The sequence below is a fragment of the Muricoccus roseus genome (genome assembly GCF_900141905.1).
GTDB lineage: Bacteria > Pseudomonadota > Alphaproteobacteria > Acetobacterales > Acetobacteraceae > Roseomonas > Roseomonas rosea.
Genome location: NZ_FQZF01000021.1, coordinates 1 through 57671, shown reverse-complemented (window position 1 = coordinate 57671; position 57671 = coordinate 1). Strand labels below are relative to the sequence as shown.

The following is a 57671-nucleotide window of genomic DNA, read 5'->3' as shown; positions in this document are numbered from 1 at the left end:
GGCGGATCATGACCGGCCGCATCCGATGCTGGAGAGCGGGACGGACGGCACGGCCGCCATCGCCTCCATCGCGGCCGCCTGCCGCGCGGCCGGGCTGGAGCTCTGGCTCGACCTTGCGCCGCGGCATGTCGCCGTGGAGGGTTCGCTCCCGGCCTCGCGGCCCGATTGGTTCCTGCGGCCCGAAGCCGCCTTGCCGGACCCGCGTGGCGGCCTGGTCCCGCTGGGACTGGCGCGGCTGGATCTTTCGGCCGAAGGACCGCTCGGCTTCTGGGAGGCGCGGTTGCGGGACTGGGCGGCGGCCGGGGTCTCGGGCTTCCGTTCGCTGGAGCCAGGTGACGTCCCCTCATCCGCCTGGGGAAGGCTGACCGGCGCCGTGCCCGGGGCGGGTTTCCTGGCCTGGAGCGTGGGCATGCCCTGGCATGAGGCCGCCGCGCTTCGAGGCGCGGGCTTCCATTGGCTTGCTTCCTCCCTGGCCTGGTGGAATGGGCGCGATCCCTGGTTCATGGAGGAGCGACAGGCTCTTGGCGCCCCCCTGGTCGGCTTTCCCGAAGCCCCCTTCGGCCCCCGCGCGGCGATGGATGAGGGCGACGAGGCGGCACGCGCGCGGGCGGCCAGCCTCACGCTCCACCTGGCTGCCACGCTATGCGACGCGATGCTGGTGCCCCAGGGCTTCGAATACGGTGCCCGCCGCCCTTCAGACCCGGCGCAAGACCGGCCCGGCGACTGGAGCTGGATGCGGGAGAATGCCCCCTACGACCTCTCGGACGAGATCCGCGACGCCAATGCCCTGGTGGCGCGGCTCGCCCCGCTGACGGGGCTGGACATGCGGCCCCTGAGTGGGCCCGGGGCGCCAGTGCTCGCCGTGCTGCGCGCCTCGGCCGACCCGCGGGTGGCCGAGAGCGCAACGCTGGTGATCGCCAATCCCGACCGCCGCGCCTCTGCCAGCCTGGCGCCCGAGGTGGTGCTGCCGACCATCGGTGGCGGTCCCGCACCCTTCCTCGGTGCCGATGGCAGCCAGGCCTTCGTCCCGGGCGAGCCGATCCTTCTCTCCCCCGGCGAGGTGCGGGTTCTGGAAGCCGGACGCCCGAACCCTGTCATCCGCCCGGCGGCCATGCGCATGCCGCCGGAACAGGGCCTGCTGATCCCGCGCATCGGGATCGAGGCGGTGACGCCTCTGGTGGAGGGCGGGCGCTTCCCCGCCAAGCGCATCGTTGGCGAAGTGGTGACGGTGGAGGCCGACATCGTGGCCGACACCCATGCCACCTTCGGCGTCGCGCTGCTCTGGCGCCCGGTGGACGAGAAGAACTGGCGCGAGGTGCGGATGGCGCCTCTCGGCAACGACCGCTGGACAGCGAGCTTCCCGCTGGAGCGCATGGGCCGCCATCTCTTCGCCGTGGAGGCCTGGCTGGATGTCTTCGCCGGCTATCGCGACGAGCTGTCGAAGAAGCACGCGGCCGGCCTGAACGTGACCCTGGAGCTGGAGGAGGGGCGGCGGTATGTGGTGAAGGCCGCGGCCCGCCCTGGCGCCGCGCGGCGCGGCCTGCTGGCCCTGGCGAAGATGCTGGAGACGGCCGAGGAGGCCGAGCGGCTGACCGCGCTGCTCGCCCCCGAGACGGCGCGGCTGATGGCGCTGGCCGACAACCGCCCGCACCGCGTGCGGCAGAACCCACCGGGTGGCATCGAAGCGGAGCGGATCGCAGCACGCTTCGCGAGCTGGTACGAGATCTTCCCCCGCAGCCAGTCCGGCGACGAGAGTCGGCATGGCACGCTGGATGACGTCATCGCCCAGCTGCCGCGCGTGAAGGCGATGGGTTTCGACGTGCTCTACTTCCCGCCCGTCCACCCGATCGGGCGGAAGAACCGCAAGGGGCGGAACAACACCCTAACACCCGGGCCCGATGACGTGGGCAGCCCCTATGCCATCGGCTCGGAGGAGGGTGGCCATGACGCGCTGCACCCCGCGCTGGGCACGATGGACGACTTCCGCCGGCTGGCCGCGGCCGCGCACGCCCATGGGCTGGAGCTGGCGCTCGACTTCGCCATCCAGTGCTCCCCGGACCATCCCTGGCTGCGCGAGCATCCGGAGTGGTTCGACTGGCGTCCTGACGGCACCATCAAATACGCCGAGAACCCGCCCAAGAAGTACGAGGACATCGTCAACGTCGACTTCTACGCCGAGGGCGCCAAGCCCTCGCTCTGGGTGGCGCTGTACCAGTCCGTGAAGTTCTGGGTGGAGCAGGGGGTGAAGACCTTCCGGGTGGACAACCCCCACACCAAGCCGCTGCCCTTCTGGGAGTGGATGATCGGCGAGATCCGCGCCGAGAATCCGGAGGTGCTCTTCCTCTCCGAGGCCTTCACCCGGCCGAAGGTGATGTACCGGCTGGCCAAGAGCGGCTTCAGCCAGTCCTACACCTACTTCACCTGGCGCGAGACCAAGGCGGAGATGGCGGAATACCTGACCGAGCTGTCCACCACGGCGCCGCGCGAGTTCTTCCGCCCGCATTTCTTCGTCAACACGCCGGACATCAACCCGCGCCACCTGCAGACCGGCGGCCGGCCGATGCACCTGACCCGTGCCGCGCTGGCGGCCACCCTCTCCGGCCTCTGGGGCGTGTATCAGGGCTTCGAGCTCTGCGAGGCGACGCCGCTGCCGGGCAAGGAGGAGTATCTGGACAGCGAGAAGTACCAGATCCGCGCCTGGCCCGATCGCCGCCCCGGGGACATCGTCGACGAGGTGACCCGGCTGAACATGATCCGCCGCGCCAATCCTGCGCTGCAGACTCATCTCGGCGTGACCTTCCTGCCCGCCTGGAACGACAACATCCTGTATTACGAGAAGGCCAATGAGGACCGCTCGAATGTTGTCCTGGTTGCCGTGAGCATGGACCCATACCAGGTGCAGGAAGCCGGCTTCGAACTGCCGCTCTGGCGCTGGGGCCTGCCGGACCATGCCGGTCTGGAGGCGGAGGACCTGATGCGCGGCCAGCGTTTCGCCTGGCATGGCAAGACGCAACACATGCGCCTCGACCCCGCCGACCTGCCCTTCGCCATCTGGCGTGTGCGCCCCTTCGGCGCCTGAAACGAGACGAACGATGCCCGACGACGTCCAGCCCAAGAGCGACACCCTTCTGAACCACCAGCCGGACCCGCGCGACCCGCAATGGTACCGGGACGCGGTGATCTACCAGCTGCATGTGAAGTCCTTCTTCGATGCCAATGACGACGGGGTGGGTGACTTCCCCGGGCTGATGGCGAAGCTGGACTACATCGCGGAGCTGGGCGTCGACACGCTGTGGCTGCTGCCCTTCTATCCCAGCCCCCGGCGCGACGACGGCTACGACATCTCCGAATACACCGGCGTGCATCCGGACTACGGCACGACCGAGGATGCGAAGCGCTTCATCGAGGAGGCGCATCGGCGCGGGCTGCGCGTGATCACGGAGCTCGTGATCAACCACACCAGCTCCGAGCATCCCTGGTTCCAGGCCGCGCGGAACGCGCCGAAGGGCTCGCCCGAGCGCAACATCTATGTCTGGTCCGACACGGACCAGATCTACCAGGGCACGCGCATCATCTTCCTGGATACGGAGAAGTCCAACTGGACCTGGGATCCGGTGGCCGGGCAGTATTTCTGGCACCGCTTCTTCTCCCACCAGCCGGACCTGAACTTCGATAATCCGGAGGTGGTGGACCGCGTGCTGAACGTCATGCGCTTCTGGCTGGATGCGGGGGTGGACGGGCTGCGCCTGGACGCCGTGCCGTACCTGATCGAGCGCGACGGCACCAACAACGAGAACCTGCCCGAGACGCATGATGTGCTGAAGCGCATCCGCGCCGAGCTGGAGCGGGGCTATGCGGGCGCCGGCAAGATGCTGCTGGCCGAGGCGAACATGTGGCCCGAGGACACGCAGCAGTATTTCGGCGGGGGCGACGAATGCCACATGGCGTTCCACTTCCCGCTGATGCCGCGCATGTACATGGCCATCGCGCAGGAAGACCGCTTCCCCATCACCGACATCCTGCGCCAGACGCCCGACATCCCGGAGGGATGCCAGTGGGCGATCTTCCTGCGCAACCATGACGAGCTGACGCTGGAGATGGTGACCGACAAGGAGCGGGACTATCTCTGGAACACCTATGCGGCCGACCGCCGCGCCCGCATCAACCTCGGCATCCGCCGCCGCCTCGCCCCGCTGCTGGAGCGCGACCGCCGGCGCATCGAGCTGATGAACGGGCTGCTGATGTCCATGCCCGGCACGCCCGTGATCTATTACGGCGACGAGATCGGCATGGGCGACAACATCTATCTCGGCGACCGCGACGGGGTGCGGACCCCGATGCAGTGGTCGCCCGACCGCAACGGCGGCTTCTCCAAGGCCGACCCCGCGGGCCTCGTCCTGCCCGCTATCCAGGACCCGCTCTACGGCTTCCAGGCCGTGAATGTGGAGGCCCAGGCGCGCGACGCGCACAGCCTGCTGAACTGGATGCGGCGCATGCTGGCCACGCGCAAGCGCAGCCAGGCCTTCGGCCGCGGCTCCATGCGGCTGCTCTACCCTGGCAACCGCAAGGTGCTGGCCTATCTGCGCGCGCTGGATGGCGAGGCCATCCTCTGCGTCTTCAACCTTTCGCGCTCCGCCCAGGCGGTGGAGCTGGACCTCTCGGACCTCGCGGGCCGCGTGCCGGTGGAAATGCTGGGCGGCACGGCCTTCCCGGCCATCGGGCAATTAACCTACTTGCTCACGCTCCCGCCCTATGGGTTCTACTGGTTCGTCCTCGCAACCGAGCAGGCGCTGCCGCCCTGGCATGTGAAGGCACCCGAACCCTTGCCCGACCTCCGCACCATCGTCTTCCCGACCACCGCCACGGCCTTCGGCCCGGCCCAGCGTGCCGAGTTCGAGCGCGAGGTGCTGCCGGCCTGGCTGCCCAAGCGACGCTGGTTCGCCTCGAAGGACGAGCGGCTGGAAGGTGTCAGCCTCCGCGCCATCGCTCCCATCCCTGGCGGCCAGTACACGCTGCTGGCGGAGGTGGAGGTGAAGCTTCCCGGCCGGACCGAGCGCTACTGCGTGCCGATGGCCGCCATGGGCGAGGATGAGAGCACGGGGCCGCTGGCTTATCAGCTCGCCCTCTCGCGCGTGCGGCAGGGTCGCCAGGTGGGCTACCTCACCGATGCCTTCGCCTCCGACCACTTCGTGCATCGCGTGCTGAAGGCGCTGCGCGAGGGCGCGGTGGCCGAGACCGAGGACGGGCCCGTGGTCTTCGTGGGCGGCGAGCGGATGGCCGCACTGGAGCTCGGCGACGAACCCGCGGTGCGCCGCCTGCCGGGCGAGCAGTCCAACTCCTCCCTGATCGTGGGGGAGGAGGTGGTGCTCAAGATTCTCCGCAAGCTGGTGCGGGGCGTCCATCCCGAAGCGGAGATGACCCGGCACCTGACCGATGCGGGCTACGCCAACATCGCGCCGCTGCGCGGCGAGGTGGTGCGGAACGGGCCTGATGGCGTGCCGGTGACGCTGATGCTGCTGCAGGGCTTCGTCCGCAACCAGGGCGATGGCTGGGGCTGGACGCTGGACTGGCTGGCCCGCGCGGCCGACCAGACAGATGACGAGCACGGCGATTCGCTGGCCGGCTATCTCTCCTTCATCGCTGCTCTCGGGCGCCGCCTGGGCGAGTTGCACGCCGTGCTCGCACGCCCGAGCGACGATCCGGCCTTCACGCCGGAAGTCGCGGGAGAGGCCTCCCGCACCGCCTGGGCCGAGGGCGCCATCGCGCAGCTCGACCCCGCGCTGGACCTGCTGGCGAAGGCGGAGCTGGAGGGCGAGGAGAAGACCCTGGCGGACGGGCTGCTGGCCCGCCGCGAGGCGATCAAGCAGGCCGCCCGCCGCCTGGCGCAGTCCGCCGATGGCGCGCTGATGACGCGCGTGCATGGCGACTTCCATCTGGGCCAGGTGCTGGTGGCGCAGGGCGATGCCGTGATCGTGGACTTCGAGGGCGAGCCCGCGCGCACACTGGAGGAGCGCCGCGCCAAGGGCAGCCCGCTGCGCGACGTGGCCGGCCTGCTGCGCAGCCTGGACTACGCTGCCGCCGCCGCGGCCGGCGCGCTGAGCACCGCCCCGGCGGAACGCCGGGACGCGCTGCTGTCCCGCTTTCGCGCCGAGGCCGGTGAGGCCTTCATGGCGGCCTATCGAGAGGCGGAGGAGGCCTCCCCGAACCAGTGGGCGCCGGAGGAGACGCGCGACGCGCTGCTCGACCTCTTCCTGCTGGAAAAGGCCTCCTACGAGGTGCGCTACGAGGCGGCCAACCGTCCCGCCTGGCTCCCCATCCCGCTGCGCGGCCTTGCCGCGCTGGCCGACCGACTGGTGACCGCATGAACGACGCCATCCAAGCCATTGTCGAGGGGCGCCATGGCGACCCCTTCGCGGTGCTCGGGCCGCATGATGGCGTGGTCCGCAGCTTCCTGCCGGGCGCGCTGAGCGTGGAGGCGGTGCCCCGTGGCGGGGCGCCGGTCGCGCTCCGGCAGGTGCATGACCACGGCATGTGGGAGGGCGAGGTCACCACGCCCTACACGCTTCGCATCACCTGGCCCGGCGGCGTGCAGGAGACGGAGGATCCCTATTCCTTCGGTCTGCTGCTCGGGGACATGGACATCTACCTCTTCGGCGAGGGCCGGCACCGCGAGATGGGCCAGGTCTTCGGCGCCCAGGCCATGGAGGTGGATGGCGTGCCCGGCGTGCGCTTCGCCGTTTGGGCGCCGAATGCGCGGCGCGTTTCCGTCGTCGGCGGCTTCAATGCCTGGGATGGCCGCCGCCATCCGATGCGGCTGCGCGGCGCCTCGGGCATTTGGGAGCTGTTTCTCCCGCGCCTCGGCCCGGGCGAGCACTACAAGTACGAGATCCTCGGCGCGCATGGGGGCGTGCTGCCCCTGAAGGCGGACCCCGTGGCTGGCCAGGCGGAGCTGGCGCCGGGAACGGCCTCGATCGTGACAAAGCCGGCGGCGCATCCCTGGAACGACGCGAGCTGGATGTCGCGTCGCGCCGGGCTGCAGGCGGTCGAGGCGCCGATCTCCATCTACGAGGTGCATCCGACCTCCTGGTGGCACGCCGAGAACGGCGCCGCGCCGGATTGGGACGGAGTGGCGGCGCGGCTGATTCCTTATGTCGTCGGCATGGGCTTCACGCATGTGGAGCTTCTGCCGATCATGGAGCATCCCTTCGGCGGCTCCTGGGGCTACCAGCCGCTCGGCCTTTTCGCGCCCACCGCCCGCTTCGGCACGCCGGAAGGCTTCTCCCGCTTCGTGGACCGTTGTCACGAGGCGGGGATCGGCGTGATCCTGGACTGGGTGCCCGCCCATTTCCCGTCCGACCCGCACGGGCTCGGCCAGTTCGACGGCACGGCGCTGTATGAGCATGCCGATCCGCGCGAGGGGTTCCACAAGGACTGGAACACGCTCATCTACAATTTCGGGCGGAACGAGGTGCGCGGCTTCCTCATCGCCTCCGCGCTGCACTGGCTCGAGCACTACCACGTGGACGGGCTGCGCGTGGATGCGGTCGCCTCCATGCTCTACCGCGACTACTCCCGCAACGCGGGCGAGTGGATCCCGAACCAGTATGGCGGGCGCGAGAACCTCGAGGCCGTGGGCTTCATCAAGGAGCTGAACGAGGTGGTGCGGGAGCGCTGCCCCGGCGCCATCATGGTGGCCGAGGAAAGCACGGCCTGGCCCGGCGTCTCCGCCCCGGTCAGCGAAGGCGGCCTCGGCTTCCACTACAAGTGGAACATGGGCTGGATGCACGACTCCCTGCACTACATGCAGGAGGACCCAGTCAACCGCCGCTGGCACCATGGGCAGATGACCTTCGGCCTGGTCTATGCCTTTTCCGAGAAGTTCATGCTGCCGCTTTCCCATGACGAGGTGGTGCACGGGAAGGGCTCGCTGCTGCGGAAGATGCCGGGGGACGACTGGCAGAAGCACGCCAATCTGCGCGCCTATCTCGGCTTCATGTGGACGCATCCGGGCAAGAAGCTGCTCTTCATGGGCATCGAACTCGCGCAGCCGACGGAGTGGAACCACGACGCCCAGCTTCCCTGGCACCTGCTGGACCAGCCGCGCCACCGCGGCATGCAGGCCCTGGTGCGGGACCTGAACAAGGCCTATCGCGAGGTGCCGGCGCTGCATGAGAAGGACGCCGACCCCTCGGGCTTTGCCTGGGTGGTGGGGGATGACGCGGCCAACAGCGTTTATGCCTTCCTGCGTTTCGGGGCGGATGGCCGGCCCGCCCTCGTCGTCTGCAACCTCACTCCGGTGCCCCGCTACGACTACCGGATCGGGGTGCCCTGGGGCGGCTGGTGGAAGGAAGTCCTCAATACCGACGCTGCCGTCTATGGTGGTTCCGGCATCGGGAATGCGGGAGGCGCGCAGGCCAGGGAGGAACCGTCCCACGGCCAGCCGGCTTCGCTGAACCTGATGCTGCCGCCGCTGGCCACGCTCATCTTCACGCCCTGAAGGATTTCCCGTCCCCATGCCGACAGCGCCCTCCCGCCTCGAAACCGGGAAACCCTATCCGCTGGGCGCCACATGGGACGGGTTGGGGGTGAACTTCGCGGTCTTCTCCGCCCATGCAGAGAGGATCGAGCTGTGTCTGTTCAACGCGAGCGGCCGGCGGGAGATCGCGCGCTACGATCTGCCGGAATGCACGGACGAGGTCTGGCACGGCTACCTGCCGGATGTCGGGCCGGGCACCGTCTACGGCTATCGTGCCCATGGCCCCTATGAGCCGGGGAAGGGGCACCGCTTCAACCCGACCAAGCTGCTGCTGGACCCCTATGCGAAGCAGCTGGTGGGCAATGTCACCTGGTCGGACGCGCTGTTCGGCTACCGTGTCGGCGGCTCGCGCGGGGACCTGACCATGGACCGGCGCGACAGCGCCGCGGCCATGCCCAAGGGGGTGGTGGTGGATGACCGGGCCTTCGAATGGGGGCGCGACCGCCCGCTGGAGAACCCGTGGTGCGACACCATCATCTACGAGGCGCATCTGAAGGGCCTGACGCAGCTTCATGAGGAGGTGCCCGGACCCATCCGGGGCAGCTTCCAGGCGCTGGGCCACCCGGCTGTGATCAACCACCTGCAGAGGATCGGCGTGACGGCGGTGGAGCTGCTGCCGGTGCACGCCTTCCTGCAGGACCGCTTCCTCGTGGAGAAGGGGCTGACCAACTTCTGGGGCTACTCCACCCTCTCCTTCTTCGCGCCCGAGCCCGCCTATCTCGCGACGGGGCAGCTGAACGAGTTGCGCGCGGCGGTGCGGCGCCTGCACGAGGCCGGGATCGAGGTGATCCTCGACGTGGTCTACAACCACACCTGCGAGGGTTCGGAGATGGGGCCCACCCTCTCCTGGCGCGGGCTGGACCACGCCTCCTACTATCGTTTGCTGCCGGATAACCCACGTCATTGCATCAACGACACCGGCACCGGCAATACGGTGAACATGTCGCATCCGCGGGTCATCCAGATGGTCATGGACAGCCTGCGCTACTGGGTGGAGACCTTCCATGTGGATGGGTTCCGCTTCGACCTGGGCAGCGTCCTCGGCCGGGAGGCGACGGGCTTCGATCCGGGGTCGGGCTTCTTCGACGCGCTGCGGCAGGACCCCGTGCTGTCGCGCAGCAAGCTGATTTCCGAACCCTGGGATATCGGCCCGGGCGGATATCAGCTCGGCAACCATCCGCCCGGCTTCGCCGAATGGAACGACAAGTTCCGTGACGGCGTGCGCCGCTTCTGGAAGGGCGACGAAGGCATGCGTGCCGACATCGCCGCGCGGCTCACCGGCTCCGCCGAGCTGTTCGACCGCCGGCGCCGCCAGCCCTGGGCCAGCGTCAACTACATCGCCAGCCATGACGGCTTCCCGCTGGAGGACATCGTCTCCTACGACCACCGCCACAACGAGCTAAATGGCGAGGACAATCGCGACGGCCATGGCGAGAACTACAGCCACAACTGGGGCGAGGAGGGGGAAACGGACGACCCCGCCATCCTCGAGACCCGCAGCCGGCTGAAGCGCGCCATGCTGGCGACCGTCTTCTTCTCCGCCGGCACGCCCATGCTGCTGGCCGGGGACGAGATGGGCCGGACGCAGAAGGGCAACAACAACGCCTATTGTCAGGACAACGAGATCTCCTGGGTCGATTGGCAGCGCGGCGGGACGGAGGAGGCGCAGGCGCTCATCCGCTTCACCGGCCGGCTGGCGCAGTTGCGCCACCGCTTCGCGCCGCTGCGCCCCCCGCGCTTTCCGCATGGCCAGTCGGAGCCGGTGCCGGGGCTGCACGACACCCAGTGGTTCGGCCAGGACGGCCAGCCCATCTCGCCCGAGGCCTGGCGCGACCCGATCTCCAAGACCTTCGCCATGCTACGCGCCGACAGCGCGCCGGACGACACGGTGGACACCGTGCTGCTGATGGTGAACGCCGACAGCGCCCCTCAGCCCTTCACCCTGCCCACCACGGTGCAGAACTGGATTCTCGTGCTGGACAGCGCCCATCCGGAGGCCGAGGAACGGCCGCTTGAAAAAAGCGAGACGGTGATAGCCGTCGGGGCCCGTTCGGTCGTTCTCCTCTGGAGCCGCCTGGCGCGAGAGGGAGCGAGTACGGAATGACCACCCTATGGGGTCCGCTGCTGCATGAGCGGGGCGCGACCTTCCGCCTGTGGGCACCCTCCGCGGAGACCGTCCTGCTGGAAGTCGAGGGGATGGATCCCCTGCCGATGGAGGCCCGCGGTGGCGGCTGGTACGCGGTGGACGCGCCGGCGCGCCCCGGCGCGCGCTACCGCTTCCGCACCGCCCCGGATCTCCTCGTGCCGGACCCTGCCTCCCGCGCCCAGGCCGAGGACGTGCACGGCGCCTCCGTGCTGGTGGATCACGGCGCCTATGCCTGGCGGGATGCCGCATGGCGCGGCCGCCCCTGGCACGAGACGGTGCTCTACGAGCTGCATGTCGGCACGCTGGGCGGCTATGCCGGCGTGCAGGCACTGCTGCCGCGCCTGAAGGAACTCGGCGTCAACGCCGTGGAGCTGATGCCGCTGGCCGCTTTCCCCGGTGGCCGCAACTGGGGCTATGACGGCGTGCAGCCCTTCGCCCCCGACCCGAGCTACGGCACGCCGGAGGAGCTGAAGGCGCTGGTGGACGCGGCGCATGGCCTCGGCCTCTCGGTCTTTGTCGACTGCGTCTTCAACCATTTCGGGCCGGACGGCGCCTATCTGCACGCCTATGCCAAGCCCTTCTTCGACGAGGGCATCCACACGCCCTGGGGTGCCGCGATCGACTTCGCGAAGCCGGAGGTGCGCGCCTATTTCGAGGAATGCGCGCTGATGTGGCTGCGCGACTATCATGTCGACGGGCTGCGGCTGGACGCCGTGCATGCCATCGCCGACCAGCCCTGGCTGGATGTGCTGGCCCGCCGCCTCCGCGCCGAGGTGACGGGGCGCGAGGTGCATCTGGTGCTGGAGAACGAGGGCAACACCGCCTCCAAGCTCGCCCCCGGCCTGTACGACGCGCAGTGGAACGACGACGGCCACAACACGCTGCACCCGCTGCTGACCGGCGAGCGCGAGGGCTATTACGAGGACTTCGCCGATGACGGGGCGAAGAAGCTCGCGCGCGTCCTGGGCGAGGGGTTCCTGTTCCAGGGCGAGGAGATGCCGCATCTGCATCGTCCGCGCGGCGAGCCCTCCGCCCATCTGCCGCCCACCGCCTTCGTGCTCTTCCTGCAGAACCACGACCAGGTCGGCAACCGCGCCATGGGCGAAAGGCTGGAGGTCCTGGCCCCCGCGCCGTCCCTGCGCGCCGCCACTGCCCTGCTGCTCCTCTGCCCGCAGATCCCGATGCTGTTCATGGGCGAGGAATGGGGCGCCACCGCACCCTTCCTCTTCTTCACCGGCTTCAAGGACCCTGAGCTGGCCAAGGCCGTTCGCGAAGGGCGCCGCAAGGAGTTCGCGCATTTCAGCGCCTTCCAGGACGAGGCGGCGCGCGCGCGCATCCCCGATCCGAACGACCCCGCCACCTTCGAGCGCTCGCGGCCCGATTTCACGGAGGCGCAGCGGCCGCCGCACGATGCCATTCTCGCGCATCACAAGGCGCTGCTGGCGATTCGCCATGCCGAGATCATCCCGCGCCTCAAGGGCGCGACGGCGGAAGGCGCGGAGCCGGTCGGGCCCGCCGCGGTCCTGGCGCGCTGGCGCATGGGGGATGGCACGCGGCTGACCATCGCCACGAATTTCGGCGGCGATTCAGCGCAGGTTAAGGCGCAGGGTGCCCGGATCCTGTTTGAGAGCGCGCCTGGGCATGCCGCCTCGCTCGCGGCCGGCACCTTGCCCCCGCACACCACCATCGCCCTGCTGGACCCTGCCTGATGAGTGAACAGGAGCTTCGCGAACTCGCCCAGGCCGCCGGGATCGCGGTGGAATGGCGCGACGTGAACAACCGCGACCATAGCGTCGGCCCCGAGGCGATGCGCGCCATTCTCGCCGCTCTGGAACTGCCGGCGGGCAGCGAGGCCGAAATCCGCGAGAGCCGCGAGACCCTTCGCGCGGAGGCGCGTGCCCTGCCGCCGCTCTGCACCGCCCTGCAGCACCGCCCCGTGCTGCTCGGCCTGCCCGGCGAACCGGAATTCCGCCTTCGTCTGGAAAGCGGCGCGCGTCGGGAAGGGCGGGCCCGGCAGCAGGACGGGCTCTGCACGCTGCCGCCGGTGGACGAAGCCGGCTACCACCGGCTGGAGATCGGCGGGCAGGAGACGATCCTCGCCGTCTGCCCGCAGCGCTGCCACGGGATTGAGCCCGGCACGCGGCCCTGGGGCCTGGCGGCGCAGCTCTACTCGCCGCATCGGCGGGGCGATGGCGGCATCGGCGACTTCACCGGCCTGGCGCAGCTCGCGGTCTCGGCGGCACGGCGTGGCGCGGATGCCATCGCCATCTCGCCGGTCCATGCGCAGTTCTCCGCCGATCCCGAGCGCTTCTCGCCCTATGCGCCCTCCTCGCGCCTCTTTCTGAACGTGCTGCACGCCGACCCCGCCGCGATGGGCGAGGAGACGCTGCGGGCGGCCCTGGCCGAGACCGGCCTGGCCGGTGAGTTCGCGCGGCTGGAAGCGCTGGAGCTGGTGGAGTGGCCCGCCGCCGCCCGCCTGCGCCTGCGCCTCTTCCGCTCCATCTTCGACCGCTTCTCCGGCGACCCCGCCTTCGACCGCTTCCGCGAGGAAGGCGGCGAGGCGCTGGAAAGCCATGCGCGGTTCGAGGCGCTGCACGGCCATCTCTATGGCCGCGATCCCTCGCTCTGGCACTGGAAGGACTGGCCGGCGGAGTATCGCCGCCCCGACGCGCCCGGCGTCGCCCGCTTCGCCCGGGAGCATGAGCGCGAGGTGTCCTTCCACGCCTTCCTCCAATGGATCGCCGATCGCGGCCTCGGCGAGGCGCAGGCCGCCTTCCGCGGGGCCGGCGCAAGGATCGGCCTTATCGCCGATCTCGCGGTGGGCACCGATGCCGGCGGCAGCCATGGCTGGTCGCGCCAGGGGCAGATCCTGTCCGGCGTCGGCGTGGGCGCGCCGCCCGACATCTTCTCGCCCCTCGGCCAGTCCTGGGGCATCGCCGCCTTCTCCCCGCGTGGCCTGCGCGATGGCGGCTACACGGCCTTCCTCGAGATGCTGCGCGCCGCGATGCGCCATGGCGGCGGCGTGCGGATCGACCATGCGATGGGCCTGGCGCGGCTCTGGCTCGTGCCCAACGGGCAGGATGCGGACCAGGGCGCCTATCTCCACTTCCCCGTCATGGACATGCTGCGCCTCGTCGCGCTGGAGTCCCGCCGCAACGGCGCGATCGTGGTTGGCGAGGATCTCGGCACGCTGCCGGAAGGCTTCCGCGAGAAGCTGGATGAGACGGGGCTGATGGGCCTGCGCGTCCTCTATTTCGAGCAGGGCCGGGACCACCGCTTCACGCCGCCCTCCCAGTGGTCGCCCGGCGCGGTGGCCGTGACCACCACGCATGACCTTCCTACGGTGGCGGGCTGGTGGAAGGGGCGCGACATCGAATGGCGCGCGCGGCTCGGCCTGCTGGGCGAGGGGAATGACGGGAGCGAGCAGCGCCAGGAACGGCAGCTGGACCGGACCCGCCTCTGGCAGGCCATGCGCGAGAACGGCGTAGCCGAGGGCGACATGCCGGGCGAGGAGGAGGGGGCGAAGGTCGCGACCGCCGCTGCCCGCCACGTGGCCTCCGCTGCCTGCGCGCTGGCGCTGCTGCCGATGGAGGACGCGCTGGCGCTGGAGGAGGCGCCGAACCTGCCCGGCACCACCGAGGGCCATCCAAACTGGCGGCGCCGGCTGCCCGGGGAAGCCGCGACGATGCTCGACCAGCCGGAAACCGCCGCCCGGCTGGACGCTTTCGCCAGGGCACGAAGCCAGACACCCAGTTGATGGTCCCCCACTGATGCCCGCACCCGCGACCCCGCGCGCCACCGCCCGGCTGCAATTCCACAAGGACTTCCCGCTGGATGCGGCGGTGCCGCTGGTGCCCTATTTCGCGCAGCTGGGCATCAGCCATCTCTATGCCTCGCCCCTGCTGAAGGCCCGCCCCGGCTCCACCCATGGCTACGACATCGTGGATCCGGAGCGGATCAACCCGGAGCTGGGCGGCGAGGAGGCGCTGGAGCGGCTGGTGGCCGCGCTGCGCGCCCATGACATGGGCCTCATCCTCGACATCGTGCCTAACCACATGGGGGTGGGCGGCGCGGACAATGGCTGGTGGCTGGACGTGCTGGAATGGGGGCCGCAATCCCCCTTCGCCCGCTTCTTCGACATCGACTGGAACCCGCCCGACCCCGGGCTGACGGACCGGATGCTCGCGCCCTTCCTCGGCGCGCCCTACGGCACGGTGCTGGAATCCGGCGACCTCGCGCTGCATCTCGAGCCCGAGACCGGCAAGATGTACGCCCAGTACTTCGAGCACCGCTTCCCGCTGGCGCCGCGCAGCTACGCCATGCTGCTCTCCGCCACCCATGAGCCGCAGCTCGCCGGCCTGGCGCAGGTCTTCCGCGCCCTCGCCGTCGATGGGGACCGCGATGCCATCCGCGCCGCCGCGGGCCTCGCGCTCGACATGCTGGCGCATCACGCCGCAACGCCCGCGGGCCGCGCCCAGATCGATGCGGTGATCGCGGCGCATGACTCGAAGGACGAGAAGGGCCGCGCCCGGCTGCATGCGCTGCTGGAGGTGCAGAACTACCGCCTCGCCTGGTGGCGGGCCGCGACGGACGAGATCAACTGGCGCCGCTTCTTCGACGTGACGTCGCTGGGCGGGTTGCAGGTGGAGCGCCCGCAGGTCTTCGAGGCGACGCACCGCCTGATCCTGCGCCTCTATGCCGAGGGGCTGATCGACGGCGTGCGCGTGGACCATGTGGACGGCCTGGCCGACCCGCGCGGCTATTGCCGCAAGCTCCGCCGCCGGCTGGAGGCGCTGACCGCGCGCCGCCCGGCCGAGGCGCCGAAGGGCCATCCGCTCCTTCTGATCGAGAAGATCCTCGCGCCGCATGAGAAGCTGCGCCGCGACTGGATGGTGGACGGCACCACCGGCTACAACTTCATGGACGAGGTCTCGGGCGTGCTGCACGACCCGGCGGGAGCCGAGCCCCTCGCGGCCACCTGGCACGCCATGACCGGCCGCCCCGCCGCCTTCGAGGAAGAGGCGCGAGAGGCGCGCCGACAGATCCTGCGCTACAATCTCGCCTCCGAGCTGAACGCCACCTCCTTCGCCCTGCGCCGCATTGCGATGCGCGACCTGGCGACGCGCGACTTCACCCTCACGGCCATCCGCCGCGCGCTCACCGAGGTGCTCGTCCACTTCCCGGCCTATCGCTCCTATCTCGGCATCGCCGGGCGCAGCGAGGCGGACCGGCGCCTGCTGGACTGGGCCACCGCCGGCGCGCGCCGGACCATCCGCGAAACGGACCGGCCGCTTCTGGACCTGCTGGATTCCTGGCTCGGCGGCGATCCGCCGCGGGGCCTGCCGCATGCCCAGCGCCGCGAGCGCCAGCGCGCCGCCATCCGCTTCCAGCAGCTCTCGGCCCCGGTCGCCGCCAAGTCGGTGGAGGACACGGCCTTCTACCGCTACGGCCGCCTCATCTCGCGCAACGAGGTGGGGTCGGAACCCTCCCATTTCGCCGAAACACCGGCCGCCTTCCACGCCGATTGCCGGGAACGGGCGAAGTTCTTCCCGCGCGAGATGCTGGCGACCGCCACGCACGACCACAAGCGCGGGGAGGACACGCGCGCGCGCCTGGCCGTCCTCTCCGAACTGCCGCAGGAATGGGCGGCCACCCTCACGCGCTGGACGCGGCTGAACGCCGTGCTGAAGAAGGAGGTGGATGGCGAGCCCGCGCCGGACGCCACCGACGAGATCATGCTCCTCCAATCCCTGGTCGGTGCCTGGCCGCTGGAGCTGGAGCCCTCGGATGAGGCGGGGGTGGAGGCGCTGATCCAGCGCCTGGCCGCCTGGCAGGAGAAGGCCCTGCGCGAGGGCAAGCGCCGCTCCGAATGGGCGGTGCCGAACGAGCCCTATGAGGCGGCCTGCCGGGAATTCCTCACCGCCATGCTGGCGAGCGACCGTCCGTCCCGCCTGCGGGATGAGGTGGCGAATCTCGTCCGCCGCCTCTCCCCGGCCGGGGCCGTGAACGGGCTGGCCCAGACGCTGATCCGCTGCACCGCCCCTGGCATCCCGGATCTCTACCAGGGCACGGAGTTCTGGGACTTCTCCCTGGTGGATCCCGACAACCGCCGCCCCGTGGACTTCGCCGCGCGGGAGACCGCGCTGAAGGCCGGGCAGGCGCCAGCCGATCTCCTGGCGCGGTGGAAGGACGGCCGCGTGAAGGCGGCGGTCATCGCCCATGCGCTCGACCTGCGTAGGCGCCTGCCGGACCTCTTCGCCGAGGGCGAGTACATCCCGCTTGAGGGGGAGGGCGAGCTGGCCTCGCATCTCCTCGCCTTCGCCCGCCGCCAGGGCGCTTCGGCCAGCATCACCCTGGTCACCCGCCTGCCGGCGAAATGCCTGGGCGATGCGGACATCCCGCTCATCCCGGCGGAGCGATGGGGCGAGACCGCGCTCCTCCTGCCGCCGGCGCTCGCGGGCCTTTCCTTCCGGGACGCGCTGGGGGGGCGGGGAACGGCCGGCGGAGAACGTCTCCTCGCACGGGATCTCCTTCGCGGGCTGCCGGTTGCACTGCTCGCCACGGATTGAACGGCGCGGCTCTCGCCTTTCGCTCCCATCTTTGCTGGATGGGGGTAAGCCTGGAGGCGGAGCCGATCGGAAACCCCGTGCTGCCTGACGACGCCCCCACCGCGCCGCGCCAAAGCTGGGCCGAGCAGCGCCTTGCCCTGGCGCTGGAAGCTTCGGGCATGGCGGGCGCATGGGACTGGGATGCGGAAACGGACCTCATCCATGGGGATGTGCGCGCCTGTACCCTGCACGGCATCGACCCCTCCCTGGGCGAACGCGGCGCCCCCGGGCCGGACCTTCTGGTGCATGTGGTGCCGGAGGACAGGCCGGCGCTGGACCGCGCCCTGGCCGCCGCCCTGGCCGGGCGCGCACCCCTGAATATCGCCTATCGCGTCTGGCCGCCCGGGGGCGACCCGGTCTGGGTGCTGCTGCGCGGCCGCGTGCTGCGGAATGCGAGCGGGACGGCGCAGCGCCTCGCCGGCGTGGCCCTCGACGTGTCGGAGCAGAAGGACATCGAGGCCGCGCTGCGCGAGAGCGAGACGCGCTTCCGCACCATTGCCGACACCATGCCCCAGGCCGTCTGGTCCACCCGGCCCGACGGCCACCACGACTACTACAACCGTCGCTGGTACGAGATGACCGGTACGCGGGAGGGCGATACCGAGGGCGAAAGCTGGGAGAACATCGTCCATCCGGAGGACCGGCGCGAAACCTGGGAGCGCTGGCGGCAATCCCTGGCGACCGGCAACCCCTATGAGGTGGAATACCGGCTCCGCATGGCGGATGGCGCCTGGCGCTGGTTCCTCGGCCGCGCCCTGCCGGTGCATGATTCCCGCGGCCGCATCACCCGCTGGTTCGGCACCTGCACCGATATCCACGATCTCCGCCGCACGGCGGAGGAGCGCGAGGTGCTCAGCCACGAGCTGAGCCATCGGATCAAGAACATCTTCTCCGTCATCGCCTCCCTCGTCTCCCTGACCGCACGCGGTCATCCGGAGGCGACGGAGTTCGCGGGCGAGCTGCGCGGGCGCATCAACGCGCTGGCGCGCGCCCATGAATTCGCGCGCCCGCACAGCGAGGCCAGCCGGCCCGCCACCGGCCGCACCACGCTCTTCCATTTCCTGGCCGATCTCCTCTCCCCCTACGACCCGAGCCCGGGCGGGGAGAAGCGCATCGCCATCTCCGGCGATGACCAGGTCTTCGACGACGCGGCCGCCACCCCGCTGGCGCTGCTGTTCCACGAACTGGCCACGAACGCGGCGAAATACGGGGCGCTTTCCATACCCGGCGGCCGGGTGACCATCCGCGTGGAGCAGGATGGCGAGGATCTGCTGATGCACTGGCGGGAGAGGGGAGGACCCGAGGTGGCCGGGCCACCCGAGCATGAGGGCTTCGGCACCCGCCTCGCGATGATCAGCGTGCAGGGCCAGCTGGGCGGAAAGGTGACGCGGATCTGGCCCCCGGAGGGGATGGAGCTAGAAGCGCGACTCCCGCCCGGCGCGCTCCAACGTCGTCGCCGCACCCGTCAGGAGGCGTAGCTCGGGCGGCGGAAGGGCGGAGCGGCCCTGGCGCAGCGACACGGCGAAGCGCACGGCCTGGGCGAGGACCTCCTCCGTATAGGGCTTGGGTAGGATGCCCACCGGGCCTCGCACCCCGGATCCCACCTGGCGCGGATTGGCGGTCAGGTAAATCACGGTCGCGTCCCAGTCCCGGGCCAAGGCCTCGCCCAGGGCCGGGCCGGTCGGGCCGTCACGCAGGTTCAGGTCCACGAAGGCCAAGTCTATGCCCTCCCGCGCGGCGGACAGCGCCTCGGCGGAATCGGCGGCGGTCGCCACCACCTCATGCCCCAGCGCTTCCAGGCAGAAGGAGAGGTCGAGGGCAATCAGGGCCTCGTCCTCCACGATCAGCACGCGTTGCGACATGATTCCTGCCCGATCCGCCTCAATATCCAGGGAAAAACAAAGGCAAAGGGCTGGGGTTTCGTGGTGCGGCAAAGCTCTTTCGCGCGTGGCCGGCATGCCTCATGGGGCTGGGGGCCGGTTCTGACCGGTTTGTCCCGGGGAGAGGAAGAAGGAATTCTTCCTCTCCCAGGACCCCTCACCTTCTTCTTTTTCTTCGAGTCGGAATCACGGGGCTGACGGTGCGCCTCGGGTCCATGACCCGAGGCGACTGCAAAGCCAGGAAAGAGCCCCTTCAACCCGAGATCCCTTCGATCACGGTATCCACGGCAGTCAGACGGGGTTCCAAGGGCCTCAGGCCCTTGGCGGGTGAGGGCGGAGCCCTCAAACGGAAGGTTCCGAACGAGGTCACAGACCTTCCGTGGGGCGGTCTCATCCGGCCAGCCGGAACAGGGTCACCTCCCGCGTGTCGCGGTCCTCCAGTTCCCGCGTCACGGGCACGCGGAATTGGGCCACCGCTTCCAGGCCTTCGCGCGGGACATAGGCGCGGCCGGGATCGGCCAGGATCACCTGCACCCCGGCGCCGGCCAGTTGGCGCAGCCAGGGCAGGATGTGCCGGGTCATCGGTGCCTCGTAGCAGACATCGCCGGCCAGCACCGTGTCCCAACGGGCCGGGCTGCCCACGACATCCCCCGGCGCTTCCGCCACCGCCACGCCGTTGAGCCGCGCGTTCAGCCGGGTGGCGGCATGGGCCAGGGTGTCGATCTCGGCCGCCTCCACCCCCGCCGCGCCGGCAAGGGCGGCCGCGATGGCGGCCAGCCCGCCGCCTGCCGCGAAATCCAGCACGCGCTTTCCCGCGACGCGGGTTGGGTCGTCCAGGATCCAGCGGGCCAGGGCCTGGCTGCCCGGCCAGGCGAAGGCCCAGAAGGGGGGCTCGATGCCCTGCTCGCCCAGCCAGGCCTCGGTGGCCTGCCAGATCGGGGTGATCTCGGTCGCGAGGTGGAGCGGGATCTCGGGCACCAGCGCCGGGCGCGCGATGACGGTCTGGGCGGCGACGAAGGCCTCGGCCTCCGCAGGCCCCCTCATAGCCGGCCCAGCAGGAGAGCCAGGGCGATCAGCAGCCCCGCATCGCGATTGGACCGGAAGAGGCGCAGGCAGAGGCCGGGGTCGTGGATGTCCAGCCGATGAACCTGCCAGGAGAAATGCGCGGCCGGGAGCAGGAGCGCGGCTACGAAGACCGGGTGCAGCCCCGCCGCCCACCCCGCCGCCGCCAGCAGCAGGATGCACACCGCGAAGGCCACCCCCAGGAAGGGCCGCGTCCGCTCCCCGAGCGTGAGCGCGGAGGAGCCGATGCCGACCATGGCGTCATCCTCCCGGTCCTGATGGGCGTAGATCGTGTCGTAGGCGAGGGTCCAGGCGAAGCCGGCGGCCCAGAGCAGCAAGGCAGGGGCCTCCAGCACGCCCGTGGCGGAAGCCCATCCCATCGGCGCCGCCCAGGTGAAGACCACCCCGAGCACGGCCTGGGGCCAGTCCGTCACCCGCTTCGCCAGCGGATAGAGCACGATTGGCAGCAGCGACGCCACGCCCAGCCCGATCGCGGCTGGCGGCAGCTGGAGCAGGATCGCCAACCCGACCAGGAGCAGCCCCGCCAGGAAGGCCAGGGCCTGTTTCGGGGAGACGGCGCCGGATGCCAGCGGCCGGCCCCGGGTGCGCTCCACCCGGCGGTCGATGTCCCGGTCCCACAGGTCGTTCACCACGCAGCCCGCGCCGCGCATCACCACCGCGCCCAGCGCGAAGAGAAGGGTGAGCCAGGCCCCCCGCCCCCAGTCCGGCGCGGCGGCCGCGAAGGCCCAGAGCCCGGGCAGGAAGAGCAGCCAGGAGCCGATTGGCCGGTCCAGCCGCATCAGCAGCGCATAGGGCACCAGCGCGTCGGGCAGCCAGGCGGAGAGGCCTTCGCGGCGGATATCGGTGTAAGGAGCCACGGCCTTCCTGTCCGACGGATCCCTGCCCGTGTCCATCCCGCGACTCTACACCGACCACGACCTGCGCGAAGGGGAGGCCGTTCCGGCGGCGCCGGGCCAGGGCCGTTACCTCGGCGCGGTGATGCGCAAGAAGGAGGGGGATGAAATCCTTCTCTTCAACGGGCGGGACGGAGAATGGAAAGCGCGCGTCGCCTCGATCCGGAAGGATGAAGCCACCTTCATGCCGGAGAGCCCTCGCCGCGCCCAAACCCCGCTCGCCGGCCCCGTCCTTCTGATGGCGGCTTTGAAGCGCGAGGCAATGGAATGGGTGGTGGAGAAGGCGACGGAGCTCGGCGTCCGCGCCATCCACCCCGTGCTGACCACCCGCGCCGTGCCGGACCGGGTGAACCGCGCGCGCCTCTCGCTCATCGCCCGCGAGGCGGCCGAGCAATGCGAAAGGCTGGACGTGCCGGATGTGGCCGAGGCGGTGCCCCTCTACACGGCGCTGGGCGCCTGGGACGGGACGCCCCTGGTGGTCGCGGCCGAGCGGCGGGAGGCGGTGCCGCTGGCGGCCTTGCCGCCGGGCCCCATGCCCTCGCTCCTCATCGGGCCGGAGGGAGGCTTCACGGGACCGGAACTTGACGCCCTGGCACGGCATCCCTTTGTTGCAATGGTCAGCCTTGGCCCCCGAATCCTCCGGGCGGAGACGGCGGCGGTCTCGGCGCTCGCGGTTCTGCAGGCGACCCGCGGCGATTGGGCCCACCACACGGACGAGTAGAAAACAGCATGTCCAATCCTGGCGAGGCCGACCTCACGCCGATCCAATCCGCGCGTGATCTCGCCGGATGGTTCGCCGCCGGCAGCAAGCCGCGCGACCAGTGGCGCGTGGGCACGGAGCACGAGAAGATCGGCTTCTACCGGGATGGCTTCGCTCCGCCGCCCTATGAGCCGGACGGCATCGCGGCCCTGCTGGAAGGCCTGGCCACGAAAGGCTGGGAGCGGATCGAGGATGCCGGCAAGCTGATCGGCCTCAAGCGCGGCCTAGCGAGCGTGAGCCTGGAGCCGGGCGGGCAATTCGAGCTCTCCGGCGCGCCGGTGATCACCATCCAGGAGACCGAGGCGGAGCTGGACGACCATCTGCGCGACCTGCGCGCGGTGGCGGAGCCGCTCGGCATCGGCTTCGCGGGGCTGGGCTTCCACCCCACCGCGACGCGTGAGGCGATGCCGTGGATGCCCAAGAGCCGCTACGCCATCATGCGCGAATACATGCCGCGCGTGGGCGACATGGGCCTCGACATGATGCTGCGCACCGCCACCGTGCAGGCCAATCTCGATTTCGGCGACGAGGCGGACATGGTGGAGAAGCTCCGCATCTCCCTCGCCCTCCAGCCGCTCGCCACCGCGCTCTTCGCCAATTCGCCGTTCCGCGAAGGCGAGGCGACGGAGTACCGCACGCTGCGCGGCCATGTGTGGAGCCGCACCGATCCCGACCGCACCGGCATTCCCGCCGTGGCCTTCGAGGACGGGTTCGGCTTCGAGCGCTTTGCGGACTGGGTGCTGGACGTGCCCATGTATTTCGTGATGCGCGAGGGCCGCTTCGTGGACGCGACCGGCACGACGTTCCGCGACTTCATGGCGAAGGGGCTGCCGAAGGACCCCGCCGTCCGGGCCACCATGGGCGACTGGGCGGACCATGTGACCACGGTTTTTACCGATGTGCGCCTGAAGCGCTTCCTGGAGATGCGCGGCGCCGACATGGGCTCCGCCGCCATGGTCTCGGCCCTGCCGGCCTTCTGGGTCGGCCTGCTCTATGACGATGCGGCGCAGAAGGCCGCCGCCGCGCTGGTGCGCGGCTGGTCCGTGGCGCAGATGCAGGCGCTGCGGGCCGACGTGCCGATGCGCGCCCTGGATTCCAGCATCGGGGGGCTGACTTTGCGCGAGGTGGCGCGCGACGTCCTCGCCATCTCCCGCGAAGGGCTTCGCGCCCGCGGCCATGGGGAGGAGCGCTTCCTGGAGCCGCTGGAACGCATCGCGGCATCCGGGGAAACCCAGGCGGACCACTGGCTCCGGCGCAATGCGGAATGGGGCGGCGAGGTGTCGCGGGTGTTCGAGGAAGCGGCGCTCTGACCTCCCCTGGGGAAGGGCTCCGCCCCTCCCCGGCGGGGGGCTAGCCTCGCCCCTCCGCCGCCACCGTCTCCACCGCCGCCCGCGTCTCATCGGCGAGGCGCGAGAGGTCGATCATCGTCGCGGTGATCTCCTCCGCCGCCGTGGCGTTGGACTGGCCGATGCGGGTCAGCACCTGCACGCGCTCGGCGATGCTGGTGACGGTGGCCTCCTGCTGCTCCATCGCGATGGCAGTGGCGCCGGAGAGGCGGGCGCTCTCCCCCACCACGCGTTCCAGCTCGTCCATCGCGGCGCCCACGGTGGCGGCACCCTGCCGGCCCTCCCGCGCGCGGGTGCCGGCCTGCACCACCACGTCGGCGATCTCCTGCGCCAGGTTCTCGGTGTTCACCGAAAGCGCGCGAACCTCCTCCGCCACCACGGCCAGCCCGCGCCCATGCTCGCCGGCGCGCGCCGCCTCGATGGCGGCATTGATGGCCAGGATGTTCGTCTGCGTCGCGATGCGGCCGATATGGCCGGCGATGCGCGTCACGCGCTCCGTGTCCTCGCCCACCGCATCCACCAGCTCGATCAGCGCGGTGATCTTCGTCAGGCCCTCGGCCAGCAGCCTGCGCGCGGCCTCGGTCTGGTCGTGGGAGCCCTGGGTGATGCGCCCGACCTCGCGGATCGCGTCGCTGCTATGGCCCAGCGCCTCCGCCAGGTGGTTCAGCTCGGTCAGCTGCGTCATCGCGCCATCCGAAATCTGCCCGATGGCCTGCGAGGCCTGGCCGGTGGCGATGGCCGTGCGCCGCGCGCCGTGCAGCGCCTGCTCGCCCAGGCGGCGCGTGGTCAGCAGGTTGTCGCGGAACACGAGAAGGGCGCGCGCCATCTCGCCCACCTGGTCGCGGCGATCCGTGGCAGGCACCTCCGCCTCCGCCTGCCCATGGGCCAGACGTTCCATCGCGCGCGCCACCTGCGCGAGCGGTCGGGCCGTCAGCCGCACGAGGACGAGCCAGGTGAGGAAGAGGCCGAGCAGGCCGACCGCCAGCCCCGCCATGTTCACCCAGTGCCCCTGGTCCGAGAGACGGCGCGCGCGGGCCAGGTTCTCCCCGGCTTCCTCGCGCACCAGCCGGCGTGCCTCGCCCACCAGGCTGTTGAAGGTCACGGCGCGCACGCGCCAGGCATCGTTCAGCGCCGCGTAGCGGTCCCGCTGCTCCCCGGCGAAGGCCGCCTGCATCTCGCGGCCGAGCGCGGGCATGCGTGCCATCATGTCCCGCGTGGTGGAGACGAGCAGCGGGTCGAGCCGGTCGCCGATGCGGGCCAGGAGCTCGTCATAGGCACCGCCCAGCAGCTCGACCTCGCGCGTCACGCGGCGCGCGGCGACGGAGGGGCGCACCTCGCCGAGGATGACGTTGCCGAGGAAGCCGCTGAAGGAGAAGAGGCTGCTGGCGAAGTCGTCCACCGCCTCCGTATGGCCGCGCTGGCGGATGCCCAACTCGCCGATGATGGCGGATTGCCGCGCGCCGATCAGCGTGGAGCCGCCGGAGAGAAGGCCGAGCACCAGCAGCATCAGCAGGAGGATTCCGGCCGCGCGGGTGCTGATCCGCCCGGTCCAGCGGGTGCGCCGCTCGCCCTCAGCGCGCATGGGCGCGAACCCCCAGGTCGGAGGCGAGGGTGCTATTCCAGATGGTGGCGCAATCCGGCCCGCAGCGGTCGATCCAGCGGGGCAGCACCATCCAGAGCAGCAGGCCGCGCCGCCTCGCGGCATCCTCCGGCGTCATGGGCACAGGGGTCAGCCGGCCGCGCGGGCCGGTGCATTCCGGCGCGCCGGTGGCGCAGCGCATGCCCTCCACCGTCTCCCCCTCCGCGCCCTTCCAGATCGCATCCTCCAGCTCCCCCAGCCCGCGCCGGATGCCGGTGCGCACCGCCTCGGGCAGCGCGTTCCAGGCCTCACGGTTGGCGCCGAACATCGAGACGCCCCAGCTCAGCGCCATGTCCTGGATATGCGTCGCCACCTCCTGCAGCCCGATGGCGTTGCCGGAAAGGGCGCCGGTCACGGCGCATTCCACGCGCCCCTTGCGCATGGCGGGCACGATGCCGGCGAAGGGGATGCTGACGGGCGTCGCGCCCAGCGCCTCGAACACCTCCCCCTGGCCAAGGGAGGAGGTGCGGATGCGCCGCCCCGCGAGGTCGGCCAGGCCCGTGAAGGGCCGGCGGCACCAGGTGACCTGGGCGGGATAGGTGTAGATGGCCAGCAGCTCCACCCCGTAGCGCTCCGCCAGCAGGCGCTGGAGATGCGGCCGGTAGAGCTGCACGGTCCGCCGGAGCGTTCCGATGTCCGGGTTCTGCAGGGGCAGGTCCAGCGCCTGGAATTCCGGCTCCTCGGCCGCCGCCTGGGCCAGGAGGATGGTGCCGAAGGGCACCGTGCCGCGCTGGAGGAGGGAGAGCATCTCGTCCGGCTTCAGCCCGGAACGGTCGGAGGGCGTGATCTCCGCCACGGCGCGGCCCTGGGTGATCTCGGGCAGCCGGTCGCGCCAGAAGGGCTCCTCATAGCGCAGGAACTGGGAAACCCCGGCCAACCCGCCGATGACACGGAGGCGGGCCGGCTCCTGCGCCTGGGCCGCCATGGCGCAAAGGGTGAGCAGCGCGGCGCCGCACAGCCCGCGCATGAGACGGGGAAGACGACCGGGCATCGGCATCCTATCGCAAGCAGGCCGCGGCCGAATCCGGTGCGCCGCCGATCCATCCTATCCCCGGGGGTGGAACGGCCGCCAGGGCCTATCCCCCGGCCGGATCCTCCAGGTGCCGCACCATGTAGACACGGCGGAATCCCTCGTCCTCGCGCCGGTCCGCCTCGGCGAACCCCGCCTTCGCGTAGATGGCGCGGTTCCGTTCCATCCGCTCGTTTGTCAGCAGCCGCAACTCGCGCAGCCCCAGGCCGCGCGCCCGCGCCTCGCAGAAGGCCAGCAGCGCGCGCCCGATGCCCTGCCCGTGCAGCGCCGGCTCGACCGCCAGATCCTCGATCCAGAGATAGCCGCCGCGATCCTCGATCACGGCCAGCGCGACGATCTCGCCCTCCCGCTCCAGCACATGGGCCTGGCCATGCGCGATCCGCGCGGCGAAGTCGTCATCCATCGGCGCGGGGCGGCGGCCGAGGAGCGGGATGTAATGCGCATAGGCCCGCTCGACGAGCGCCCGGATCGCCTCCGCCTCCTCCGGCCGGGCAAGGCGCAGCGCGCTCATCCCGCCGCCACCAGCGCGATGCCGCCGGCGGCGGAGATGCCGAGGATGGCCCAGCGCAGCCGCGGCCCGTGCAGCCAGCGCCGCGCCGGGCCTGAAAGGGCGGCGCCGAGCGCGATGCCCGGCAGCAGGCCGAGCGCGAGCCAGACCTCGCCCCAGCCCAGCCGCCCGGCCGGAATGGCCATGGCGAGCAAGGCGAGATAGGCAAGCAGCCAGAACAGTCCGAGGAAGCCGCGCACGGCCTGGGCGGAGAGGTGCGACACCACCAGCCCCATCAGCGGCCCGTGCACGCCCGAGATGCCGCCCATCACGCCCGAGACGAGGCCGGCCCCCGCGAGCATCGGGGTGGTGGGCCGCAGCCGGGGCACCGCCACGGCCAGCGCCACCGCGAGAAGCACGATGAGCCCATAGCCGCGCCGCGTGGCGAGTTCCGGCTGCAGCACGGCCAGGACCATGCCGGCCGCGGTGCCCACCGCCACCCCGGCGATGGAGGGCAGGAGCAGCCCCGGCGGCACCGCCCGCGCATCCACGCGCCATTGCCCAAGCATGAGCAGGAGGGCGGAAAGGGCGAAGGGCACGGGCACCAGCCGCGGATCGACCGCCACGAGCATCGGCACGCCCACCAGGGAGAGCCCGAGCCCCGCCGAAAGCTGCACGACGGTCGCCGCCGCCACGGCGAGGTTCGCGAGAACGAGCTCCCCGACCCCCACCCGGGCTAGACCGCCGTGCCGCCGATGGTCAGCCCGGTCATCTTCAGCGTCGGCTGGCCCACGCCCACGGGCACGCCCTGGCCCTGCTTGCCGCAGGTGCCGATGCCCGCATCCAGCGCCATGTCGTTGCCGATCATGGAAACCTGGGTCAGCGCGCTCGGCCCGTCGCCGATCAGCGTCGCGCCCTTCACCGGCGCGCCGATCTTGCCATCCTCGATCATGTAGGCCTCGGAGGCGGAGAAGACGAACTTGCCCGAGGTGATGTCCACCTGCCCGCCGCCGAAGTTCACGGCGTAGATGCCGCGCTTGACGCTGCGCAGGATCTCCTCCGGCGCATGCTCGCCCCCCAGCATCACCGTGTTCGTCATGCGGGGCATCGGGGCATGGGCATGGCTCTGCCGGCGCCCGTTGCCGGTCGGCGCCACGCCCATCAGCCGCGCGTTCTGCCGGTCCTGGATGAAGCCGGTGAGGATGCCTTCCTCGATCATCACGGTGCGGCCGGAAGGCGTGCCCTCGTCATCGACCGTCAGGCTGCCGCGCCGGTCCGGGAGGGTGCCGTCATCCACCACCGTCACACCCTTGCTCGCCACGCGCTGGCCCATCAGCCCGGCGAAGGCGCTTGTGCCCTTGCGGTTGAAGTCGCCCTCCAGCCCGTGCCCGATCGCCTCGTGCAGCAGGATGCCTGGCCAGCCCGGACCGAGCACCACCTCCATCTCCCCGGCCGGGGCGGGGATGCTGCCCAGGTTCAGCACGGCCCCGCGCAGCGCCTCGTCCACGGCCGCCTTCCAGGTGCCCTCGCCCAGCACGCGGTCATAGGCGAAGCGGCCGCCCGTGCCGTAGCTGCCGGTCTCGCGCCGCCCGTTGCGCTCCACCACCACATTCACGTTCAGCCGCACCAGCGGGCGCAGGTCGGCCACCTCGCGCCCGTCGGCGCGCATGATCCGCACGGCCTGCCATTCGCCATAGAGCGAGGCCATCACCTGGACCACGCGCGGGTCGCGCGCGCGGGCATAGGCGTCGATCTCGGCCAGCAGCGCCGTCTTCGCCGCGAAGTTCAGGGCATGAAGCGGGTTGGCGGCGTCATACAGCCGCGCATTGGTCGCACGCGGCGGCTCGGCCACGCGGATCGCGCCCTCGCCGGGCAGCCCGCGCACGGCGAGGGCGGCCCGCTTCAGCGCGGGCGCCGTGATCTCGCCGGCATGGGCATAGGCCGCGGCCGCGCCGCGCACCGCGCGCAGGCCGAAGCCGCGCATCGTGTCGAAGGTGGCGGAACGGATCCGGCCATCCTCGAGGCTCAGCATCTCGCTCTCGCGGTATTCGAGGAACAGCTCCCCGTCCTCCGCGCCGGACAGCGCATCGGTGGTGATGCGCCCGGCCTCGGCCGCGTCCAGCTCGCGGAAGAACAGGCGGGCGGTGGCGTCCAGCGGCGAACCATGACTGGTGAAGGGGGTCATGCCGTCATCTCCTCGGCCGGCGGCAGGACGAGCCGCGCGGTGGTGCCCTTGCCGGGCGTGCTGTCCAGGCTCAGCGTCATCCGCATCGCCCCCGCCAGGGCGCGGGCCAGGTAGAGGCCCAGGCCGGAGCCGGGATAGCGGCGGGACAAGCCGCCCTCGAGCTGGGTGAAGGCCTCGAAGGCGCGGGGAATGTCCTCCGGCGCCATGCCGATGCCGGTATCGGTGATCTCGATCAGCGTGGCGGTGCCGGAGGTGCCCTGCGGAGCCCTGGCCAACAGCTTCACCTGCCCGCCCTCCGGCGTGAATTTCATCGCGTTGGAAAGCAGCGCGTCCAGCACCTGCCCGAAGCGCTGCTCATCCGCGCGCAGCGGCGGCAGGCTCTCCGGGATCGAGGCGCAGAAGGAGATCTGCCCGTCCTTCGCCAGCTTGCGCGCGCGGATGGCGGCGTTGCGCAGCGTGGGCGCGGGGTCGAAGACCGTGCCGCGCAGGGACAGCGCATCCGCCTCGATCCGCGTCGCCTCCAGCAGTCCCTCGACGAGGGTGAGGAGCTGCCGCCCGGCGGTGAGCACCTCCTGCGCGTGGTCGCGCATGGTCTCGATCCGCGTCGCCTCCATGATGGCCTCGGAAAAGCCGATCACGGCATGCAGTGGGGTGCGCAGCTCATGCGTCATCGTCGCCAGGAAGCCCGATTTGGCGCGAGAGGCCGCCTCGGCCGCGTCGCGCGCTGCCTCCAGCTCGGCACGGGTCCGCCGGTCCTCGGTGACATCGCGATAGGTGCGGATGAAGCCGCCATCCGGCGTCGGGTCGGTCCGGATCTCGAGGATGCTGCCGTCCGGGCGGCGGCGGACATAGCGCCCCACCTTGTGCAGCGGCTGGTCGCCGCGCTCGGCCACGAAGACCTGGATCTCGCCGTCCACCAGGCCGAACTCCCTGGCCCGGATCTGCTCCTCGCGCAGGTCCAGCAGGTGGCGGCCCGGCCGCATGGCGTCGCCCAGCCCCGTCATCCGCCCGGCCAGGGCATTGGCGGCGATCAGGTAGCCCTCGGCGTTGAACAGCGCGACGCCATCGGGCTGGTTGTCCAGCATGGCCTGCAGCGTGGCCGCGCGGCGCCCGGACTCGGCCTCCGCATGGGCGCGCGCCGTCACGTCGGTGATGACGATCACCAGCCCCCGATCGGGCAGAAGGGCGGAGCGCACGGTGACCACGCTGCCATTCGGCCGGGTGCGCGTCCGCTCATAGGGCGTCGCATCCTCGAAGTCGTGCATCAGCCGGGCCAGGGTCTCCCGGGCCGGCTCGTCATACTCGCCGGCGGCGATGCGCCGTTTCACGATGTCCTCGTGCAGCTCGCCCACCGTGACCTCGGCTCCCACCATGATCCGCTGGTAGGCCGCGTTCACGAGGCGCACGCGGCGGTCCGGCCCATAAACGCAGACGCCATGCGGAAGGGCCGCGAGCACGCCGTCCAGCAGATGGGCGCGGTCCTGCGCCACCTGCTCCGCCTGGCGCAGCGCCGTCACGTCATGCACCTCGGTCAGCACGCCGCCCTCCGCCATCGGGCGGGCCCGGATCCAGAGGATCGAGCCGTCGGGGCGGCGGCGCGAGACCACCCGGGTCTCCCGCTCGCCGATCCGGTCAAGCCCCGCCATCTCCTCCGGCGGCATGTCCGACAGCTCTCCGGCGTCGCGCAGATGCTCGAACAGCTGGGTCCGGGTCATGCCCCGCCGGACGCCATCCGGATGCGAGCCGATGAGGTTGCGGTAGGCTTCGTTGAAAAAGGCGATCCGGTTGGCGCGGTCGCTCACCAGCACGCCGGTGTCGAGCCGTTCCAGGATGGTCTCGAGCAGCGCCGCATGGTCCACCGCCTCCGCCTCGGAGCGGCGCGTGGCGGTGACATCGACGGAGTAGCCGACCGCGCCGCCATCCGGCAGCGGCAGGCTGCCCATCTCATGCCAGCGCCCGGCGGCATTGCGCGCGACGTGATGCTGTGGCGTGGAAAGGTCCAGCGCCAGCGCGGCCTGGAGGCGGCGCCCGTGCTCCTCCGTGCCGTAATGGCCCGCCCCGGCGAGGAGAGCGACGACCTCGGCGCGTGGCGTGCCGGGCGGCAGCGGCGCGGTGCCGGTTCCCGCCTGGGCCCAGAGGGCGGGGTTCGCGTAAACCAGCCGGGCCTCGGGGTCGTAGATCACGATGCCGGTCGGCAGCGCGTCCAGTGCGGCTCGTAGGATCGCTTCGGTGAGGACGGCCTTGCTCAAACCCGTGCTTCCGCGCGAGGCCGCCGCAGCGCATGCAGCAGCAGCAGCGCCATGGCGAGCACCCCGACCGCGACCGTCTGGTGCAGCGTGCCCAGCCAGACCGGAACGACGTGGAGCAGCGTGGCGACCCCCAGCACGTATTGCAGCATCACCACCCCCATGAAGCCGACTGCCGCATGCCTCGCGACGCCGGAGGGCAGGCGCCGCAGCGCGAGCCACCCCAAGATAACCGCCGCGAGCCCGGAAAGGGTGGCGAGCAGCCGATGATTGAACTGCACCGTCGCCACATCCGCCACCATCGCATGCAGGAAGGCCCCCCTGCCGCCATACCCCTCCGGCACCAGCCGTCCGTCCATGAGCGGAAAGGTGTTGTAGTCGAACCCGGCCTTGATGCCGGCGACGAAGCCGCCGGCGAGCATGGCGAGCACGACCAGCCCTGCCGTGGCATGGGCCAGCGGCCGCAGCCGCGCGGCCTCGGCCGGCGCGTCGCGTTCCGGCCGCAGCAGGGAGAGGGCGGTCCAGAGCAGCATGGAGAAGAGCAGTAGCGCCAGGCCGAGATGGATCACCAGCCGCCAGGGAGAGACCGCCGTACGGTCCGCCTCGAAGCCGGAAGCGACCATGAACCAGCCCACGGCCCCCTGCAGCCCGCCCAGGGCGAGCAGCAGCACCAGCCGACCGCGATATCCGGAGGGAATACGTCCGCGCAGCCAGAACCAGGCCAGGCCTGCCGCATAGACCAGCCCGATCAGCCGGCCCCAGAAGCGGTGGATCCATTCCAGCCAGAAGATGCCCTTGAAGCCCTCCAGCCCAAAGCCCCGGTTCACCAGCTCATACTGCGGGATGGTGCGGTAAAGCTCGTAGAGCCGGTTCCACTCGGCCTCGCTCATCGGCGGAAGCGCGCCGCTCAGCGGCGCCCATTCCATGATCGAGAGGCCCGAGCCGGTCAGGCGCGTGGCGCCGCCGATGGCGACCATCGCCCAGACCATGGCCGCGACCGCCAGAAGCCAGAACGCGATGGCGCGCGGCTGCGCGCCCGGTGCGGCGGCGGTGCTGAGATAGGGGGCCTGGGCGTCGAAGGGCATGGCAGCCTGGAAATGGGGTGAATGGCGAGACATCAACAACCCCAGGGAAGTATGGTCCGCCATGCGGAGCAAGAGGCTGGGCCCGCGTGTTGCCGGCTCCGCCATTTCGATCTCGGAACGCTGGGCGCCCCGCGATGCTGGACGCGCCCCCCGCCCCCTGCTACCCCCCGCCGCCGCATGTCCCCGCCCACCCTTCCCACCGGCGGCCCCGACGAGGGCGCCACCTGGCCGCGCGATTCCGCCAGCGGCGCGCCGGGCCAGCCCGCGATCTCCGTCGTGGTGCCGGTGCGGAACGAGGCGCCGAACATCGCCCCGCTGGTCGCCGAGATCGCGGCGGCCCTCGCTGGCGTGCCGCATGAGATCATCTATGTGGACGACGGCTCCACCGATGCCACGGCCGAGGCTGTGCGCACCGCCCCGGCTTCCGCCACGGGGCCCGTCCGCCTGCTGCGCCACGCGGCCTCCTGTGGGCAGTCCGCCGCCATTGTCACCGGCATCCGCGCCGCCCGGGCCCCCTGGATCGCCACCCTGGACGGTGACGGGCAGAACGACCCCGCCGACATCCCCCGCCTCTGGGCCCGCGCGCGGGCGGAGGGGGCGGATGCGCTGGTGGCGGGCTGGCGCACCACCCGCAAGGACACGGCCACCAAGCGCTTCACCAGCCGCATCGCCAACCGCGTGCGCGCCCGCCTGCTCGGCGATGCCACGCCCGATACGGGCTGCGGGCTGAAGGTCTTCCCGCGCGAGCTGTTCCTCGCCCTTCCGCATTTCGATCACATGCACCGCTTCCTGCCGGCCCTGGTGCTGCGCGGGGGCGGGCGGGTGGTGAGCGAGCCGGTGGGCCACCGGCCCCGTACGCGTGGCGTCTCGAATTACGGCACGCTGGACCGGCTCGCCGTGGGCATCGTGGACCTGCTGGGCATGATGTGGCTCCAGCGCCGTTGGAAGCGCCCGCGCCTCCTGCCCGACGACCCAGGCGGCCCGTGAAGGCCATGGCCGCGCCCGATTCCGCCACGGATGCCACGCCCGGCCGCACCCCGCCGACCCTGGCGGCCGCCGGGCGCATGGCGTTGCTGGCGGCCGGCCTGGGCCTGGCCGGCTGGATCATTCGCACCATCGGCCTGGCCCCGGGCGGGGAGGGCGGCACGGAATGGGTGGACCACTGGATCCGTGGCCAGGGGCTGTGGGGCGAGGCGGTGTTCCTCGCCGTCGGCACCGCCGCCACGGCTGCCGGCCTGCCCCGGCAGGCCGTGGCCTTCCTCGGCGGCTATGCCTTCGGGGCCGGGCTGGGAACGGCGCTGGCCCTCGTCGCCCAGGTCTTCGGCTGCGCGCTCTCCTTCGGCTGGGCCAGGATGGTGGGGCGCGACTGGGCGGCGCGCCGGCTGGAAGGGCGGTTCGGCCGCCGCCTGCGGCCGTTGCATGACCGGCTCGCGGCCAGCCCCTTCGGCGCAACCCTGGCGCTGCGCCTGCTGCCCGTGGGCAATAACCTCGCCCTGAACCTGCTCGCCGGGCTCTCGGGCCTGCGCCTGGCTCCCTTCCTCGCGGCCTCGGCCCTGGGCTACCTGCCGCAGACCCTCGTCTTCGCCCTGCTCGGCGGCGGCGTGGCGGTGGACCAGACCGCACAGCTCCTCCTCGGCGCCGCGCTCTTCATCGTCTCCGTGGCGCTGGGCGTGTGGCTGCTCCGGCGGGAGCCGCCGGCGGGCTGAGCCCGTCCTTCGGTCATTCCTCTCCGGCCCTGAGCAGCCTCCCCTGGCTGATGCTGCGCTGCAACAACGCGCTCCCGCTTCGCCTCGTCTGGCATGAGTGCCTTGAGCGATCGGCCTGCGCCGGTTAACCCAGGACAAGATTTCGCCACATTTGCCCTGGTTCTGACATGATTGGCTGGAACGCACTCCGACTTCCCTCCGCCGCCCTGGCCGCCGCCCTGGCCGCCGCCCTGGCCGCCGCCCTGGCCTCCTCCCTGGCAACCGTGCTCCTCCTCACGGGGCCTGCCCTGGCCCAGGACCTGGTCGCCGAAATCCGCAGTGCCCGGGGCGCGGTCCCGAAGCCGGTTGCCGAGCCGCCGGCTGCCCAGCTCGGCTGGACCAGCCCGGACAGGGATTTCTGGATCTCCGGCGAAAGCCCGTCTCCCATGCGGGATGAAGCGGGCGAAATCGTCTCGGCCACCGGCTCCGGCACCCTCGGCGCCCGCTACCGGAGCTATGCGGATGGCCGGCTTTCCCTGGCCACCGTGCCGATGATCCGCGCCGAGGCAGCCTGGGAAGGGGAGGGAGGCCGGGCCCGGCCGTCCGTCGGCGTGGCCATCCTCCAGGAGCTGGCGCTCGCCTTGCCGGACGGGCTGCGGTTCCGGGCCAAGGGCGGGATCGGCGACCGGACGGGACTTTCGGTCGCACATCCGGCCGGAGCCTCGCCTGGCCTCGCCATGCGCGGGGAGGCTGGTCTCTCAGGCAGCCTGGGGCCGCTCGGCCACCCCGGTGCGCGCTTCGACCTGCAGCTGATCTCGACCCAGGCCTTCGGCAGCAGGGGGGAGGAGGACAAGGTCCCCTCCAGCTGCGAGCTGAAGCTGGACCTCACGCGCAAGGGCGAGGCGCCGCTCAGCATCGGCGCCTCCTGTCCGGGCGCCTCGGGAGAGGGCTACATAACCTTTCATATCGGCGGCCGCTTCTAGCAGGCCATCAGACGTGGCTTTCAGACGTGGCTTAGGGCGAGGAGGGCGGGGCGCCCAGCAGCGCCAGCAGGCGCGAGAGCATCTCCCGCAGGTCCCAGAAGCCGGGCGCGGCCGGGCGCGGGGCCGTGCCTTCCGGCTGACGCGCGCGCAACCGGGCAAGCGCCGCCTGGGTGTCGGTCAGGCGCAGCTCCACCGGGTCCCGCATGGCTTGGCCCTCGGGCAGCAGGAAGCCGGTCACGCGCACCAGCGCCCGGTCCGCCCCCGGCAGCTCCGCCGCGGCGCGCGCCCGATCCGCCTCCCGCGGGGCACAGACCACCGAGCGGCCCTCCAGCCCGCAGGGCAGCTCGAACAGCCGGTTGGGCGGGAAGCGCAGCTGCACCGTGCCGGCGAGCGCCAGCGCCCCGCGCGCCGCCCCCTCCAGCGAAAGGTCGCGCGCCGTGACCACGGGGACGAGTGTCCCGCCGCGGTCCTCCACCTCCAGCGCCAGGGGGGCCAGGCCGGCCGCGGCCGGGGCCACGGGCTCGCGGTGCAGCATCCGGCAGCTGGACTGGTCGGTCATGCGGTCCAGGCTGCAGGAGAGCAGCCAGGGCCCGATGGTCTCCGTCCCGCCAGCGGCCTGCGCCCTGGTCGGGCCGGTGGGCAGGGGCGAAAGCAGGGCGGCGAGGAGAAGGGCGACAAGCCGGTTCATGGCCCCCATCTTCGCATGGAAGCGCGGCCCGGTCCCGCGCGATAGCGCGAGAGGAGCCACCATGCGGCACGCCACCCTGCCCGACGGCACCACCGTCCCCGCCCTCGGCCAGGGCACCTGGCACATGGGCGAGCGCGGCGCCGACCGGCGCGCGGAGGCCGAGGCGCTGCGGCTCGGGATCGATCTCGGCCTCACCCTGATCGACACGGCCGAGATGTATGCGGATGGCGGGGCGGAGGAGGTGGTGAAGGAGGCCATCGCCGGCCGGAGGGAGGAGGTCTTCCTCGTCAGCAAGGTCTATCCCCACAACGCCTCCCGCGCGCGCATGGTCCGGAGCTGCGAGGCCAGCTTGCGCCGGATGGGGGTGGAGACCGTCGACCTCTACCTCCTGCATTGGCGCGGCAGCGTGCCGCTCGCCGAGACGGTGGAGGCCTTCGAGCGGCTGGTCGCCGAGGGAAAGATCCGCCGCTGGGGCGTCTCCAACCTCGATGTCGATGACCTGGAGGAGCTGGGCGCGGCGCTGGCGGACTGCCAGACGGACCAGGTGCTCTACAACCTGGAGGCGCGCGGCCCGGAATTCGACCTGCTGCCCTTCTGCGCCGGCCACCGCATGCCGGTGATGGCCTATTCCCCGGTCGGGCAGGGCGGGCGGATGCTGCGGGACCCGGCGCTGCGGGCCGTGGCGGCGCGGCACGGCACCGGCCCCGCCGCCATCGCGCTGGCCTTCACCCTGCACCGCCCGGGCGTGATCGCCATCCCCAAGGCCGGCAACCCGGCGCATCTGCGCGAGAACGCGGCGGCGCGTGACATCGTCCTGACCGCGCAGGACCTGGCCGAGCTGGATTCCGCTTTCCCGCCGCCGCGGCGCAAGCAGGCGCTGGCGATGCTCTGATCCTTCTCGGCCGGGTTTGGAATCTGGGGAAGGAGGGCTCCGCCCTTCACCCGCCAAGGGCCTGAGGCCCTTGGAACCCCGTCTGACTGCCGTGGATGCCCCGGATCAGTGGGGTCTCTGGTGGGTAGGCGTTCTTCCCGCCTTTGCAGTCGCCTCGGGTCCATGACCCGAGGCGCACCGTCAGCCCCGTGATTCCAACTTGAAGAAAAGATGATGGGTCGAAGGCACTGCCTTCGACGGGGCCGGGGAGAGGAAGAATTCCTTCTTTCTCTCCCCGGGACAAACCATCAGACCAGAACAACCCCAGCGGCCGCTCAGGCGCCCTGAGGCACCACCCCCAGGCTTCGCATCGCGTCGATCAACTCCCGCGTGCGGAAGGGCTTGGCGAGGAAACGCTCCTTCGGCCCGAAGCGCCGGTCATTCGCATGCCCGGGGCGGCCGGTAAGGTAGATGACGGGCAGCGCAGGATGCCGCTCCTGCGCCACGCGCGCGGTCTCGAAGCCATCCGGCCCGGGGCCGAGATCGATATCGGTCAGCAACAGGCTGCAGCACCTGTGCGCGTCCAATTGCGCGAGCGCGTCATCGGCCGTCGCCGCCGGGCAGACGGCGAAGCCCTCATCCTCGATGATATCGGTCAGCACGTCGCGGACGAGTTCATCGTCCTCGAGCACCACCACATCACAACTCTCTTCAGCCCCGGTCATGGAGAACCTCCGGCCTTCTAACGTCGCCGAAGCGCAAGTGTTCACCCGTCGCGGCAGACCGCATCACATTCCTGCCCTGCAACAGATGGGCGGCGGGGAGGGTTCCTAGACCACGGTGCTGGATAGGGGACGCCCGGCGAAGAAGGCCTCCAGATTGTCCAGCACGAGCTGCTGCTGCGCGAATTGCGCGGATTCCGAATAGGCCGCGATATGCGGCGTCAGCACCGCGGTGCCGATCGCGCGCAGGCGTTCCGGCACCTCGGGTTCGTTCTCGAACACGTCGAGCGCCGCGCCGGCGATTCCCTTGCGCTCCAGCGCGTCGCACAGCGCCCCTGTATCCACGACGCTCCCGCGCGAGATGTTCACCACATGGCCCTGTGGGCCCAGGGCCGCGAGGATCTCGGCATTCACCGCATGGCGGTTCTCCGCCGCCGCGCGTACCGCGACGACGAGCACATCCGACCAGCGCGCGAGCGATTCCAGCGTGGCGTGATAGGCATGGGGCACGCCCTCGGCCATGCGGCGGTTGTGGTAGCCAATTTCCATCCCGAAGGCGGCCGCGCGCGTCGCGATACGCTGGCCGATGGCGCCCAGGCCGTAGATGCCCATGCGGCGGCCCATCAGCCCGGGCACCAGCGGCAGTCGCTCGATCGCGTTGCCGCCCCATCGCCCCTCCCGGATGAAGCGGTCGCCCTCCGCCACCTTCCGGGTGCTGGCCAGCACCAGCCCCATGGCGAATTCCGCCACCGCCTCGGCATTCGCGGTGCCTGCGTTCGTCACCGCGATGTCGCGCGCGCGGGCGGCGCCGAGATCCACCCCCTCGAATCCCGTGCCGTAGCAGAGGACGAGGCCAAGCGACCGCATGGCCCCGATCAGCGCGGCGTCCGTGGCGTAGCTGCCGATCGTGATCAGCGCCCGCGCGCCCTCGGCGCCCGGCGGCAGCGCGTCGGCAGCGGAACGCTCCAGCGGGCCCAGCAGGGCATAGCGCTCCTCCAGCCTCGAGACGAGGCGCTGGGGCAGGCGTGGGGCCATCAGGATCACGGGCTTCAAGGGCTGGCTCCTGCGGTTGCTGCGGCGCAGCATGAGCCCAGCCAACCGCCCGCGCTACCCCCGGAAGCGCCCGAGGAAGGCCACCACCTCCTGCAGGCTCGGAGGTTCGCGCAGCACGGCCCAGCGGTCCCGCAGGAAGGCCAGATAGGCCTGGCCGAGCGCGGTGGTCAGCCCATAGGCCACGGCCGCGTTCACCGCCCCGCCGGCGATGCTGCCCACGCCGGGGATGAACTTCAGCAGCGTGCCCAGCGCGCGCGCCGCGACCCGCCCGCCCACCCCGGCCGCGGCCGGGCCGAGCAGCGCGGCGGCCACGGCCTTCAGCGGCATCTCTTCGGCCGGCGTCCCCATCCGCACGGTCACGTCCACGATCATCTTGGCCTGCACGCCGAAGATCAGCGCGGCATCGGCGAAGGGGATGGGGGTGGCGGCCAGGGCGGCGGCCACCCTCGCATGGGCGGCCACCGCGGCCTCGGCCTCCGCGATCTTCGGCGCCAGGGAGACGAGGTTGGCCGCGGCGGCTGCCGCGCGCCGCCCCTCCGGCAGGGCCTCCACCGTCGCCTCCACCAGCGCCTCCAGCCCCTGCGCCTCCACCCGGGCCCCGTTGGGGAACAGGCGAGGGGCGGCCACCACGCGCAGCACCGCACGGGCCTCCGGGATCAGCGCGCGCACGGCTTCGGAGAGCCGGTCCTCGCCCCAGGCCTTGGTCAGCACCACGATCACCGGCACGCCGGAGCGGGCCAGCAGCGCCGCCAGCTCCTGGTCCGCCGGCTCCACCCGCTCCCCCGCCGCATCGATGCAGAGCCAGGCGAGATGGAGCCGCTCCTCCTCCGGCAGGCTGGCGAGCCGCGCCAGCTCAGCCTCCACCCCCTCCCGCGTTTCGCGATAGGCACCTGGCTCCAGCCCGCGCGTGTCGGCCAGGTTGAGGGGCGCGCAGGGGTGGCGGTACCAGACCGCCGCGCTGGAGACCGGCGCGCCCTCGCCCGTGGCCGCCACCACCCGCCCGAACACGGCATTGACCAGCGTGCTCTTGCCCGCGCCGGAGCGCCCGGCCAGCAGCACGTTGCAGCGCTGCATCCCGGCCAGCCGCTCCTCCACCCCCGGCACGATGCCAACAGCGTCGTCCAGCAGGGTGGTGCCGCGCCCGAGAAGGCGGCCCAGCCAGCTTCCCCGCCGGGGCGCCGGCCGGGTGAAGCCACGCGCGACGGGGGAGGTGTCCCCCAGCGCGGAGAGCTTGCGCACTCGCAGGGCGGTCAGCAGCGCCGGCAGGGCAGGGGGCACATCCGCCCCCTCCACCAGCAGGGGGCGCAAGGCGCGGGCAAGCGGCAGCGGCTCGGTCTCGGCCAGGTTGGCGGCAGCCGCGATCTCGGCCCGCTCCGTCCGGGTGCAGAGCAGGAGAAGCGGCAGGGGATCCCCCCCGGCCACGGCCCGGCGGGCGTGGTCGAGGGCCATCTCGATCGGGTCAGGCTTGACCGACTTGGTGAACATCGGGGACGACTCTGCCAGCATGGCCGCCCCCATCCAACCCGAGGCCCCCCGCCTCTCCGCACCGTCATCCGAGGGGGACAGCGCCTCCCTCATCGCCGCCCTGCTGGCGGGGAGCGAGGCGGAGCTGGCGGCCGAGCTGGAGCCGGCGGTGGAGGCCTTCATCGGCAACGCCATGTTCCGCTACATCGCGGAGGAGGCGCTGGTCGCGATCTGCGTCACCGCCATCTTCTTCGCCCTGGCCTTCATCGCCCCCTACCTGCCCAGCATCACCTGGGCGCTGGCGGCGGCGGGGGCGGTGCTGCTCTGGTACCTCGTGCATTTCGCCCAGGGGCTCGTCTCCGCCTGGCCGCTGCTGCGGGCGCTGGTGCTGCTGCGCGGCGCGCCGGTCTTCCGCTTCGCCCTCTTCGTCCTGGCGCGCTACGCCATCACGACGCTGGAAGCGAAGATGGAGGAGATCGCCCGCAGCGCCGCCTTCCTGCCCCGTATGGGCCTGCGCGTGGCACGTGTGGTCTACCAGGACGACCGGGACCGCGTGGCCCTGGCCCTGGCCGACGCGCTGGGCCGGCCGGTGCGGCGGGAGATCCTCTGGACCGCCGCCCTCGGCCTGCTGCCCATGCTGGTGGTGATGTTCGGCTTCCGCTCCGCCCTCATGTGGAAGGCCGGCCTCTACGGCGTGGCCCATATGGCCTGGTACGAGCTGCTGCTGCTTCCCTTCCGCGGCGGGCTGCCCGGGCTGACGCTGCCCTAGGGCATCTCAATGAAGGGTCGGGCGCGGCGCATGGCCCCGGCGGCCGGCACCGGCCACGAGGTCCGGCGAGGGAAGCTGGAGCCCCGCCTCGGCGGTGAGCGCCGCGAAGTGCTCGGCCGCGCGCAGGGCACCGGGCACGGCCTCGTCCCACAGCCAGTCCCGCAGCACCTCGGTCGCGGCGGCCGTCCCCCCGGCCTGCAAGGCCGCGACGAGCGCGAGCAGGCCCACTTCGGCCTCCCCCAGGGATGGGCAGGGCGGGGAGCGCACGTCCAGCGAACGGCGGGCGCCATGGGCGATGATGGTCATGAGCATGTCGAAGGCGGTGGCGGCCGCCGCCGGCGCGATGGCAAGGCGCATGATCTCCCGCCAATCCGGATGGGGCGCGCCCGGAGCCTGCAGCGGCGCGACCCAGGCGCGGAGCGCGGCAATGACGAAGAGCTCCTCAGCGTCGAGATCCATCGTGGGCCTCTCGCCGGGAACGGGCGGGTGACGCCCGTCGCAAACACCCCTGGACATGGAAAACCTCCCCGGTGAGGCGCGGCTGGGCATCAGGCACGCGCTGTCCCTCGGACGGGCGGATTTCCAACGCAAATGCGAATTGATTGCAAATGACGATATCCGGCGTTGGGAATTCGTGATGCGGGCTCTGCCCGCACCCACCAAGGGCCTGAGGCCCTTGGAACCCCGTCTGACTGCCGTGGATACGATAATTGAAGGGGTCTCTGGCTACAGGCGCTCTTCCTGCGTTGGCAGTCGCCTCGGGTCTATGACCCGCGGCGCACCGCCAGCCGAGTGACTCTAAACTCGAAGAAAAAGAAGAAGGTGAGGGGGCCGGGGAGAGGAAGAATTCCTTCTTCCTCTCCCCGGGACAGACCGACAGCCCAGAACCCCCGCCCGGCCCAAAAGCAGGCCCCGGCAGATCAACGGGCGGGAAGAAAGGGCTGGGAGGCTTCCCACAGCTGTTCCAGCCCATGGGCGGGCAGCAGCACGGTGCCGTCCGCGCCGCGGAGTGGGCGGGTGTTCACCGCCACGACCGGCGCGTCCCCCATGGTGTTCGCGATCCGCGCCCGGAGCGCGGCGTGAGCATCCGGCCCCGGCTCAGCATGGGTGAGGACGACCACGCACGGGATGCCCGCCTGACGCAGTGCCTCCGCCAGGGCGCCGAGGGTTCCGGGCCCGCCGAAGGCCCGTCCGGTTTCGGCATTCATCACCAGCCAGGCGAGATGCGGCCGCCGGGAGGGGCCGAGCGATGCGAGGAGCGCCTCCAGCCGCGCCACCTGTGCCGCGCTCTCCCCTGTCTCCAGCCCACGGGTGTCGCAGAGGGCCACGGGCAGGGCCGAGCCTCGCCCGTGCCAGCGGGCTCCGGCGGTCACCGGCGCGCCGGAGCCGGATTCGGCCGTGTCCTCGCCCAGGATGGCGTTCACCAGCGCGCTCTTCCCCGCGCCGGTCGGGCCCAGCAGCAGGATGCGGGCCCGTCGCGCCGCCCAGTCCGGCGCCGCCACCCCGGAACGGAAAAGGCCCGGGATGGCGCCGCGAAGCACCCCCCAGGCCCGGCTCAGGATGCCCATCCTCTTAGTTGAAAGTGATGGGCGGTGCCTCCTCGCCCATATCGGGCATCGGCACCTCGATGCGCACGCTGTTCGGGTCCACGCCCGTGCCCTTGTCCAACCAGTAGGTCACGCTTTCCGGCCAGAAGATCACGACGGCCACGATGATCAGCTGCAGCAGCACCCAGGGGATGGCGCCCCAGTAGATCTGGCTCGTCCGCACCTCCGGCGGGGCGACGCTGCGCAGGTAGAACAGCGCGAAGCCAAAGGGCGGGTGCATGAAGCTGGTCTGCAGGTTCACGCAGAGCAGGACGCCGAACCACACCGTGTCGATGCCAAGCTTCTGAGCCACCGGCGCCAGCAGCGGCACGACGATGAACGCGATCTCGAAGAAGTCGAGGAAGAAGGCGAGGAGGAAGACGAAGACGTTCACGAAGATCAGGAAGCCCGTCTGCCCGCCCGGAAGCTGGGTCAGCAGGTGCTCGATCCAGATGCCGCCATCCACGCCCTGGAACACCAGGGAGAAGACCGTCGCGCCCAGGAGCAGGAAGACCACCATCGCCGTGATGCGCGCGGTGTTCGCCATGGCCTCGCGCAGCAGGGCGTAGGTGAAGCGCCTGTTGATGATGGCCAGCAGGATCGCGCCCACGGCGCCCATGGCGCCCGCCTCGGTCGGCGTGGCGAGGCCGAGGAAGATCGTGCCCAGCACCAGGAACATCAGCACCGCCGACGGCACCATGCCGCGCAGCACTTTCCAGTAGAGGGTCCAGCCGCGCTCCGTCCGTGCCTCGGGCGGCAGCGGCGGCACCTTGTGCGGCGCGAAGATCGCCACGCCCAGGATGAACAGCACGAAGATCGAGACCTGCAGGATGGAGGGCCCGATCGCGCCCGCATACATGTCGCCCACCGAGCGGCCGAGCTGGTCGCCGAGGATGATGAGCACGAGGGAGGGCGGGATGAGCTGCGCGATCGTGCCGGAGGCCGCGATCACGCCCGTCGCGATCCTCTGGTCGTAGCCGTATTTCAGCATGATCGGCAGCGAGATCATGCCCATGGCGATGACGGAGGCCGCCACCGTGCCGGTGATGGCGCCGAGCACCGCGCCCACCAGCACCACCGCGATGGCCAGGCCGCCCGGCATCTTGCCGAAGAGCTGCCCGGTGCCCTCCAGCAGGTCCTCCGCCAGCCCGCAACGCTCCAGGATGGCGCCCATCAGGGTAAAGAAGGGGATGGCCAGCAGCAGGTCGTTCGAGAGCACGCCGAAGACGCGCAGCGGCAGGTTCGAGAGGAAGGCCATCGTGAAATAGCCGAGCTCGATCGAAATGAAGCCGAAGAACAGCCCCACCGCGGCGAGGCTGAAGGCCACGGGGAAGCCGATCAGCAGGAAGACCACCAGCCCCGCGAACATCAGCGGCGGCATGTATTCGACGTTCATTCTGCGCGTATCCGTCCTGGAGGGCCGCTACTGGACCGGCTTTTCATAGGTGAGCACGACCTCGGCATCGGTCCCGACGCCGCGCAGCAGGGCGATGCGCTTGATCAGCTCCGAAAAGCCCTGGAGCGAGATCAGGAGGAAGCCCAGCGGCAGTACGAGCTTCACGGGCCAGCGGATCAGGCCGCCCGCATTCTGGCTGGCCTCGTTGCGCACGAAGCTGTCCATGAAGAAGGGCCAGGTCATCCAGACCAGCAGGATCATGGCGGGGAAGAGGAAGAACAGGATCCCCAGAACGTCCACCCACAGCTTCTTCCGGTCGGACAGGTTGCCGTAGACCAGGTCCACACGCACATGGCCGTTGCGGTTGAGCGTATAGGCCGCGCCGAGCATGACCACCCCGGCGAAGAGATACCACTGCACCTCCAGCCAGGCGTTGGAGGACCATGAGGCCGCATAGCGCGACACCGCGTTGCCCGCGCTGATGACGCAAGCCGCGAGCACCATCCACTCCGCGGCCTTTCCGAAGACGGTGTTGATGCCGTCGATCAAACGGCTCAGGGCAAGAAGCGGCCTCATGGATTCTCCGTTCAGCGCCGGGGCTGGGCAGCCTGCTGCTGCTCCTGCGCCTGCATCAGGTAGACGAAGCTGTCATAGGAATTCTCGGCCACCCGGAACCACTGGAGCTGGGTGTCGCGGAAGGCCTTGAAGTGGTCGTAGACCTTCTTGAACCGCGGATTGGCCGCCGCCGTCTCGTCATACAGCTCGAAGGTCGCGCGGTAACAGGCCTGCATCACCTCGCGCGGGAAGGCGCGGAGCTGGGTGCCGGCCGCCACCAGCCGCCGCAGGGCCGGCGGGTTCTGGGCGTCGTACTTGGCGATCGTCTCGATCGTCGCATCCCGGCAGGCGCTGGTCAGCGCGTCCTTGTAGAGCTGGGGGAGCTCGTCGAACTTGGCCTTGTTGATGTGGAGCGAGAGGTTCAGCCCGCCCTCCCACCAACCGGGATAGTAGTAATAGGGCGCGACGCGGTTGAAGCCGAGCTTCTCATCGTCATAGGGGCCGATCCACTCGGCGGCGTCGATCGTGCCGCGCTCCAGCGCGGGGTAGATGTCCCCGCCCGCGATCTGCTGCGGCACGGCGCCGAGCTTCTGGATGACGTTGCCGGCGAAGCCGCCGATGCGGAACTTCAGGCCCTGCAGGTCCTGGACCGTCCGGATCTCCTTGCGGAACCAGCCACCCATCTGGGCACCCGTGTTGCCGGCCTGCAGGGAGACGATGTTGTAGCTCTCGAAGAAGTCCCGCATCACCTCATGCCCGCCGCCGGCGTTCAGCCAGGCGTTGAGCTGGCGGAAGTTCATGCCGAAGGGAACGGTGCCGTCGAAGGCAAAGGTGGGGTCCTTGCCGGTGAAGTAGTAGGAGGCCGTGTGGGAGCACTCGATCGTGCCCTGCTGGACCGCATCCACCGTACCGAAGGCCGGCACGATCTCGCCGGCCGCGAAGACGCGGATCTGGAACTTGCCGTCGGTCAAGGCGGCGACGCGCTTGGCCACATGCTCGCCGGCGCCATAGATGGTGTCGAGGCTCTTCGGGAAGGAGGAGGCGCAGCGCCAGCGCAGCTCCGGGGCGGACTGGGCGAGGGCGGGCGCGGCAAGCGTGGTGGCGGCGGCAGCGGCCAGAGGCGCCCCCGCGACGAAGCGACGTCGGTTCATCGGATGTTCGGCTCCCAAGGCGCCCATCGGCGCGGGCGTTCCACTCGCCATTAACTCTCCGGGCCGCCGCTGCCTAGCGGGGATATGGCGCGTGGAAGCCTTGTGGATGTTACGCTGCGTTCATGCAGCTATCCTGTCACTTCGGCCCAGCCATCCCGATCCTCCGGATGTTCGACATCCCGGCGACGCGGGGCTTCTATCTCGACTTCCTCGGCTTCTCCTGGGACTGGGAGCACCGATTCGCCCCGGACCTCCCGCTCTACGCCCAGGTCTCGCTCGGCGGGGTCGCGCTGCACCTTTCCCAGCATCATGGCGACGCCACGCCGGGCTCCGCCCTCCTGTTCCACATCCGCGGCATCGAGGCCTTCCATGCCGGGCTGATGGCCAAGGAATACAGCTTCGCCCGCCCGGGGCTGGAGGACGCGCCCTGGGGTGCCCGAACCCTCTCGGTCACGGATCCCGCGGGAAACCGCATCACCTTCAGCCAGCCCGGCTGAACGGCCGGGCGGTTCATCCTTCGTTCATCACCGATCCGGAATGCTGGGTCCGCCGGAAGAACCGGTGCCCCCTCAAGACGAGACCGGATCGACATGACCCCGACGAACAGCCCCTCCGCCCAGCCGCGCATGCTGTGTCCCATCCATTCCGCCGCCCTGATGGAGGGTCCGGCCGGGGTGGCGCTGCATCTGCACGGGGCTGATGGCGCACTGACCCAGGTGCCGCTGACCCTCGCCGCCCTGCGGGAAATCGCGGCCCTCGCCGGCGCCGCGGCCGCCAGCCATGCCGAGGCGCTGCCCAGCTCCTGACCCGCTGCTGAAACGCCGGTGCGCTGCGGGGCCGTTCCCCCCGCTCAGCCCAGCAGCGCCGCCACCTGCTCGGCCAGCTCCGCCTGGCGGTATGGCTTGTGCAGCACCGGAATATTGGCCGCCAGGGCCGCCAGCTCGGCATAGCCGGTGACCAGCAGGATCGGCAGGTCCGGCCGCATCGCCCGTGCCCGCTCTGACAATTCGGCGCCCGTCATGCGCGGCATGGCGAAATCCGCGACCATCAGCCGCACAGAGGGGTCGTTCTCAAGCACGTGCAGCGCGGACTGGCCGTCCTCGGCCTCCACCGTCTCGTGCCCAAGCTCTGAGAGGAAGCCCGCCGTCACCTCCCGCACGGTGGCGTCGTCATCCACCACCAGCACGCGGACAGGGTCCTGCGCCATCGGCGCATCCTGCGCCTCGCCTCCCTCCCGCGCCACCTCGGCCTCGCCCGCGGGCAGATAGAGCGTGACGCGCGTGCCCTCGCCCGGCGCGCTGTCGATCGTCATGCCGCCGCCGGATTGCCGAACGAGCCCATAGACCATGGACAGGCCGAGCCCCGTGCCCTTGCCCACCTCCTTGGTCGTGAAGAAGGGCTCGAAGACCCGCGCCAGCACCTCGGGCGGCATGCCCGTGCCCGTATCGGCCACGGAAACCCGCACATAGGACCCCGCCGCCAGTTCCGGCACCTCCTCCGGCCCGAGCGCCGCATTGGCGGTGGAGAGGGTGATGGTCCCGCCGCCCGGCATCGCATCGCGCGCATTGATGCAGAGATTGAGAAGCGCGAGTTCCAGCTGCCCGGGATCCACCATCGCCGTGCCCGGATGGGCCGCCAGCTCCCGCCGCACCACCACCGTGCCGCCCAGCGTGCGCGCCAGCAGGTCCCCCATGCCGAGGATGAGGCGGTTCACCGAGACGGCCCGCAGCGCCAGCTCGTTCTGGCGGGAGAAGGCCAGAAGCCGCCGCGTCAGCGCCGAGCCGCGCTCCGCCGCCATGGTGGCGTTGCGCAGCAGCCGCCGCAGCCCCGCCTCCTCCTCCCCCACCCGCCGCTCGGCGAGCTGAAGGCTGCCGAGGATGGCGGTGAGCAGGTTGTTGAAGTCATGCGCCACGCCCCCGGCCATGGTGCCGAGCGCCTGCATCTTGTCGGCCTGGCGCAGCCGCGACTCCATCTGCCGCGCCTCGGTCACGTCGCGCGCGATGGTCACCAGCACGCCGCCGCCCAGCGAAACGCGGCTCACCTGCATCCAGTGCGGCATGCCTTCCGGGCCATGCCGCTCCTCCAACTCCGACACGGCGCCCTCGACCAGCGCCGCGCGCTCGGCCCGGGCCAGGCGCGCGGCGGCGGCGGCATCCAGGAACTCCGCCTCGCGCCGGCCGAGGCAGGCCTGGAGTGGGGCGCCGAGCGTGGCCGCCTTGGCGGCGTTCAGCCGGAGGAAACGGCCCTCGGCATCCTTGAAGGAGAGCTCGTCCGGCAGGTTGTCCAGCAGCCCGCGCAGCAGCGCGCGCTCGGTCTCCAGCGCCCGCCGCAGCCCGTGCCGGTCCCGCGCGGCGGTGACCATGGCCAGCAGCGCCGCCGGCTCCCAGGGCTTGGATGCGTAGCCGGCGATGCGGCCGCGATTCACCGCGCCCACCACCGCGTCCAGCTCTGCATAGCCGGTCAGCAGCAGCGCCTCGGCGTCCGAATAGGCCCGCGCACGCTCGAGGAAGGCATCGCCCGTCAGCCCAGGCATCCGCTGGTCCGAGAGGATGACGGCGGGTGACAGCCCGCCCGCCAGCATCCTCAGCGCCTCCTCCGGCCGGGTGGTGGAGACGACGTCGAACCCGTCCTCGAGCAGGTCCGTCAGCGCGGTGAGGATCTCCGCCTCGTCATCGACGAGGAGGATGGTCGCCCGCTCCGGCCCCGCTGCCGGGGCCGGTGTCCTGTGGGGCTCGGCCAGCCGCTTGCCGGCGCCTCGTGCTGCATTCCCGTTCACGCCGCGGCCTCCATCGGCACGCGGATGGTGAAGCGGGCTCCGCCACCTCCGTCCTCCCAGCGCGCATCATCCACCGCAATGCTGCCGTGATGCGCCTCCACGACCGCATAGGCAATGGACAGGCCGAGGCCGGTGCCGGAGCCGACGGGCTTGGTGGTGAAGAAGGGTTCGAAGATCCGGGCGCGAATGGGTTCCGGCACGCCCGGGCCGCTATCCCAGACCTCGATGAGGTAATCCGGCCCCTCGGCGCGCGTGGCGACCCGAATCCGACCGGCCCCCTCGATCGCATCCGCCGCGTTGCCGATGATGTTCATCACCACCTGGTTCAGCAGGGCCGGGGAGCAGCGCAGGATCCGTGGCGCCGCGAGCTCCCGCTCCACCACGATCCGGTCGGACAGCTTGTGCGTCAACAGCACGAGCACCGTGCCGATCGCTTCCGGCACGTCCACCTCCTGCGCGCCGCCCTCCTCCAGCCGGGAGAACTTCCGCAGGTTCTGCACGAGGTCCTGGATGCGCCGCAGACCGAGCGTCATCGATTCGGCCCGGGCCATGGCCTTCTCCACCGCGCGCGCGGCCTCCGCATCCCCCGTCACGCGCGGCGCGACCTGCGCGAGCAGCCGCGATACCGTGCCCTGATGCGCCAGGATGAAGGCGAGCGGGTTGTTGATCTCATGCGCGATGCCGGCCACCAGCTCGCCCAGCGAGGCCATCTTCGCGGCCTGCACGAGCTTGCCCTGCGTGTCGCGCAGCGCCTTGTTGGTCGATTCCAGCTCGGTGTTGGCCCGCTCCAGCGCACCGGCCAGCGCCGCCCGCGCCTCGGCGGAGGCCGCTTCCGCCCGGGCGCGCTCCACCTCCCGCAACCGGTCGCGCAGCGCACCCTCGATGCGGCGGTTCTCCTCCCGCAGCAGCTTGCGGCGCACCAGGGCGCGGACGCGCAGGCGGATGGCCTCGGCACCCGCCTCGGCCGGCAGCACGTCGTCGGCCCCGGCCTCGAAGGCGGCGGTCGGGGTGCTGCGGCTTCCGTCCAGCGCGACGATCCGGAAATCCGCTCGCTCGCCCGTCGCGCGGGAGCGCAGCATGTCCAGCCGGCGGCACAGCGAAAGCCCCTCCGGCCCAAGCCCCGCGAGGTTCACCAGAACCCCGTCCCAGGACTCCTCCGCCGCTGCGGGCCGCGTGGCGGCGGCCTCGGCCTCGGCGCTGCCCACGGCCACCACGCTGTCTCCATCCCCCGCCAGCAGGGTGGAGAGCCAGAGCCGGTGCGTCGGGCTGTCATCTACCAGGAGAAGCCGGGCGCGGCGGAAGCCGGCGCCGGGCGAATCGGGCATGCCCTCGCGGTCGCTCGCGCTCCGCCGGAGCAGGGCGCGCAGCCGCAGCAGGATCAGCTCCCGCCCTGCGGATTTGGGGGCATAGGCATCGGCCCCGCTCTCCAGCCCCTGGCGCTCCAGATCGCCGCCATGCGCGCCGCCCTCGGCATCGGTCAGCATCAGCACGGGCAGCGCGCGGGCGCGGACATTCAGCCGGATGCGACGCACCAGCTCGTCGCCATTCATGCCGGGCAGGTGGTAATCCGCGATCACGAGGTCCGGCAGCGGGCCGTTCAGCCCATCCAGCGCCGCTTCCGCCGAGGCCGCGCGGGTGACGGCGAAGCCCTCGCTCTCCAGCATCCGGCGGAGCTGAAGCGCCTGGGTCTCCGAATCCTCGACCAGCAAGATGCGCGGGGCTTCCCCCGTCGCCTGCCGCCAGGCGGCCCCGGCGCTCACGATGCATCCCCGCTCACGATGCGTCCGTCCCCACGGCCTTCAGCAGGCGCGGCCCGATGAGGTCCAGAGGCAGCAGCGCCGAGACCCCGCCCATGCGTGCCGCCGCGGCCGGCATGCCATACACCACGGCCGTCGTTTCGTCTTCGGCGAGGGTGAAGCCGCCCGCGGCATGCAGGGCTGTCAGGCCCCGTGCGCCATCCTCCCCCATGCCGGTGAGCAGAATGCCCAAGCCCCGCGGCCCGAGGTGACGGGCCATGGACTGGAACAGCACATCCGCCGCCGGCCGCTGCCCGCCCACCGGCGGCGCCTCGCTCACCTGCAGCAGCCCGCCGGCGGTGATGCCGAGATGCCGGTCGCCCGGCGCGACATAGACATGGCCGGGGCGCGGCACCTCGCGGTCCCTCGCGATCCGCACGGGGGGCGCCACCAGCCCGTCCAGCCAGGCGGCGAAACCCTCCATGAAGGGCGCGCCCATGTGCTGCACCAGCAGCACCGGCGCCGTGAAATCCTGGGGAAGGGCGCCGAGCACGCGCGCCAGGGCCGGGGGGCCGCCGGTGGAGGCCGCGATGCCCACCAGGGCCGGGCGGGAGGGCAGGATCGGCGGAACCGGTCGGGCCGGGCGCTGCACCGCCGCCGGCGCCAGGCTGGAAGGGCGCCGCCGGATCACCGGCACCTGGCTCATGATGTAGAGTTGGGTGCAGATCGCCTCCGCCACCCGCTCCCACCCTTCCCGCGCGGGGCCGAGCGGCTTCTCCACCACCGTCAGCGCCCCGGCCCGGAGCGCGTTCATGGAAATGCGGAGTCCACGCTCCTCCACCGCATCGGCGATCACCACGATCGGGGTCGGGCGCTCGGCCATGATCCGGCGCGTCGCCTCCAGCCCGTCCATCCCGGGCAGGCGGATATCCATGGAGATGACGTCGGGCCGCACCCGCTCCAGCTCCGCCAGCGCCTCCTCGGCCGAGGCGACGGCGGCCGCCAGCTGCAGCCGCGGATCGCGCGAGACGATATGCGCCAGCAGCTGCCGCACCACGGCACTATCCTCGACGATCATCACGCGAACCGGCTTGCTCAAGGCAGATCTCAGATCAGCTGGCCGATGGCGGCCAGCAGGGCCTGCTGGTCGAAGCCCTGCTTGGTCAGATAAGCACTCGCGCCCAATTCCATGCCCCGTTGCACATCGCCCGGGCTGTCGCGGGAGGTCATCAGAATCACCGGCAGCCCCGAAAGCGCGGGGTCGGCCCTGATCGCCTCCAAAAGGCCGAATCCGTCCATGCGGGGCATTTCGACGTCGGCGAGGACAAGGTCAACCGACACGCCGGGTTCGCGCAGAGAGTTGAGCGCCTCCACCCCGTCCACGGCGAGGGTCACGCGGTAGCCGCCCGCCTCCAGGATGCTGCGTTCCAGCGTGCGGGTCGTGATCGAATCGTCCACCACCAGCACATGGCGCTGCCGCCGCTCGGGCGCGGGGGGAGGGGCGGTGGCGGCCGGGCGCAGCGCCTCGCGCAGGCCGCGGTCCAGGATGCCGTCGGGGCGCAGCACCAGCGCCACCGCATCCCCCTCCAGCAGGGCCGCCCCGGAGACGAGCGCGGCATCCACCCCCGGCGCATCCACCTCCGTCACCACCAGGCTCCGCGCATCGCACAGCGCCGAGACCGCCAGGGCCAGCCTGGCGCCGCCGCGCGCCAGCAGCACGGCGGGGATATGCCCCTCCACCGTCTCCTCCGACCGCCCGAGCAGGGCGGCGAGGGAGACCACCGGCACCAGCGCCTCCGCCCCGCCCAGCCTCAGCCGCGCGACCGGCCGCCCCTCGGCCGTGGTCAGGGCGGCCCGGTCCAGCCGCAGCATGGGGCCGACCGAAACCAGCCCGTGCCCGCCCGGCAGGCCGAAGACCTGCCCGCCCGCCTCCAGCAGCAGCACGGCGCGCCGGCCGGTGGAGGGCGGCAGCGCGATCACCACCTCGGCGCCGCCGGCCGGGCGGGGCCGCAGCACCGCGCCCCCATGCAGCGCCACCGCCGCCTCCGCGACCACGGAGAGCCCCATTCCCCGGCCGGAGAGATGATCCACCGCCTCGGCCGTGGAGAAGCCCGGCTCGAAAACCAGGCCGAGAAGCTGCTCCGGTGGCGGTGGGGCGCCGCCCGGCGGGCGGGGTGCGACCAGCCCCTGGCGCACCGCCTGCGCCTCGATCGCCGGGAGATCCGGCCCCGGCCCGTTATCCCAGACTGTGACGGTCAGCCCGCCATCATTGGCTGCCAGCCGCAACCCGATCTCGGCCCGCCGCCCATCCCGCGGGGCGCCATGGCCGAGGGCGTTGCGGAGCAGGTGCAGAACCGGGTCCTTCAGCGCCTGCAGCACCCGGCGCTCGGCCTGGGCCTCCAGCCCCTCGGTGCGGATGGTGACCTCCCGCCCGGCTTCGCGCGCCATCTCCCGGGCCGCCGCCGCCAGCGGGCCGAGCACGGTGGCAGCCGGCACCAGGGCGATCGCCTCCACCTCCTCCCGGAGATTTCCCGCGGCGCGCTCCAGCGCCGCCTCATCGGCCCGCGTCTGGCGGGAGAGGCCGGCGACGCGCCGCGTTACCTCGCCGAGCGCCGCCTCGAAGCCCCGCAGCCGGGGGGCGATGCTGGCATCGGCGGGCAGGATGGCGCGCAGTCCTTCCCAGCCCCGGCGTAGGGCGCGCAGCTCCGCCTCCACCCCGCGCAGCCCGGCGGCGGTGGAATCCTGCCGCTGGATCAGCGCCTTCACCCCGTACATGGCGGCGGAAAGGCGCTCGACCCGCCCCGCCTCCACGCGCAAATAGCCCTCGGCCAGGGGAGCGGCCGGGTGGGGCGCAGAGGGCGCCGCGGGAGCAGGCGGCGCGGCGGAGCCGGCCGGATCATCCTGTGCCTCGCGAGGCGCCTCACCCAGCGTCTCACTGGGCGCTTCCCCAGGTGCTTCCCGAGGGGCCTCGGGTGCGGGTGCCCCGGCCAAGGCCGCCAGGACGGCCTCCACCGGCGGCGGCGGTTCGCCGCTGGCCATGGCGGCCGCCTGTGCCTCGATGGCATCGAGCCCGCGGTGCAGCAGGGCCAGGCGGGGCGCCGGAAGATGGGCGGCGCCGCCCCCGGCCACATCCATCTCCCCCGCCAGCAGCGCCTCGACCGCATGGGCCAGCGCCTCCAGCCCCGGCAGGTCCACCGCGCGGGCCGCGCCCTTCAGCGAATGCGCGCGGCGGAACACCTCGCGCAGCGCCGCGGCCTCAAGCGTGACGGCGCCGGAGCCGTCCTCGGCGCCCAGGGCGTCGCGGATGGCGGCCAGGTGCTCGCGATGCTCGGCCGCGAAGGCGGCCAGCAGCTCCGCGCGGAAGTCGGACACGCGCCGCGCCCGCTGTTACAGCCGGTACCGGTCGGCCAGCCGCACCAGGCCCTGGCTCAGCCCCGCCATGTTCGCCGCCGCCTGGTCGAGCTGCCGTGTCCCGGCGGCGGTCTGCTGGCTGGCCTGGCGGATGTTGGTCAGCGCCCCCATCACCTGCTCGATGCCGAGCTGCTGCTGATTCGTGCTGGCGACGATCTGCTGGAAGGTCTGCACCGCCTCCTGCACGCGCGCGGTGATCTCGCGGATCGTCTCGTGGCTCATCGCCGTGCGGTCGCGCCCGGCCAGCGCGCGCTTCACCGCCTCCTCCGTCAGCATGACGGAGGAATTGATGCCCCGCTGGATGTCGCCGAGATTGGCCCGCACCTGCGCGGTGGCCTCCTTCGCCTGGTCCGCCAGGGACTTCAGCTCGGCCGCGACCACCGAGAAGCTGCGCCCCGCCTCGCCCGCCGCCGCCGCCTCGATGGCCGCGTTCAGCGCCAGGAGATGACTGCGCTCGGAGATGTCGTTGACCGTCGCGGTGATCTCGCCGATTGCCTGGGTCTTCTCGCTCAGCGCGATGATGTTCTCCGCCACGCGCTCCGCCTGCTCGCGGATGCCGTCCATGGCGTGCACCGTCTCCTCCACGGCGCGCAGCCCGTTGTCGCTGGTGCGGACGGTCGCCTGGGCGGCTGCGATCACCTCCTGCGCGCGCTTGCCGATCTGCGCGCCGGAATGGGTGATCTCGTCCACCGTGGCGGCCGTCTCCTGCACGGCGGCCAGCTGCTCCTCCACACTCGCCGCCTGCTCCTGCGTGCTCGCGCGGATCTCGGCGGTGGCGGCGTCCAGCTGATGCGTCGCGTCGCGGCTCTGGCGGGCGATCTCGCGCAGCCCCTCGACCATGGCGTTCATCGTCGCGCCCAGCCGGCCGAACTCGTCGGTGCCCTCGCGCGCCGGGGTGCCGGCCAGGTCGCCGCGGCCGATCCGCTGGACGAAGTCCATCAGGCCCTCCAGCGGCTTGGCGATGGCCCGGCGGACCAGGATGGAAACGAGCACCGCGAGCAGGACCGCGATGCCCATGCCCACGAGGATCAGCGTGCGCGAGCCATCGGAAATCTCATCCACACGCTGCTGCCCGATGGCGGAAAGCCGGTCGATCCCCGTCTCCACCCGGTCGAGCGCCGTATCCAGATCGCGCGCGCTGGCGGCGACGCCCGGCTCGGCGGCCATGACCGCGGCGGCGTCATCCGCGGCTATGGAGCGCAGCTTCGCATCCACCCGCTCCCGGTGCCGGTTCAGCGAGGTGGAGACCTCGTTCAGGCTGAGCACGACCCGCTGCCAGGCCTCCCGCCGTTCGGGCGCGATAGCCTGCGCCGAGAAGCTCTGCGCCGCGGCGGAGGTCTCGTTCATCGCGGCGACCATCCGCTCGCTGGCGCGCTGCCATTCCCCGACCGGCACCGCCTCCGTCACCACGCCCGGGACCGCGCGGCGGCCGAGATAGGTGATCATGATGCGCGAGCGGACATCGCGCATCTCGTTCTGCCCGTTCCGAATGGCCGCGACCTGCTTGGCCACGCCGATGTCGCGGGTGGAGACGAGGCGGCTGGCGTTCCGCACGGTCTCGAACTGGTCGAGGCTCCAGAGGCCGAGAAGGATGTTCAGCAGCGTCAGCGTCACGAAGCCCAGCAGGGCGCGGTTGGTGATGGACACGCGGTCAGGCTCCGGACCTGGGGGAGGGAGGGGCGGCATAGGGCCGCAGGAGGCGGTCAAGGTCGAGCACGGCGATCACCGCGTCGTCCCCGGGCAGAAGGCCGTGGAAGGCGATGCCGGGCGGGCTGGGTGGCGCGCGGTCCGCCGGCAGGGGCATGGGGGCCGCGGAGGCCAGCACCCGCCCGACCCGCAATGCGAGACGCCGCCCGGCCGGCGCGCCGGCAAGCGGGCGCAGCAGCACGTCATGCTCGCCGGCGCCGGCCTGGCTCCCCAGGCCGAGCAGGGCGGCGAGGTCGAGCACCGCGTGCAGCCGCCCGACACGGGCCCGCAGCCCGAGCACGGCGGGCGGGCTGCCGGGCAGGGGGCAGGGAGGCTCGGAGGGCAGCACCTCGGCCGCGCCTTCCAGCGGCAGGCCGAAGAGCTCCTCCCCCAGCGCGAGCAGCAGCACCGGCGCGGCCAGATTCGGCGCCGCGGTGCCGCGGCGGGCCAGCTGGCGCGTGCGCTCCTCGAGAAGCCGCGCCGCGCGGTCCTCTCCGATGGCGCCGATGACGCCCGGGTCTGGCAGGAAGCGCAGGGCCATCAGGCACGTCCCCCGTCAAGCGGCGCCTGCATGCCGCCGAGATGATGGCGCACGAGGCCGAGAAGCGTCTCCGCGGTCATCCCGTCCCCCTCCTCCAGCACCGTGTCGCCGGGCAGGGCACGGGCCAGGCGCGCGGCGTTGGCCATGCTGCGCCGGCCCGCTTCCGCCGCACCCCGGTCCAGCAGCAGGAGGCCGAGCTGGTAGTGCGCCGCCACGAAGCCGCTGTCGAGGTAGAGGGCGCGGCGAAGGGCCGCCTCGGCCGCCGCCATGTCGCCCAGCGCCCGCGCCACCAGCCCGTCCAGAAGCTGCATGGCCGCGTCGGTCGGGTGCGCGCGCAGCCCGGCGCGCAGGGTGGCGCGCGCCGCGTCCAGCGCGCCCGAATCGGCCTCTGCCCTCGCGCGGTCCACCAGGGCACGCCGGTCCTCCGCCGGGGCGGGCGTGATCGGCGCGGCCGGGGAAACAAGGGGGCCCGGCACGGGGGTGGGGCGCGGAGGCGCGGCCTCCCGCACCGGCGCCTCGATGGGCGAGGGCGGCGCGAGGTGAGGCGCCGCGACAGGCGGCACGGGCGAAGGCGAGGGCGAAGCGGCGGGCGATGGTAGCGCGGGCGGGGGTGCCACCCCCGGCTCCATCGGCCGCCAAGCCGTGGTTCCGGTCAGCGCGATGGCACGGAGAAAGGCCCCGAAGCTCGGATCGGGCTCCGCATGGCCGAGCAGGAGCCAGCCATCCGGCACCAGCCGCTCTCCCAGCGCGCGCACCAGGGCGGGCACCGTATCCCGGTCGAAATAGATGAGCACGTTGCGGCAGAGGATGAGGTCGAAGCCGGTCATGCTCAGCGGAAGGCTGTCGTCCAGCAGCCCCAGCAGGTTCTGCCGCTCGAAGCGCACCGTGCCCCGGTGCTCCGGGCGAAGCTGCCAGGCTTGGTTGCCCTCCACCGGCAGGAAGTCCCGCAGGCGCTCCTCCAGGTCCATGCCGCGCAGCGCCCAGGGGCTGAAGCGCGCCGCGCGCGCCGCCTCCAGCGCCGCGTCGCTGATATCCGTGCCGAGGATGCTGATGCTCCACTCCCGATGCGCGGCCCCGAGCAGGCGGCGCAGCAGGATCGCGACCGAATAGGGCTCCGCCCCGGTGGAGCAGCCGGCGGACCAGATGCGGAGCCGCCTCGATTCGGCCCGCCGGCCGATGAGCCCGGGCAGGATGGTGTCGCGCAGCGCCGCGAACTGCCCGGCATCGCGGAAGAAGAAGGTCTCCCCGATGGTGATCGCGGCCTCGAGCGCGGCCCATTCCGCCTCGCCCTCCGCCGCATCGGCGAGCAGCGCGGCATAGCCCGCGGCATTGCCCGCGCCGCTGGCCCGGATGCGCCGCCGCAGCCTCTCCCAGAGGGAGGCGTCCTTGTCCTCGTAATAGGCATGGCCGGTGCGGGCGATGATGCGGCGCTTCAGCTCCGCGAAGGCCGGGTCGTCCAGTGGAGGCTGGCTGGGCAGGTCGGCCATGGGCCCGCGCGACGCCTCGCGCGCGGGGCCGCTCACGGACCCGCCAGCGGGGCCACCGGCGGGCCCACTCGAGCGGCCACTCACGGGGCCTCCCGCAGTGCCTCCCCGGCCCCCTCCCAGCGGGCCAGCCGCTCCTGGGCCTGGCGGGAAAGGGCATCGAGGATGGCCGCTTCCTGCGCGAGGAGGAGCCTGCCGGGATCCAGCAGATGCAGGTTCCGCCCCTCGAACTCCACCGCTCCGGCGACGACGTCGCCGAGGGAGAGCCCCTCCTCGGCCGGGCGGAGAGGCAGGCCGGGCGGCACCACATCCGCCACCCGGTCCACCAGCAGGGCCACCGGCCCGGCCAGCCCATCCCGCTCCAGCAGGATGAGGTGGCGGTAGGGATGCGGCTCGCCCGGCGCCAGGCCGAGCAACCGCGCGGGCTCCAGCACGGGAACGGCGGTGCCGCCGAGATTGAGGAAGCCCGAGAGCGGCGCCGGCAGGCCGGGCGGCGCATCCAGCCGCGGCAGGGGCAGCAGCGCCCGCACGGCCTCGCGCGGAAGGGCGCAGACGACGTTGCCCATGGCGAAGAGCACCAGCGCCCCGGCCGTGGCCTCGTCAGAGGCTCCGGCGGGCGTCTCGAAGCAGGCTTCGGAGGCAGGCAACGCGGCCATCGGCATCCTCGTGAGGGAGCGATGGCGGTAACACGGGGCCACCGGGCGGGCCAAGCCGCGCCGGGCCGCCACCCCCGTGGCGGCCCCGGGCTGTCACGCCGCGCGGATCTCGGCGAGGAAGCGGTCCACCCGTCCGCGGAGCTGCTCGGATTGCTGGGCGAGCTCGGCGGAGGCGGCGCGGAGCTGGTCCGCCGCCGCCCCGGTGCGCTCGGCGCCCTCGGTCACGCCCGCCGTGTGGCGCGAGACCTCCTGCGTGCCCGAGGCCGCCTCGGAGACGGCCCGCCCGATCTCGCGGGTCGCCGCCGTCTGCTCCTCGGCGGCAGCCGCCACCTGGGCAGTGATGCTGTTCATCTCCTCGATCGTGCGCACGATCCCCCCGATCGCCTGCACCGCCCGCGCCGTCTCGCCCTGCATGGCCGAGATCTGGGCGCCGATCTGCTCGGTCGCCTTGGCCGTCTGCGCCGCCAGCGTCTTCACCTCGCTCGCCACCACGGCAAAGCCACGCCCCGCCTCCCCGGCCCGCGCCGCCTCGAT

Annotated in this window: 45 protein-coding genes (1 of these 45 running past the window's edge); 17 read left to right on the top strand and 28 right to left on the bottom strand. The window is 71.7% G+C overall.

Features of this window, described 5'->3' with window-relative positions:
- From BUB97_RS17080 to BUB97_RS17045, 8 genes are all read left to right on the top strand, one after another.
- Positions 1 to 3079, top strand: the 3' portion of a protein-coding gene (locus BUB97_RS17080; protein WP_073136935.1) for an alpha-1,4-glucan--maltose-1-phosphate maltosyltransferase. The gene continues 182 nt to the left of window position 1, outside the view; the window shows 3079 of its 3261 coding nt (coding positions 183–3261); its start codon lies off the left edge, out of view; its stop codon occupies positions 3077 to 3079.
- Positions 3080 to 3092: 13 nt separating this feature from the next.
- A complete protein-coding gene (treS, locus tag BUB97_RS17075; RefSeq protein ID WP_073136933.1) occupies positions 3093 to 6365 on the top strand; it encodes a maltose alpha-D-glucosyltransferase in 3273 nt (1090 codons plus the stop codon).
- Positions 6362 to 8497, top strand: a complete 2136-nt coding sequence (glgB, locus tag BUB97_RS17070; protein ID WP_073136931.1) for a 1,4-alpha-glucan branching protein GlgB — start codon at positions 6362 to 6364, stop codon at positions 8495 to 8497. Before treS ends, glgB begins: the two co-directional genes overlap by 4 nt.
- Before the next feature lie 16 nt (positions 8498 to 8513).
- Positions 8514 to 10640, top strand: coding sequence for a glycogen debranching protein GlgX (gene glgX, locus BUB97_RS17065; protein WP_073136929.1), 2127 nt, complete (start codon positions 8514 to 8516; stop codon positions 10638 to 10640).
- A complete protein-coding gene (treZ, locus tag BUB97_RS17060; protein ID WP_073136927.1) occupies positions 10637 to 12391 on the top strand; it encodes a malto-oligosyltrehalose trehalohydrolase in 1755 nt (584 codons plus the stop codon). Before glgX ends, treZ begins: the two co-directional genes overlap by 4 nt.
- On the top strand, positions 12391 to 14439 hold the full coding sequence (gene malQ / locus BUB97_RS17055; protein WP_073136925.1) for a 4-alpha-glucanotransferase: 2049 nt from the start codon (positions 12391 to 12393) through the stop codon (positions 14437 to 14439). Before treZ ends, malQ begins: the two co-directional genes overlap by 1 nt.
- Positions 14440 to 14452: 13 nt before the next feature.
- Complete coding sequence (gene treY / locus BUB97_RS17050; protein WP_073136923.1) at positions 14453 to 17251, top strand: malto-oligosyltrehalose synthase; 2799 nt, start codon at positions 14453 to 14455, stop codon at positions 17249 to 17251.
- A gap of 77 nt (positions 17252 to 17328) precedes the next feature.
- Complete coding sequence (locus BUB97_RS17045; protein ID WP_175562665.1) at positions 17329 to 18768, top strand: sensor histidine kinase; 1440 nt, start codon at positions 17329 to 17331, stop codon at positions 18766 to 18768.
- Here the strand turns inward: BUB97_RS17045 and BUB97_RS17040 are convergent.
- From BUB97_RS17040 to ubiA, 3 genes are all read right to left on the bottom strand, one after another.
- Positions 18706 to 19152, bottom strand: a complete 447-nt coding sequence (locus BUB97_RS17040; protein WP_073136919.1) for a response regulator — start codon at positions 19150 to 19152, stop codon at positions 18706 to 18708. The genes BUB97_RS17045 and BUB97_RS17040 overlap by 63 nt on opposite strands.
- 408 nt (positions 19153 to 19560) lie before the next feature.
- On the bottom strand, positions 19561 to 20214 hold the full coding sequence (locus tag BUB97_RS17035) for a class I SAM-dependent methyltransferase (protein WP_073136917.1): 654 nt from the start codon (positions 20212 to 20214) through the stop codon (positions 19561 to 19563).
- On the bottom strand, positions 20211 to 21146 hold the full coding sequence (gene ubiA, locus BUB97_RS17030) for a 4-hydroxybenzoate octaprenyltransferase (protein WP_073136915.1): 936 nt from the start codon (positions 21144 to 21146) through the stop codon (positions 20211 to 20213). Before ubiA ends, BUB97_RS17035 begins: the two co-directional genes overlap by 4 nt.
- Between ubiA and BUB97_RS17025 the strand changes: the two genes are divergently transcribed.
- Both BUB97_RS17025 and BUB97_RS17020 read left to right on the top strand, forming a co-directional pair.
- Positions 21139 to 21867 carry a 16S rRNA (uracil(1498)-N(3))-methyltransferase gene (locus BUB97_RS17025; protein ID WP_073136913.1) on the top strand — a complete coding sequence of 243 codons (729 nt, stop codon included), beginning with the start codon at positions 21139 to 21141 and terminating at the stop codon, positions 21865 to 21867. The genes ubiA and BUB97_RS17025 overlap by 8 nt on opposite strands.
- Before the next feature lie 8 nt (positions 21868 to 21875).
- Entirely contained in the window at positions 21876 to 23216 is a 1341-nt protein-coding gene (locus BUB97_RS17020) for a glutamate--cysteine ligase (protein WP_073136911.1), read from the top strand.
- 40 nt (positions 23217 to 23256) lie between these two features.
- Here the strand turns inward: BUB97_RS17020 and BUB97_RS17015 are convergent, their stop codons facing one another.
- The 7 genes from BUB97_RS17015 to BUB97_RS16985 all read right to left on the bottom strand — a co-directional run bounded on the left by BUB97_RS17015 (position 23257) and on the right by BUB97_RS16985 (position 31924).
- A complete protein-coding gene (locus tag BUB97_RS17015; protein ID WP_073136909.1) occupies positions 23257 to 24834 on the bottom strand; it encodes a methyl-accepting chemotaxis protein in 1578 nt (525 codons plus the stop codon).
- Complete coding sequence (locus BUB97_RS17010) at positions 24824 to 25882, bottom strand: TRAP transporter substrate-binding protein (RefSeq protein ID WP_245818338.1); 1059 nt, start codon at positions 25880 to 25882, stop codon at positions 24824 to 24826. The genes BUB97_RS17015 and BUB97_RS17010 overlap by 11 nt, the downstream gene beginning before the upstream one ends.
- Before the next feature lie 85 nt (positions 25883 to 25967).
- Positions 25968 to 26432: a GNAT family N-acetyltransferase gene (locus BUB97_RS17005; protein WP_073136905.1), complete on the bottom strand. Its 465-nt coding sequence runs from the start codon at positions 26430 to 26432 to the stop codon at positions 25968 to 25970.
- Entirely contained in the window at positions 26429 to 27139 is a 711-nt protein-coding gene (locus BUB97_RS17000) for a TSUP family transporter (RefSeq protein WP_073136903.1), read from the bottom strand. Before BUB97_RS17000 ends, BUB97_RS17005 begins: the two co-directional genes overlap by 4 nt.
- 5 nt (positions 27140 to 27144) lie before the next feature.
- A complete protein-coding gene (gene tldD, locus BUB97_RS16995; protein WP_073136901.1) occupies positions 27145 to 28593 on the bottom strand; it encodes a metalloprotease TldD in 1449 nt (482 codons plus the stop codon).
- Positions 28590 to 30842 carry a PAS-domain containing protein gene (locus BUB97_RS16990; RefSeq protein WP_073136899.1) on the bottom strand — a complete coding sequence of 751 codons (2253 nt, stop codon included), beginning with the start codon at positions 30840 to 30842 and terminating at the stop codon, positions 28590 to 28592. The genes tldD and BUB97_RS16990 overlap by 4 nt, the downstream gene beginning before the upstream one ends.
- Positions 30839 to 31924, bottom strand: a complete 1086-nt coding sequence (locus BUB97_RS16985) for a COX15/CtaA family protein (protein ID WP_073136897.1) — start codon at positions 31922 to 31924, stop codon at positions 30839 to 30841. The genes BUB97_RS16990 and BUB97_RS16985 overlap by 4 nt, the downstream gene beginning before the upstream one ends.
- Positions 31925 to 32101: 177 nt before the next feature.
- On the opposite strand from BUB97_RS16985, the gene BUB97_RS16980 reads away from it, so the two are divergent.
- The 3 genes from BUB97_RS16980 (at position 32102) to BUB97_RS25530 (ending at position 34592) form a co-directional block, all read left to right on the top strand.
- Positions 32102 to 32911, top strand: coding sequence for a glycosyltransferase family 2 protein (locus tag BUB97_RS16980; RefSeq protein WP_086062280.1), 810 nt, complete (start codon positions 32102 to 32104; stop codon positions 32909 to 32911).
- A 5-nt stretch (positions 32912 to 32916) separates the two neighbouring features.
- Positions 32917 to 33630 carry a TVP38/TMEM64 family protein gene (locus BUB97_RS16975; protein WP_073136895.1) on the top strand — a complete coding sequence of 238 codons (714 nt, stop codon included), beginning with the start codon at positions 32917 to 32919 and terminating at the stop codon, positions 33628 to 33630.
- 167 nt (positions 33631 to 33797) lie between these two features.
- Positions 33798 to 34592: a hypothetical protein gene (locus tag BUB97_RS25530; protein WP_086062279.1), complete on the top strand. Its 795-nt coding sequence runs from the start codon at positions 33798 to 33800 to the stop codon at positions 34590 to 34592.
- 31 nt (positions 34593 to 34623) lie between these two features.
- Here the strand turns inward: BUB97_RS25530 and BUB97_RS16960 are convergent, their stop codons facing one another.
- The gene (locus BUB97_RS16960; protein ID WP_139281373.1) at positions 34624 to 35280 is read right to left on the bottom strand and encodes a hypothetical protein; all 657 of its coding nucleotides are present in this window, start codon (positions 35278 to 35280) and stop codon (positions 34624 to 34626) included.
- A gap of 61 nt (positions 35281 to 35341) precedes the next feature.
- Here BUB97_RS16960 and BUB97_RS16955 point away from each other — a divergent pair, with 61 nt between their 5' ends.
- Positions 35342 to 36172, top strand: a complete 831-nt coding sequence (locus tag BUB97_RS16955; protein WP_073136889.1) for an aldo/keto reductase — start codon at positions 35342 to 35344, stop codon at positions 36170 to 36172.
- 314 nt (positions 36173 to 36486) lie between these two features.
- Here the strand turns inward: BUB97_RS16955 and BUB97_RS16950 are convergent, their stop codons facing one another.
- The 3 genes from BUB97_RS16950 to BUB97_RS16940 all read right to left on the bottom strand — a co-directional run bounded on the left by BUB97_RS16950 (position 36487) and on the right by BUB97_RS16940 (position 39432).
- Entirely contained in the window at positions 36487 to 36876 is a 390-nt protein-coding gene (locus BUB97_RS16950) for a response regulator transcription factor (RefSeq protein WP_073136887.1), read from the bottom strand.
- A 105-nt stretch (positions 36877 to 36981) separates the two neighbouring features.
- On the bottom strand, positions 36982 to 37917 hold the full coding sequence (locus BUB97_RS16945) for an NAD(P)-dependent oxidoreductase (protein WP_245818344.1): 936 nt from the start codon (positions 37915 to 37917) through the stop codon (positions 36982 to 36984).
- Between the two features lie 63 nt (positions 37918 to 37980).
- On the bottom strand, positions 37981 to 39432 hold the full coding sequence (locus BUB97_RS16940; RefSeq protein WP_139281372.1) for a GTPase: 1452 nt from the start codon (positions 39430 to 39432) through the stop codon (positions 37981 to 37983).
- Between BUB97_RS16940 and BUB97_RS16935 the strand changes: the two genes are divergently transcribed.
- Positions 39431 to 40159, top strand: a complete 729-nt coding sequence (locus BUB97_RS16935; protein ID WP_073136881.1) for a hypothetical protein — start codon at positions 39431 to 39433, stop codon at positions 40157 to 40159. The two genes, BUB97_RS16940 and BUB97_RS16935, sit on opposite strands and share 2 nt — an antisense overlap.
- Before the next feature lie 6 nt (positions 40160 to 40165).
- Here BUB97_RS16935 and BUB97_RS16930 read toward each other — a convergent pair whose 3' ends face one another.
- From BUB97_RS16930 to BUB97_RS16910, 5 genes are all read right to left on the bottom strand, one after another.
- Positions 40166 to 40618, bottom strand: a complete 453-nt coding sequence (locus BUB97_RS16930) for a hypothetical protein (protein WP_073136879.1) — start codon at positions 40616 to 40618, stop codon at positions 40166 to 40168.
- Between the two features lie 461 nt (positions 40619 to 41079).
- Positions 41080 to 41727 carry a GTPase gene (locus BUB97_RS16925; RefSeq protein WP_073136877.1) on the bottom strand — a complete coding sequence of 216 codons (648 nt, stop codon included), beginning with the start codon at positions 41725 to 41727 and terminating at the stop codon, positions 41080 to 41082.
- 4 nt (positions 41728 to 41731) lie between these two features.
- Positions 41732 to 43141: a TRAP transporter large permease gene (locus tag BUB97_RS16920; protein ID WP_073136875.1), complete on the bottom strand. Its 1410-nt coding sequence runs from the start codon at positions 43139 to 43141 to the stop codon at positions 41732 to 41734.
- A gap of 27 nt (positions 43142 to 43168) precedes the next feature.
- Positions 43169 to 43717, bottom strand: a complete 549-nt coding sequence (locus BUB97_RS16915; protein ID WP_073136873.1) for a TRAP transporter small permease subunit — start codon at positions 43715 to 43717, stop codon at positions 43169 to 43171.
- Between the two features lie 11 nt (positions 43718 to 43728).
- A complete protein-coding gene (locus tag BUB97_RS16910; RefSeq protein ID WP_073136994.1) occupies positions 43729 to 44847 on the bottom strand; it encodes a TRAP transporter substrate-binding protein in 1119 nt (372 codons plus the stop codon).
- Between the two features lie 122 nt (positions 44848 to 44969).
- Between BUB97_RS16910 and BUB97_RS16905 the strand changes: the two genes are divergently transcribed.
- Together BUB97_RS16905 and BUB97_RS16900 are read left to right on the top strand one after the other, a co-directional pair.
- A complete protein-coding gene (locus tag BUB97_RS16905) occupies positions 44970 to 45344 on the top strand; it encodes a glyoxalase superfamily protein (RefSeq protein ID WP_073136871.1) in 375 nt (124 codons plus the stop codon).
- A 93-nt stretch (positions 45345 to 45437) separates the two neighbouring features.
- Positions 45438 to 45653 carry a hypothetical protein gene (locus BUB97_RS16900; protein WP_073136869.1) on the top strand — a complete coding sequence of 72 codons (216 nt, stop codon included), beginning with the start codon at positions 45438 to 45440 and terminating at the stop codon, positions 45651 to 45653.
- A 44-nt stretch (positions 45654 to 45697) separates the two neighbouring features.
- On the opposite strand, the gene BUB97_RS16895 is transcribed toward BUB97_RS16900, so the two are convergent.
- From BUB97_RS16895 to BUB97_RS16855, 9 genes are all read right to left on the bottom strand, one after another.
- Positions 45698 to 47623 carry a response regulator gene (locus tag BUB97_RS16895; protein ID WP_245818337.1) on the bottom strand — a complete coding sequence of 642 codons (1926 nt, stop codon included), beginning with the start codon at positions 47621 to 47623 and terminating at the stop codon, positions 45698 to 45700.
- Positions 47620 to 49383, bottom strand: coding sequence for an ATP-binding protein (locus BUB97_RS16890; protein ID WP_073136867.1), 1764 nt, complete (start codon positions 49381 to 49383; stop codon positions 47620 to 47622). The genes BUB97_RS16895 and BUB97_RS16890 overlap by 4 nt, the downstream gene beginning before the upstream one ends.
- 13 nt (positions 49384 to 49396) lie before the next feature.
- On the bottom strand, positions 49397 to 50458 hold the full coding sequence (cheB, locus tag BUB97_RS16885) for a chemotaxis-specific protein-glutamate methyltransferase CheB (RefSeq protein WP_073136864.1): 1062 nt from the start codon (positions 50456 to 50458) through the stop codon (positions 49397 to 49399).
- An 8-nt stretch (positions 50459 to 50466) separates the two neighbouring features.
- Positions 50467 to 52731: an ATP-binding response regulator gene (locus BUB97_RS16880; protein WP_073136862.1), complete on the bottom strand. Its 2265-nt coding sequence runs from the start codon at positions 52729 to 52731 to the stop codon at positions 50467 to 50469.
- A gap of 15 nt (positions 52732 to 52746) precedes the next feature.
- The gene (locus BUB97_RS16875) at positions 52747 to 54417 is read right to left on the bottom strand and encodes a methyl-accepting chemotaxis protein (RefSeq protein WP_217659695.1); all 1671 of its coding nucleotides are present in this window, start codon (positions 54415 to 54417) and stop codon (positions 52747 to 52749) included.
- A gap of 4 nt (positions 54418 to 54421) precedes the next feature.
- Positions 54422 to 54997: a chemotaxis protein CheW gene (locus BUB97_RS16870; RefSeq protein ID WP_086062276.1), complete on the bottom strand. Its 576-nt coding sequence runs from the start codon at positions 54995 to 54997 to the stop codon at positions 54422 to 54424.
- Positions 54997 to 56520 (bottom strand): CheR family methyltransferase, encoded by a 1524-nt coding sequence (locus tag BUB97_RS16865; protein WP_245818336.1) that lies wholly within the window; start codon positions 56518 to 56520, stop codon positions 54997 to 54999. Before BUB97_RS16865 ends, BUB97_RS16870 begins: the two co-directional genes overlap by 1 nt.
- Before the next feature lie 44 nt (positions 56521 to 56564).
- Complete coding sequence (locus BUB97_RS16860) at positions 56565 to 57137, bottom strand: chemotaxis protein CheW (protein WP_073136856.1); 573 nt, start codon at positions 57135 to 57137, stop codon at positions 56565 to 56567.
- 93 nt (positions 57138 to 57230) lie between these two features.
- The coding region (locus BUB97_RS16855) for a methyl-accepting chemotaxis protein (RefSeq protein ID WP_245818335.1) at positions 57231 to 57671 on the bottom strand (441 nt) is incomplete at its 5' end.

Bases quoted from the DNA above. Each gene is read 5' to 3' on its own strand.
- treS (WP_073136933.1), top strand. From the start codon at position 3,093: ATGCCCGACGACGTCCAGCCCAAGAGCGACACCCTTCTGAACCACCAG.
- glgB (WP_073136931.1), top strand. From the start codon at position 6,362: ATGAACGACGCCATCCAAGCCATTGTCGAGGGGCGCCATGGCGACCCC.
- glgX (WP_073136929.1), top strand. From the start codon at position 8,514: ATGCCGACAGCGCCCTCCCGCCTCGAAACCGGGAAACCCTATCCGCTG.
- treZ (WP_073136927.1), top strand. From the start codon at position 10,637: ATGACCACCCTATGGGGTCCGCTGCTGCATGAGCGGGGCGCGACCTTC.
- malQ (WP_073136925.1), top strand. From the start codon at position 12,391: ATGAGTGAACAGGAGCTTCGCGAACTCGCCCAGGCCGCCGGGATCGCG.
- treY (WP_073136923.1), top strand. From the start codon at position 14,453: ATGCCCGCACCCGCGACCCCGCGCGCCACCGCCCGGCTGCAATTCCAC.
- BUB97_RS17040 (WP_073136919.1), bottom strand. From the start codon at position 19,152: ATGTCGCAACGCGTGCTGATCGTGGAGGACGAGGCCCTGATTGCCCTC.
- BUB97_RS17035 (WP_073136917.1), bottom strand. From the start codon at position 20,214: ATGAGGGGGCCTGCGGAGGCCGAGGCCTTCGTCGCCGCCCAGACCGTC.
- ubiA (WP_073136915.1), bottom strand. From the start codon at position 21,146: ATGGACACGGGCAGGGATCCGTCGGACAGGAAGGCCGTGGCTCCTTAC.
- BUB97_RS17020 (WP_073136911.1), top strand. From the start codon at position 21,876: ATGTCCAATCCTGGCGAGGCCGACCTCACGCCGATCCAATCCGCGCGT.
- BUB97_RS17015 (WP_073136909.1), bottom strand. From the start codon at position 24,834: ATGCGCGCTGAGGGCGAGCGGCGCACCCGCTGGACCGGGCGGATCAGC.
- BUB97_RS17010 (WP_245818338.1), bottom strand. From the start codon at position 25,882: ATGCCCGGTCGTCTTCCCCGTCTCATGCGCGGGCTGTGCGGCGCCGCG.
- BUB97_RS17005 (WP_073136905.1), bottom strand. From the start codon at position 26,432: ATGAGCGCGCTGCGCCTTGCCCGGCCGGAGGAGGCGGAGGCGATCCGG.
- tldD (WP_073136901.1), bottom strand. From the start codon at position 28,593: ATGACCCCCTTCACCAGTCATGGTTCGCCGCTGGACGCCACCGCCCGC.
- BUB97_RS16985 (WP_073136897.1), bottom strand. From the start codon at position 31,924: ATGCCCTTCGACGCCCAGGCCCCCTATCTCAGCACCGCCGCCGCACCG.
- BUB97_RS16980 (WP_086062280.1), top strand. From the start codon at position 32,102: ATGTCCCCGCCCACCCTTCCCACCGGCGGCCCCGACGAGGGCGCCACC.
- BUB97_RS16975 (WP_073136895.1), top strand. From the start codon at position 32,917: ATGGCCGCGCCCGATTCCGCCACGGATGCCACGCCCGGCCGCACCCCG.
- BUB97_RS25530 (WP_086062279.1), top strand. From the start codon at position 33,798: ATGATTGGCTGGAACGCACTCCGACTTCCCTCCGCCGCCCTGGCCGCC.
- BUB97_RS16960 (WP_139281373.1), bottom strand. From the start codon at position 35,280: ATGAACCGGCTTGTCGCCCTTCTCCTCGCCGCCCTGCTTTCGCCCCTG.
- BUB97_RS16955 (WP_073136889.1), top strand. From the start codon at position 35,342: ATGCGGCACGCCACCCTGCCCGACGGCACCACCGTCCCCGCCCTCGGC.
- BUB97_RS16950 (WP_073136887.1), bottom strand. From the start codon at position 36,876: ATGACCGGGGCTGAAGAGAGTTGTGATGTGGTGGTGCTCGAGGACGAT.
- BUB97_RS16935 (WP_073136881.1), top strand. From the start codon at position 39,431: ATGGCCGCCCCCATCCAACCCGAGGCCCCCCGCCTCTCCGCACCGTCA.
- BUB97_RS16940 (WP_139281372.1), bottom strand. From the start codon at position 39,432: ATGCTGGCAGAGTCGTCCCCGATGTTCACCAAGTCGGTCAAGCCTGAC.
- BUB97_RS16930 (WP_073136879.1), bottom strand. From the start codon at position 40,618: ATGGATCTCGACGCTGAGGAGCTCTTCGTCATTGCCGCGCTCCGCGCC.
- BUB97_RS16925 (WP_073136877.1), bottom strand. From the start codon at position 41,727: ATGGGCATCCTGAGCCGGGCCTGGGGGGTGCTTCGCGGCGCCATCCCG.
- BUB97_RS16920 (WP_073136875.1), bottom strand. From the start codon at position 43,141: ATGAACGTCGAATACATGCCGCCGCTGATGTTCGCGGGGCTGGTGGTC.
- BUB97_RS16915 (WP_073136873.1), bottom strand. From the start codon at position 43,717: ATGAGGCCGCTTCTTGCCCTGAGCCGTTTGATCGACGGCATCAACACC.
- BUB97_RS16910 (WP_073136994.1), bottom strand. From the start codon at position 44,847: ATGAACCGACGTCGCTTCGTCGCGGGGGCGCCTCTGGCCGCTGCCGCC.
- BUB97_RS16905 (WP_073136871.1), top strand. From the start codon at position 44,970: ATGCAGCTATCCTGTCACTTCGGCCCAGCCATCCCGATCCTCCGGATG.
- BUB97_RS16900 (WP_073136869.1), top strand. From the start codon at position 45,438: ATGACCCCGACGAACAGCCCCTCCGCCCAGCCGCGCATGCTGTGTCCC.
- BUB97_RS16870 (WP_086062276.1), bottom strand. From the start codon at position 54,997: ATGGCCCTGCGCTTCCTGCCAGACCCGGGCGTCATCGGCGCCATCGGA.
- BUB97_RS16860 (WP_073136856.1), bottom strand. From the start codon at position 57,137: ATGGCCGCGTTGCCTGCCTCCGAAGCCTGCTTCGAGACGCCCGCCGGA.